This window comes from Pseudomonas sp. G34 (assembly GCF_031119625.1).
Taxonomy (GTDB): domain Bacteria; phylum Pseudomonadota; class Gammaproteobacteria; order Pseudomonadales; family Pseudomonadaceae; genus Aquipseudomonas.
Genome location: NZ_JAVHZV010000023.1, coordinates 1 through 57,671, shown reverse-complemented (window position 1 = coordinate 57,671; position 57,671 = coordinate 1). Strand labels below are relative to the sequence as shown.

Here is a 57,671-nt window from a genome sequence, read left to right as displayed (position 1 = left end):
CGCCACGCACGCCGAAGTTATCCAGTGTGGCGTTGCGCTGCACCATGACCGGTACGGTGGCGTCCAGACCGCTCTGGCCAACGCGGGCCAGGTCAATGATCTGTACCAGGCTTTGCGAGGGTTTGTCTTCCTGGTCGGAGAGCAGTTCGGTGACATAAGCCAGGTTGCCCGACACATGCACGTCATACAGGCCGTTCGGGGTCTGATCCGGGCGATGCGGGGCAATTTCCACCACCTGAACCACGCGTGGCTGGTCCGGCTCGCTGATATCGATACGGCTCAGGCGGGCGCTCTCGCCGCTGCCGGCCATATCGGTGACATACAGTTGGTTGCCCACCAGGTTCAAGCGGTTGGCCACGCCCAGGGTATCGATCTTGGCCACGATCGGCATGGCCGGGGTGCTGAGGTCAGCCACCACCACGCCCTCTTCCGAGGCGGCGATATAGGCGTAATGGCCACGCACCTTGACGTCGCGGGCGAAACCGTTGGGCTTGATATAGCCGACGTGGTACGGCGCGGTCATGTTGGTGACGTCGATCACCTGCACACCGCCGTTGCCGTTGGCCACCAGGGCCAGGTTGCCGCTACGGGTCAGGCCATAGACATCCGGGTACGGCATATCGACGCGGCCCAGCAGCAGGTACGGTAGGCCGAACTGGCCGTCGCCGTTCTTCTGGCCGAACAGCAGCAGCTCGCCGGCGTTGTTGTCCAGGTACAGGGCGCCGGTGCCTTCACTCGGGGTGTCGCCGCCGTGCCAGTCTTTCTTGATCTCGCTAGCCAGCTGGTCGGCGAACTTACAGTTACCCGTATCAGAATCGCAGGCGCCGCCGGTCACACCGGATTTGCCTGCCAGCACGATGTTCTCGTCCGTGACCAGATCACCGATGCTGCCATTGAAGATTTCCGCCGCGCCGTTGAGCAGTGGCGAATAGGCGAAGAAATCACCGTTGCCGTTGCTCTGCGCTTCGTCTACGGCATCGAGGATAAAGATACCGGTGCGCGCCGGGGCGTTACCCGCCAAGGCTTCGGTTTTGCTCAGCAGGCCCAGGCCTTGTTCGATGCGCAGCGGGTCGATGGTCGACCAGGCCGCGATCATCGCGCCGGCGCGGTCCAAGGCGCGGTATTGGTCGACGGCGGTGTAATTCACCTTCTTCGCCGATACCTGGTCGCCATTCTGTGGCGCGATAAAGCGCCGCTCGCTGATCGGCCAGCCCATTTCGTGGTAAGTGTCGCGGGTGACGGTGTGGTTTGGCGTGACCACTTTGGTCAGCACATGAAGGCGCTCGTTGCGCAGGCCGGTGCGGCGCAACACGTCGCCCTGGCTGAAGTCGGCCCAGTAGATGAAGGTGTGCTTGTCCGGGTCGCTGACCGGCGTGGTGTCGCCATTGGCGCGCCCGTCATCGCGGAACAGTTTCAGCGGGTACTGGTCGGTGACTTTCCATTCGCCGTCCTCGGTCTGGTACTCGCGGCTCCACAGCATGCTGACGTCCGAGATAGCGCCGCCCATGTCTTCGATGGACACCACCGCACGCAGACTTTCGCCCATGGTCAGCACGTCTTTATCAATCGGGTAGAGCACGCCCAGGCGTGGTATCACGGTGTCTTCCAGCTTGCCGACGCGCACGATCTGCGACTCGCCGGCCTGGCCGAGCACGTCATAGGCGATGGCCTGCACGGTAAAACCGTTGACCCCGGCTGGCGCGGCAATCAGCGCGCGGTACACGTGGTCCTGGGCATGGCTGCCGACCTGCTGACCGTAACTCTGCTCGGTGCTGAAGACCGGCACGCCGTTGACATAGAAGGTCACGTGGTCGATGCCTTCCGGACCGAGGTCGTCGAAGGCTTCAACAAACACTTCGACGTCTTCGCCGTCGATCACCACCGCGTTGTCGTTGTCCGGCTTGACGATGCGTGCGTTCGGCGCTTTGTCGGCCTTGATCTTGATGCTGCCCGGCAGATCGACGAAGCCCGACTCGTAGCCGTCCAGGTCACGGGCCTTGGCGCGCAGGCGCAGCACCTGGTCAACCCGGCCAGTCGGAACCTTGAAGTGGAACTGGTAAGGCGCGGCGGAATCTTCGCCCAGGGCCTGGAATTTCGGCTCGGCACCGGCGGCGCCAATGGAGTAATAGAGCGCAGCGGCGTCCACGCCCACTTCGGCGTCGCTGGCTTGCACTTGCACCACAATGCCGCGGCCTTCGGTGAGATCGGTGACATCGCCCATGGCAAAACCGCGCGCGTCCAGGAGCTTGATGGCGTTCACTTCCGGCGCCTGGTTGCGCAGCAGATTGACGCCGATATTTTCCTTGGCTTCGTTGCCGCTCGGGTCGCGGGCAGTAACGCGCAGCTGCAAGGGCAGCGATTCGGGCAGGTCGGTAGTGCGGCCCAGGTAGTCGGCAATGCTGCCCACCGGCAAGTTGCCGATGTAGGGGCCGCTGAGCAGCAGGCGGTCGGCCACGCGCTCGTCGTCGGCAAAGGTGCCGTCGCCGTTGCGGTCGGCGTACAGGCCGAGACTGACCGAGCCAACGCGCACGTTGTCTGTCACTTCCAGCTGGTAAGGCAGGCTGCGTTTTTCCGCCACGCTGGCGCCGGTGGCCAACGGCAGTTTCACCGTCAGTTGCGGCGCTTTGGTGTCTTTGATCACGCGCACTTTCACCGGCTGCGCGGTGCTGACACTACGGCCTTTGCCGTCGGCGCGGCGTTCCAGGGTGCTGGCGGTCAGGCTGAGGTCGGTGCCGGCCTGGCCGTAGGGTACTTCCACCAGGAATTCGTAGGGGAAGACCATATCGGTAAGGCTGCGGTCGCCACCTTTATAGCCGGCGATGTTCAGCACCACGCGGTCCACGCCGACGTCATCGACGGCATTGACCTCCACCAGCAGCAACTGGCCTTCGGTGCTTTCAGCGCCGTCTTTCGGCGTAGCAATTACGACGCTCGGCAGTTGGTCGCGGATGATTTCCACGTCCAGGCTTTCTTCGGCACGGTGGGCGTCGAGATCGTTGTGGGCCACGCCATAGGTGTCCACCGCCTCGATGGCCAGGTGAATACGGTTGGCGTCCGGGTTGGCGTTATCGAAGGCTGGCACCGGCACCATGAAGTTGTACGGCGAGGTACGCAGGCGCTGGATATATGGGGTCTGACCATTGCCATAGGTGGCGATGATATTGACGTATTCGATGCCCACGTCGTCGAACGCCTTGACGTTGACGTACAGCGGGTTGCCTTCCACCACCTTGGCGCCTGAGACCGGCTCGGCCACGTCCAGAGTCGGCCGCTCGTCCACACGCACCGGGTAGCCCACTTCGTAGGCCTGGCTGTTGGCAGCGTCGAAGGCTTCGACTCTGAGCAGCACATCCACCCGTTTCACATCGCTGCTGGCCAGACCAAAGCCCTGCAAGATGGTGAACAGGCGGTCGACATGCATCAGTTGGTGGTATTCGGGGGTGTCGATATTCAGCGTGGTGACGGGCTCGTAGTCGTCGGCCGGGATGCCGTCGATACTGCGCACAAGGGTGAAGTTCTGCTTGACGTAGGTGCCATCGTTTTTCAGCACACCATAGGCACGCGCCAGGGTCAGGCGATTGACCTTGACGTTGTCGTAGGCCTGGAAGGCCACGGTAAAGTCGCTGTCCTCAGGGGCGCCGAAACCAACCCCCGGGCGCTTGATCAGCGGCTCGGGCTTGATCTGGTCAGCCATCACCTTGATCTGCCGGCCGAACAAGCCAACGGCGCCGTCGGAGTCTTCGATCTGCGCGGTGAGTTTCAGGGTCTCGTTATGACGGATAAGGCCCTGGGGCACTTCCAGCACAAAGGTGCGTTGCAGCGCGTACGGGCTGTTACGGCGGCCAAAGTCATCGGCAATGCTGGCGTCGTAGTTGGCCTGCAGGCTGTCATGAATGCTGGCAAACGCGGCGTCCACCACCAGATCGCCACCAGTTGCGCCAGCCGCCGAGCTCATCACTGGCAGCGGTACGCCGTTGGCGAATACTTTCAGGCGCGAATCAGTGAGCAGACGATCATCGGCGGCCACCAGCCCAACGCGGATGCGGAAGGTTCCGGCAACGATTTCCTGGTCTTCAGCCGGCGCGGTGATACGTACTTCCGGTACCACGTTGGTCAGCGGGTGAACCAGGAAGGTACGTTCGGCCAGGTTGCCGTAGGTGTCGGTCAGTTCCAGACGGTATTCGGTCGGTTCGGTCTGGTCGAACAGTACTTCGGTCTTGTCTTCGGCCACCAACGGCGGCGCAGTCGGGCAGTTGACCTGGAAGCTGCGTTCGTAGACCACCGCCGCCACACTGCCATCGCGTTTCAGACGCACGATGCGATAGGCCGCCAGGCCGGCGTCGTCACGCAGGGTGGTGTCGAGACGGAAGCGTTCGTTGATGCGGACCCAAAACTCACCGTAGTTGATGCGCGCCGGGTCGGTCAGGGCTTTTTCGTAGTGGCCGTTGACCCAGTAGGTGTTGAAACCGGCAAAGGTCAGTTGTGGTTTTTCGTTGGCTTGCAGCGGATAGATCAGGCTGTGTTCGCTGCTGCGGCCGCTGAAGTCTTCGGCGATCAGGGTCAATTCCAGCTCGCCGCTGGTGAAACCCTTCGGCACGGTGTACGGCACTTGCCAGCTGGTCTGGCCGTAGCTCACGCCCAGGTCATGTACGGTGCGGCTGCGGTTTTCCAGCAGGCGCAGGCTTTTGAGCGCCAGGCTGTCGTCGCTGAAAGCGAGGTTCAGGTTCAGCTGCTGCATAGGGATGGCCACGGTGCCAGCCACCGGGCTGACCAGGCGCGCGCTTGGCGCCAGTTCGTCAAGGCTCAACGGCTGTTGCAGCAGTACGCTCAGGGGTTGTTCGCCGCGCTCGTGGGAGAAACGGTCGGTGGCAAAACCAATCAGGGTCACGCTGGTGCCCTGGGCTTCCACCGGTACCGGCATCAGGGTGGCGAAGCTCTGCTCGACCTGCCTCTGGCTGCCGCTGCGCGCCAGCTGCAGGAAAGCGGTTTGCGCCGCGCTGCCGGTGCCGTCTTGCAGCAACAGGCTAAGGGCGTAGCGGCCTGGCATGCGCGCCCCGCTGGCAGCGGTGACGTCAGCGGCAGCCGATTCCTGCAGGGTGAATTGCAGTTCGCGGATAAAGGCCGGTGCGCCGCTGCGCGGGCGCAGCACCAGACGGGTGGTGTCGTTGGTGGTCAGCGCTTGCAGATCGAGCAAACCATTGACGGCCTGCACTTCATGGGTGGCCGGGCGCACCTGGCAGAGGTTGCGCGAATAGGTTTGCACTTCCCAACTGCTGGTCTGCTCACCCACTTTCAGGCTGCGCGGTGCTTTGGACTCTTCGCCACCCTGCAGGGTCAGACGGCCATTGCTGACACTGAGGAAGGTTTTTTCGTTATACAGCAGCGCGCCTTGCCAGCTGCCCGCTTCGGGGTAGTCAAAGGCCAATTGAGGAATGTTGCGGTTGTCTTTTTTCAGGGTCAGGCCTTTAGCCTGGCGAGCGGTGTTCAAATCGCGCAGGGAGCTGAATGCCAGTAAGTGTTCGATGGTGCTGTTTTCGTAGTCATCGGTTACTTGCAGGCTGCCGCGCAGCGGCTGGCCGCGCTCCTGCTGTGCCGATGGCGCGGCGTCGCGCCAGGCCAGCTTGGGTGGCTGGTCGCTTTGAATCAGGATGCGCCTGGTTTGCAGGCTCTCGTTGCCCAGCAGATCGGTGGCCTTGACGGTCAGGGTCAGGGCAATCGGCTCGGCTTGCGGACGATAGCGCTCGATATCGATTTCTTTCACGCCGCTGCCCGGCACATTGACTTCGGCTTCGCTCAGGCCGGTGGCCTGGGCCAGCACTTCGTTACGGCCATCGTCATCGAGCAGGCGCACTTCATAGGAAGCGACGACAGTGTCGTCCTTGAGGTTGACCTGCAACTGGGTTTCCTGCCGGTCGAACAGGCGCTCGAGCGGTTGTTGAATATTGATCTGCGGGCCTTTGTCGTCAGCCAATACGGTGACATTGATTGGCGGCGAACGGGTTTCGTTGACGCCACGGTCACGGGCGCGCAGCACCAGTTGCAGCACCTTGCCGGAATAACGGCGGGTGAGCTCCGGGGTCAGGCGCAGGCGAGCTTCGAAATCTGCATAGAAACGCTGGCCCACCAGCACCGCGCCCAAGGTACCGGGGTTCGGCACCTTGACGGTCTCCACCCGATCCATGCGGCTGAACAGGGTCCAGGCCACGGCGTGTTCTTCTTTGCTTTGCGGGTCGATAAATACCGCATCGATGGCGTCCACCCACTGGTTGTCGCCCGCGCTGCCTTGCAGTTCGAAACTGGCGCCTGGCTCGAGACTGAAATCACCGGCTGGTTTGTTCAGTTGCAGGGTGGGCGCTTCGGTGTCGTCGATGATTTCCAGGTCGAACGGTGCTTCGGTGGCCTGCCCGGCACTGTCGGTGGCGCGCACGCCCATGGCGGTGTCGGCGGCGGCTTTATTCGGTACACGCAGAGCGGCGCCGATATAGCCGCCGACGGCTTTGTCCAGGTCCGCCCCGGCGATGGTCTTGAGCACCTGAGTCTGGCCGCCGGTGCGCTGGAAGAACTCCAGCTTGGTCACTTTGCGGTCGTCGGTGGCCAGTACCTGGGCGGTAAAGGCTTCACCTTCGTACAGCCGCGCGCCCGGCGCCGGGGCACGCACGCTGACCACTGGCGGCAGGTCTTTGCTCAGCGGGAAGCGCCAAAGGGTCGGCGCGGCGCCGTTGCCGTACTGGTCTTCGCCGCGCAGCTCGATCACCACTTCTTCGCCTTCACTCGGCACGGTGAATTCGAATTGGTCGTCGAAACTAGCGGCTTGCTGCTCGTTCGTCAGGGTGCGGCTGTGCAGCGTCTTGCCGGCGCTGAGCGCGGCCAGGCTGACCAGCTTGGTGTCATCGACGCCACGCAGTTTCACCGTTACCTTGTTGCCGGCGTACAGCGACGCGCCCTGGGTCGGCGAAATCACCGCCAGGCGCGGCCCCAGGGTATCGGCCAATACTTTGACTGCCAGCTCCTTGCTGTCGCTGGGCTGACCAACGTCGTCCACGGCAACCACTTTCAGGCGCAGCTGGCGTTCCTGGTTGGCCAGTTTCAGCGACTTGAGGTCGATGCTCAGACGGTTGACGGTTTCCGGGCCAGGGATCAAGCCGGCGGTCTGGTCTAAGCGTTTCTGCCACAGCGGCGTGCTGCCGCCTGCGGCCCATAGGCTGGCTTCCAGGGCATGCACGGCACGGTCGTCGCGGGCTACCACATCGACATTCAGGGTGTCCTGACTGTACAGGCTGCCCTGGGTCGGGCTGAGGGCGCGCACTTCCGGCTTGCTGTCGGCACCCACACCGATCAGCACTTGCAGTTCGCTGTCGTTGCCGGTGCCATCGGTGGCCACGGCACGGATCGGGTAGCGGTCGTAGCGCACGCCATCCAGGCGCTTGAATGTGGGAGCGGAAACCACCTTGATCGTCGAATAGGCTTTCAGCGCGCCAGGAATCTGTTGCACGGTGAGGTCACCATCGACACTGCTCAGGCGATCATTGAGATTGCCGGTCAGGCGATAGCCAACGCCGGCCTCCTTGACCACACCGTAGAGCTCCAGGCGCTCGACGCCCACGTTGTCGTAACCGGTGAGCTTGAGCACAAAGGTGCTGTTTTCCACCACGGGCGCCAGGTCTTGCCCGGCGTCGCTGACGCTGATGGCCGGCGAGGCCAGGTTCAGCACCGGGTCGTCTTCGTCTTTACCCAGGGTCACATTCACCGACGGGCTGCGCGCGGTCTGGGCGGCGCTATCGGTGGCGATGGCGTGCAGCACCAGCGGGGTTTCGCTCTCCACACCTGGCGGAGCCTGATACACCACGCTATACGGCGCGCGCAGGTCGCTGCCGATCAGCTTGTCGTTTACATAGAAGTCAACCTGGCGCAGCCCCAGGTCATCGGTGGCGTTGGCGCGGAATTCCACTGGCTGGCCGGACACCAGATGGGCGCCCTCCACCGGATAACTCAACGACACCGTTGGCGCCTGATCGCCCTTGACCGGCAGCAGCAGCGGCTCGGACAGGTTGCTCTGCTGGTGCAGGTCGACCGCCTGAGCGCGCAGCTCCAGAGTGCGACCCAGCCACTCGGGCTTGATCGGCAACTGGAAGGTATGGCTGGTGCTGCGCAGGCCAAAGGCGTTGCCGTCGAAGTTATCCACAACGTGGCGGTAGGCGCCGGCTTCCGTACCGTTCACTTGCAGGAAGATATCGGTGCCGGCGTCCAGGGTGTCGTCGGACGCCTCGACGGTGATGGCCATGGTCTGGCCGACCGTGGCGATGCTGCCGGCGGCTGGCTGAGTGATACGGGCAATCGGCTTCTGATTTTCCAGAATGCGCAGCAGCCGGGCCGGGGCGTCGGTAACGCCGCCATTGGAAGCATGCACGCGGGCGGACAGGCCAATGCTGGTTTCCCGTACGGAAATCTCCGGCACCTGTAAGGTCGCCTGCCAGATCTCGACCATATCGATCTTTTTCGGGTTGGCCTGCTGCGGCCGCTGCTCGAAGGCCGGGAACGAGGTTTCGCCCACTTTGCGGCCGTCAAGGAAGTACTCCACCAGGCTGATGCCGCTCTGGTATTCGATGTCCGGCAGGGTGCCGAGGTTGACCGCGATAACCGCGCGTAACGGGCTGTTCTCGATCACGCGCTGGGCATCGACCGGGGCTTCGAAGACAAACTCCGGTACTTGCGGATTGGCTTTGGCCACCACTTTTACCGGGCGCTCGGCGGTGCTCTGACTTTTCCCGGTACCGTCGAACGCCACCGCACGCAAGCGCAAGGTGCGACCTTCCAGCTCCTGCTCGATGGGCAGACTAAGGGCATAGGGCGGGCTCAGGCGTCGGCCGACCAGGTTGTCGTCCAGCCAGAACTCGACGCTTTTCACTGCCACGTCATCGCTGGCAGTGGCACTCAGTTCAAGCACCGAACCCACGGCAATCGTGGCTTCGGGTTGCAGTTCAACGGTCGGCGCGGCGTCTTCGGCGGCCACCGGCAGGTCGACACCGATTTCCGGGTAACGCTGCAGGCGGGCCTGCAGGGTCAGCGGGCTGCTGGCAGGGATCTGCGCGCGGGCCAGCAACTGACCCTGGGCGTTGCGCTCCAGCACGCCGTCGCTGCCAGCGGGCAGTGTCAGCTCCACCGCCAGGCTATCGGCGAGCGGGGCTTCGCTGCCGTCATCGAACACCGCGATCAGACTCGGCAGGCTCTGGAAGCCGTTCAGGCGTGGGAGCACCAGCGGCTGGCCGGCCGCTTGGCCTTCGTAGCGCAGGCTGACCAATTTGCGGGTGAAGTCGACATTCACCGGCAGGCTGATTTCCGCCAGCCCCGGGTAGCTCAGATACACGGAAACCGCCTGACCAGCGGTCTCTGCGAGAGGGTAGACCACACCTTCAGCGCTGACCCAGACCTTGCTGGTATCACCAGAGCGATAACTTACGCCCGTTCCCAGACCTGCCAGGGGCGTGACACCACGGAATTCGAAGTCCACTTCCGGCACCAGCCGCGCTGACTGCAAGGCATCACTGAACAGCAAGCGGTCGGGATGCACGCTGATGGAGCGGGCAGCTTCGTCGACGTTGTCGCCGATAAAACGGATATCGGAGTAACTGTTCTGGTTACCCGAGGCGTCCACCGCCACGGCCTGCACCATCACTAGGGCGTTGCGCGCAACTTCGTCGGCAGACAGCGGCTGATCCAGACGCTGACGCAAGGTGTAGGAACGCTGGCCATCGGTACGCGGAAACACGCGAGCGCCCTGCGGCATGCGCAGGAACGCGGTCTGCTCTGCGCGACTGACCACACCACCCGCTGCACGTAGGTCAGAGGCGCGCAGGCCGGTAAGGGTGAAGCTGACGTAGCTGAGGTCGACATCGTCGGCGGCATCGAAACTGGCCACCAGGAACTGCCCGCCCTCACTGGACTCGATGGCCAGCTGGGTCAGTTGCAGCTCCGGCGCCTGACGCTCCTGCTGGAAGGTTTCGCTGTAATCCTGCTGCGTGCCATCGGCAAACTTCAGCTTTACCGCCGGTTGCAGTGCAGTGGCGCCGTCGATGCGAAAGTTGAACGAGCAGCTGTTGGGTGCGCTGCTGTCACGAGCAGCGTCGATCGGCAGCAAGCGTTGGGAAGTGGCGTCAATGGTGACTTCGGCGAGCTGCCGGCAATCAGTAACAGCCAGGACATAATCGCTGGCACTACCGGCGGAACCCAGAGCTGCGGCGGTGCGAATATCGAATTCCGCCTCGGCGAACGCGCCCGACGAAGCCAGCACAAAGAGTGCAGCAAGCGTGCGGCGAAACCCGAGAGAGCAGCATCCGTGCAGCATGTTCGCGTTAAGTTCCATTTAATTTGTGCATCGATCACAAGGCTGCTGATAGACTCAGCCTTTACGATGGCGAGATGCTATACAGGCGCTCAAACCATTTCAAGCCATTACAAATGCCAAAATGACATTATTCGAAAAAAACGTGATGCAGTGCGTGTAAATCAGCGAATCGCCGCCCAACCTCAACGCGCTCTTTGCGCTTGATATCGGCGACAGATAGTATTGCCACGCCATCACAGGGACGAATGACAATGGCCATATTAATAGCGCGCGCGACCCAAATCCTTGCGATCCGGAGCGCTCGGTTGTGCGTACTGGCTTTGCTTTTAGTTGCCATGCTGGCCTCACTGACTTGGCAGACCATGGAGTTTTTCCGTGGTTTTAAAAACCAGCCCCCCCTGTCCAGCGCTGCCTCAGGCGCACCAATAACCACCTCGGCCGAAAGCAGCAAACCTAGTAGTTCGTTGTTAGGTTTATTTGGCGCAGGAAGTAGTGATGCCGATGTGGACGCCCAACCAGTTGAAAAACTTCCGGAAAGTAATCTCAACCTGCAAGTCTCCGCGATCTTTTTCATGGCGCACGCTGCGCAAAGCTCCGTGATTCTGGAAGACGGGGATCGCACCATGATGCTCAAGCCCGGCGAGGAAGCACGTCCCGGCATTGTCGTACAGAGCATCGAGAGCCATCGCATCACGCTGAAACGTAACGGAAAACTTGAACAGATCAGCTTCAAAGGGTTTGGAGAAATGCCTGGCGGAGATTCGATTGGCAGCCCACTTCCAACAGTGCAACAAGCGGACGCCGCTCCGGTAATGAATAAAAACAATGACAACGAAGTTATCGCACAAGCCCCGGCAGGCAATCCGCCTGTGGCATCAACGGCCGTCGACCAGAACTTGCCCACTGCATACCAACAGTACATCCAGCGCAAACTCGCGCAGAACAAGTAGTCGGGTACCCACCGTGTCGATTCAAACCGCTCTGAAACTGTTGTTGCTGACCGCTGTATGCGTGAGCTCCATTAGCTGGGCTCAAGAAGCCGAAACGCAATCCGGCGGCGAAGTGCGCATCAACATGCAAGACACCAATATTCGCTCCTTTATAGAGTGGATTGCCAAAGCCACCGGAAAGAATTTCATTATCGATCCGCGTGTGACGGGCAAGGTTACGGTTATTTCCAATGAATCCATGGCCCCGGAAGAAGCGTACCGCGTTTTTCTCTCGGTACTTCAGGTACATGGTTTTTCAGCGATCGAATCGGCAGATGCGGTCAAGGTCATCCCCGATGCCAATGCCAAGCAGACTGGCGTGCCCCTGGTGGAGGACGACGCGCTCAACGACGACCAGCTCGTGGTGCGGGTCATCCGCACCGATCACGTACCAGCCACCCAGTTGGTGAACATTCTGCGGCCAATGGTGCCTCAGGTCGGTCATCTGGCAGCCTACCCGGATAGCAATGCGCTGATCATTTCCGACCGCGCCTCCAACATCAACCAGTTGCTCAAGCTGGTGGCAGAAATCGACCGTGCCGGCCAATTCGAGATAGATGTCATTCCGCTGAAGTTCGCCAACGCCAAAGAATTGTCGGCCATGCTTGGCACGCTGGTACCGCAAGCCGGTGGCCCTGAAGGTGGAAGCAAGATGAGTGTTTCGGTGGATGAGCGCACAAATAGCATCCTCATCTCTGGAGACCCGAGCAAACGCCAGCAACTACGTGACGTCCTTGCCAATCTCGACCGCCCAGGCAACATCATTCGCGACACCCAGGTGATCTACCTGCACTACCTGAAGGCCTCCGAACTGGCGCAAATTCTGCAAAACGTCGCCACCAGCCTGCAAAAGCAGGACAAGGATGTTGGCATTAGTAGCGCCGACATATCTATTCAGGCCAATGACACCACCAATGCCCTGATCATCAGCGCACCACCTGCCATCATGGAGACGGTTAACGGCGTCGTTAAGCGGCTGGACATCCGCCGCGCACAGGTGCTGGTCGAAGCGGTGATCGTGGAAGTCTCGGATAACAAGGTCAACGAGCTGGGTGTGCAGTGGAAAACTTCCGATGGCAGCAAGACGTTCGCGGGCTTCAAGTCATCCCTAAAGGGTAACGCCATCGATAACCTGCCCACCAACCCACTCAAACTCGATGCTGGGCTGAGCCTGGGCTTTTATACCAACGGATCGCTGCAAGCCTTGGTACGCGCGCTTTCCACCGATGACTCGATGAACATTCTGTCCACCCCCAATCTCGTTACCCTCGATAACGAGGAAGGCAAGATCGTGGTGGGTCAGAACGTGCCGTTCGTGACTGGCAGCTCCACCAGCGCCTCCAATCCCTCTACCAATCCATTCCAGACCATTGAGCGTCAGGACGTGGGTATCACCCTTAAAATCAAGCCGCAAATCAACGAGGGCGACTCCGTTACTCTCAACGTCTATCAGGAAATATCCAGTGTCAGCAGCGACACGAGCGCAGCGGATATCGTGACCAACAAACGCTCCGTCGAGACTCGCGTGCTGATCAAGGACAACATGACCTTGGTACTGGGTGGTTTGATTTCCGACGAGGTTCGCGACGCTGGTGACAGGGTGCCTTTTTTCTCCAAGATACCGGTGATCGGGCGCCTGTTTCGCAGTGATCGTAAGGAAGTTTCCAAGAAGAACCTGATGGTGTTCATCAAACCAACGATCATCAACGACTTCGATCACGCCAACCAGCTGACCGAAGGCAAATACAACTTCATACGCGAGCGCCAATTGCGCTACGCCGAGCAGGATCTCAGCAGAGCAGTTCCGACCTTGCCGGAACGCGTAAGCGCGCCTGAAAAAGAGTTGAATGTGGCGCCGGCGTCACTTCCCGCCATCCGTCAATAGGGCTGATAACCGCTGTCGTTCTGGAGTGGCTGTTCCGGCACCGAGTGACGTCTTGTGGACGCTGAAAGCCAAAGAAGGCCAGACACGGTTATTCTTAATAAGCAAAAGCCGCGCATCGCGCGGCTTTGAAGGTGGTGGGCCCACACGGACTCGAACCGTGGACCAAAGGATTATGAGTGACCTAGAAACGCCTCAATACCAGTAAAAGCGTGAGCAACTCAGCGCAAGTAAAATAAGCTGAAAGCAGCGTCTTTACTGGGCTTGAGCGAAGTCTATAGAAATCTTTAAAAGCTAGCCACTGTACCGCCAGTGTACTGTTTTTTGTACCTCAGGAGCGCTGGCGCAAGCATTGCGTCATCAACGGCAGATAAGGTACCGCCGCAATATTACTAGGGTGAAATCGGCTATTAACGAAGGCGGCCATTAACAATGGTCACAGCATTGCGACCTTACATACCTCACCGTGCTGATCAAATGTCAAAGCAGTACGAATAGGCTGATTTTCATTGCGGTATTTCTTTAAGTGCTGTGTGAGGATGTCTGCTGTCGCGACATAAGTCTTCTGATGCTCCAGAGTCAATACACGCATCCCCTCGTTCTCACTTAACAATTCGTTGCGTCGTTGATCTAAAGTGCCTTTACGATTGAACGTAGCTTTGGAAAGCAGTTGAATTGATCGATCGCGCTGAGTTGTGAGCAACGCGTCTATTTCTTTGAAAGATTGACCACATTTTTCTCCCAAACTAAGCGTCCATTTTCCCCTAGCAATCGGATCCAGGTATGCCGTACCGATATCTAGCAGTGCGAGAATTCGCAGCAACACATCACGCTTCTGCAGCAACCCATTAACCTTGGCAGCATGAACCATCAACGCCTTGTGGGTTTCACCAGTGCCAAAGGTGTCCACCTCTTGCTGCTGTTCGATATCGCCCTTCAAGCGCAACGCCTCAAGCTGCAATTGCTCTATCCATTGCATAGTCTGATGCTTGATGGCTTCGAGCTGGTTGCGTTTCTCCTGAGGAAAAAGATCGGGCGTTTCTAGGTCCCTCATAAAGCCCACTAGATACTCGAGGTAATTCATTGATCCACGAAGCTGTGCGTGATCTTTATCATCAATTGCTCGTTGAAGTCTCTCGATGGCTCCCTGAATCTCAGTCAGGCTGCGATTGATGTCAGCTAAGTGTGATTGAGCAACCGCGATGCTCAGGAGATGGAAAGCCCCTGCGGCAAGTTGTTTAGCCTTACCTGCCTCTAGAAGCCGGCCATGGCCTGCTATTTTCCCATTTCCGGCGACCGCTATAGCTCTCTGTCCGCCCCCTGCGGCTTCCATTATCGTTAACGTGCCGTCAACCAAGCCTTTATGGATTTCTGGGTCGAAAACCAATTCGAGGGTCTTGTTTGGCAGTGTAACGACACCTTTTAGTAGGTCTGCGGCGAGCTGCTGCCCCCGCTTGACCGCAACATCGTTCTGCCCTGAAAAAGTCGGAGCACCCGCTGGGACTTGTGTGATTAGGCGCGTTTTTACTAAGGGGCGCCCATCTACACCGGCAACAATAAGCTCGGTTCCCATCTCAGCCGGCATGATATCTGCTGATGTTATACCTGCTGTTTCGACAGATACCGGTGATGACTGAATTTGGACTGTATTCACTCCGCGTTTTTTAACGAGCAGGTAAGCGCCACCCAGAGCAGCAGCCGAGAACACCGCTACACCATAGATAAAGAAATCATTCACAAAAAAGGTCCTTCCTTGGCAATTTATAGTGGTGGAGCAGACGACACCAAATAGTAGCAATATGCTATTTCTTTGTACAACTAGGCAATGGCCGCTGCTACAGAATAGGGTAAGCTCGCGGCAACGGCTCCGGCGGTTGCCAAGGAGCCCGGGTAGCTCAGCCGCGTTGACCTGCACTAGCTTCTTATACCGACTTTGCGCATCTCACGGTTCGTCCATAAGTGATCAGCGCGAAACAACGGAAAATCTGCAACCGTTATAAAATTTATTTAGCTATCAACACCTCGATGCTGTATCGCCACGTATGGTGCCGGGCTGACGCGAGAAACGTTGAATGTCCGTACGAATCTTCTCGACGACCTCGATCAGTTTGGCATCACAGAGGTCCTGCTCGGCATCTGCACGCAATTCTTCGAGCCAGGTGGGACGCCCTGAGAAATGCGGCCATAGCTCATGGTCAGCTTCCAGCTGATGAGGGCGGCACCTGTCCAGCCAGTTGGGAATAAGCCCTTTATGGTGGCTCAGCTGATACAGGGCAGCCGCATCCAGCTGCGAGCGGCGCATAAGGGCACCGTGGTGATGGGCAATCGCCAACACCTGCAGAAGATGAACCAGGCTCGGCCAATGCTTGAGATCCCCACCTTCAGTGAGATGGTAAAAGCGCCTGCACGCCGAGTGGTCCTCATCCATTTGCTCCAGAACCAGAGCGTAATAGCCTTCCGAGTCCGGCCCGATTTCGTGAGTATCGGGTGTTATCAGATGCAGTTTGAACTCGAAGCCGGCCTGGGGTGTGCGCTGCTCCTGAAACCATTGATGTAGCCGTTCCGGCGCTTTGTAGCTGAAGAGGTGCTGGTGGGCTGAGTCGCTTTTCCCGGTTAGCCAGCCTTCTTCGAGCGCGAAATGCTGATCAAGCCAATCCAGATGTGCCTGACGCAAGGCCAGCTTGAGCTGATCGGTACTCGACCACTGGTAAGCCGAAAGCTGTAGCGTCTCCGGCAGCAGAGCATTGATCTCAGTACGAGCCACCCCATGAGCTTCAAAGGTCTCCAGCACGCGTACCGCCTGCTGGCGTACCGGGTTGCGACGCTCACTGAGCCAGGCAAACAAGCGCTGCAGCAAATCAATCCAGTCCTTGGGGTTCATGCGGCAGCTCCTGTGTTGGCGGGGGCGGGGCGTGTTTAGACCGAGGCCTTTCTGCCGCGCTTGGCTTTGGGCGTGGCGGCGCGTTGGGCTTGGATGCGTTCCAGCAGCACGCTGGCCGGTTCGTCGTTCGGATCTTGCGGCACCAGTTCGCCACGGAAGGCTTTGGCCAGGATGCTTTGGGTCAGGTGGTCGATACGGCTTTTGGCCGAGGCGACCTTGGCTTCCAGTTGGTCGGCGAAGGCGAACAGTTGTTCGACGCGGCGAACGATCTCAGTTTGTTCTGCGAGCGACGGGCAAGCGATATCCATTTTTTTTAGAACGGATGCCTTGATGCCTTTGACGGTAGTGCCTGTTGCCTTCTCTAAAAGCTTTTCTTGAAATTGAGGGGATTGCAGTTCTATTGCAGCGAATTTCGAGTTGATCTCTTCGGTGAATTGCAAGCAGATAGCCCGCTGAGCCAGCGCGAATTTTTCGTGTATATCAATTGTTGCAACATTGCCCAATGGCGCTTCCGTTGTAATTAAAACGTCCCCAACATTGGGGATGCCTCTGGTCATCCATGAATCGTAGTCTTCAGGGCGTATGTATTCTCTCGGCTCTCTGGATATATAACCTTTACGAATATTCTTGGCTGTAATCAATGGAATTCCAGATTCCACCTTGGTTGGCGTTTTCCCTCTGTAGTCAATGAATCGCGCAATAGTCTCAAGCTTACAATTTGAAATTTCATTGGGTTGGCCGCTTTGCGCACGCCACGCCTCCGTCAATCGCCCGGAAACGGCGGTGGCGAGGACGGATTGGCGGAAGCGTTTGAGCAGGGTGGGGATGGCGTCGATGCGAGCTTTGAGGGTGTCGACCTGGGCCAGCAATTCATCGAGTTTTTGGGCGATGCGGGTTTGTTCGGCCGCTGGCGGTACAGGGAGCGCGAAGCCTCCTACAAATTGGCGAGGCACGCGACGAAGACCTACAGCCCCCGTCATGTTTGCTGCCCCTTCGAGCATGAATTCACGGCTTTTGATCAGCGCCAATAGATATTTGGCTGAAACACCTTCGCTGCTTGGGCGTAGCACAAAAAATTCGCTACTCCCTGCACCGATGCCGTTAGGAAGGCCCTCAACAAGTGCGGCTTTTCCGTTTTCAAAGCAGGGAGTCACTTTGGCGAAAATCACGTCGCCATCTTTGAAAGTTGTATAAGCCTTTTTGATCTCGCCCCAGTTGCGCTCGTCAAACCGCAGCTTGTCGCGAAAGTTGGTTGGGGCGTGGGACATCGGCACAAACCCTGCCGGCAGGTGATCATCGAAGTCCTGCTTAGGATTTATGTCAGCAAGGTCGCTAATGCAGGCATGCGCCCACCCCTCCGGCAGCTCACTCATTCCCCATTCCCCTCAACCACCGCCAACCCCATCACCTCCGCCATCAACTGCTTCTGCGCCGCCACTTCATCCCCCGCACCCAGCGCTTTCATCAACTCTTCCAGCTCATGCAGGGCCTCGGTCAGTTCGGCCATGGCTTCGCCTGCCAGCACTTCCGGGGCGGGCAGATCGGCTGCCTCCAAACTATCGGCATCTTTCAACCAACTGATATCCAAGGAGTCGCCACGCTCGCGGATCTGTTCGCGGTTGAATACGCGGAAGCGGCTCTGCTCGCCGATACCCTCAACATTCTCGGCACGTGGGCTGTTACCGCTGGCGTCCTCGCCGTAGGCATCCTCGAAGGGCTTGAGGTGGCTTGCACCGAAGGGCGTGCGCTTGCCGAAGCTGGGCATATTGCTGCGCAGGTCATAGACCCATACGCGCTGGGTGCAGCCCTGTTCCTGGCGCGGGTTGTCGGCAGTACCCTTCTGGAAGAACAGCACATTCGTCTTGACGCCCTGAGCGTAGAAGATGCCGGTGGGCAGGCGCAGGATGGTATGCAGGTTGCACTTATCCATCAGGTCGCGGCGCACCTCGGTGCCGACGCCGGCTTCGAACAGCACGTTATCCGGTAGCACTACGGCAGCGCGGCCGCCCGGTTTGAGACCACGGTAGATATGCTGGAGGAAGGCCAGCTGCTTGTTGCTGGTCTTGTAGGTGAGGTCGTCACGGGTTGGGCCGCCACCGCCTTTGGCCGTGCCGAACGGTGGGTTGGAGAGGATTACCTCGACCTTGGGCAAGCTGGCACCGACCTGGCCAAGGGCGTTGCCCAGGTGCACCACGCCTTCTTCGTCGCCTTCCATGCCGTGCAGCAGGGTGTTCATCAGGGCCAGGCGGCGGGTACCGGGTACCAGTTCGATGCCAATGAAGGCCTTGTTGCGCTGGAAGCTGCGTTCCTTGTCATTGAGTTCGTATAGGTCGTCGGTGTGCTGCTTGATATAGGCATCGGCGGCAATCAGAAAGCCTCCGGTGCCGGCAGCCGGGTCCTGAATCACCTCGCCGGGCTGTGGCTTGATGCAGCGGATAATGCTGTCGATCAGCGGACGCGGGGTGAAGTACTGGCCGGCACCGGATTTGGTTTCGCTGGCGTTCTTTTCCAGCAGGCCTTCATACAGATCGCCGAGGCCGTCCTGGCGGGCGCTGAACCAGTCGATGCCGTCCAGGCTTTTGATCAACTGTTCCAGGTGGCGCGGCTCTTTCAGGCGGGTCTGCGCGTCGGCGTAGATGGCGGCGATCAGCGGGTCACTGTTCTTGCCTAGGTCCAGCAGTATCTGCCGGTAGTGGTCGAGCAGGTTAAGACCGGATTTGCCGGCCAGATCGGGCCAGCGTGCCCGCTCGGGCAGCTTGTGGGCGAAGCTATCGTTATTCTGGACTTGCTCGTATTCCATTTTGATAAACAGCAGCAAGACCAGTTCGGTGACGTAGTCGCTGTAGTTGATGCCGTCGTCGCGCAGCACGTCGCAGAGGTTCCAGAGCTTCTGGACAATGTCGGAGTTGGTCATGGGGGTGATCTCTAATTGGCTCATGACGTGAGCCGAATACATCGGCTATTCGGCTCACGGGGAAATAGGGAGGCTTAGTCGGGTGTTTGCCAGAACGGGTCGTTCTGCCAGTCGGGCGGAAAGCCCATGGCCCGTAGGTTTATTTCTGGAAATTCTGCCAGTAAGTCGTGCAGACGCCTGTCCCAACTGGTATGCGGGCTAACCTGGCGCATCAACAGGTTGAGGATGCACAGCACGGTGAACAGGCGGGCATCTTGTCCGGGTTGTTGCAGGTGTTGCGGCCAGGGGAAATTGACTGTCCTGGGTAGTTCAGGGCGGATACCCAGCTCGCGGTTCCACAGGCGTGCGTGGTGCGCACAGATATTACGAATGGTGGTCAGAGTGTGCAGCCAGGATTGTAGAAGGGGGGCCGGTAGTTTCAGGCGTTTGGCTATGGCCTTTTTGTCGGCGTCGCGGGCCAGACCCTTGAACAGGTGCGAGAGATCACCCAGGGTGATTTCCTCCATGGCCGCCCAGGCGGGCATGAGGTCGGGGGTGTTGTACGTCAGGGCGTAATGGCGTGCGTAGCTTTCCTTGGCGCGCATGCACTTGAGCTGCTCTTTGCGGGCGTCAGACGCGTGGGAGGCATCGATGCGCTGGCATTCGCGCAGATGGTCCTGGAGAGCCTTGTCCTGCTTGCTGCGGATGCTGTCGAGCAGCGCCTGGTGCCGATAGCCGCGCTGGAAGAACTTTGGCTGCAGATACCAGTGCGAGCCATATTGCGGCCCCATGTGGTTGCTAATGGCGGCTCTGGCCGCGACTTCTATGCGCTCGATGGCATCCATGACCAGCAGGCGCAGGCGACGGTCGAAGTCATACAGACGGGTGAGTGCATGCAGGCGGGTGCCGGACTTGAAACCGTGGTCGGCATCTTCCGAAAGCTGGAATGGGCGCATGTAGGGCGTAAGGCGGAAGAAGCTGACCGCTTCCAGAAAGCAGTGCGCTTTGGCTTCATCCTGGATGGTAAGCCCGCGCTGTTTGAGCAGGGTCAGCTGCGCAGGAATATCAATGGCGGGCTTGCTGAAGGGCTTCATGCGGAAAAACAATAGGGCATAAAAAACCCGCTCAATTTGTGCGTAGCTGCCGAAGCAACCATAGGCATGGCGGGTGTGTTGCGTGAGAGGTTATGCACCAGTTCATCGTTTTGCAAGAGATTTGGCATTATTTTGCAGGGTATTTGGCACTGCTCGGATGGACGGAACGGCCCTACAGCAAAGCCTGACGCACGTTGTGCGCCGGTTTCTCTCTGGTTGAAATGGAAGGATTGCGGACCTTTCATCCAGCAGCCGACCACAGGTTGTCATTCAAGGCTTCCAATACCCGTTCCAGATTGCCGCCCAGGGTGCGATCCAGGGCTTTGCGGCCACCGTCGTTACGGAAGGCATCGTTGACCTGCTGAAGGTCGATGACCACTTCATGCACCAGCTGCTTGGCTAGGCGATCCAGCCATTTGCGTTGCACGGGCGTCCAGGGTTGCTGGGCATAGATGGTCTGCATGGCCTTGGCAACGCGTTGATCGAAGGGCAGCAGGGCCTCGCCGATGGCAGCCTGGCGAATGAAGCCGATGATGCTGGCGGCGATTTCCTGGTTGGTCTGGTTGCGCCAGGCGCTTTTAAGGCTGGCCTCGCTAAAGCCGTGCTGATCGAGCAGGAGCCGAACTTGGCGCAGTTGTTCGCGGGTCAGGTCCTTGGGGCGGTTGACCACAACGCCAAGGGCCGCAGATTGGTTGAGCTGGCTGCGAATAAAGTCGTTAAAGCTTTCCAGGTAATCAGCCGGCTTCTGGTTTTTTCCGTAGTTTTGCTCGCGCAGCAGCAGTTCGTCGCTGTGGGTGGAGATAACCGGGTAGTTCTCCGAACCGAGCAGGGCGCTGACGGCAGCGAGCTGGTTGAGCAACTGGCTGTGTTGGCGGACGAAGTTGGCCGCTTGCTGCGGGCCAAGGTCGTGCAGATGTTTATGTAATTGGGCCGGCTCAACGCCCCACACGTCTTGCAGCTCATCGAGCTTTTTCTTCAGGGTGGGTTTGTCCTCCGCCTTGTGCTGGGCCTTGCGCAGGATACGCATGACGCGCTGGCTTAGCTGGTCGAGCACGTCATGGGCATGGCTGCTTTCGTCCTGGCTGCCGGGTGCGTCAAAGCTGGCTCCGCTGGTGAGTTCGCTGACCAGTTGCTCCAGGCTGATGTTGGGGTTCTTCACCAGGGGCTTCATGGTGTCAACCGCTTCCAGGCTGGCGTAAAGATCGACGGGGTCGTAGATGCGGAATACGGTTTTGCCGATGTCGTCGCAGCGACGGGTGGCGCGGCCTTTCATCTGCTCGTAGAGGATGCGCGAGCGCACCCGGCGCATGAACACCAGGTTGCAGATTTTCGGTACGTCGATACCGGTGGTGAGCAGGTCGACTGTGATAGCGATATTGGGGTTCGGCTCGTTCTTGTAGCGGCGAATCAGCTGCTCAACCTTGTCGCTTTGCCCGGTGATGATGCGCACGGCCGCTTCGTTGTATTGCTCGCCGTAGGCCTCTTTGAACGCTTCGTCGAGCAGGTTCTTGACCCGCTCGGCATGGGCCTGATTGACGCAGAAGATCATGGTCTTCTCGTCGCCAAAGGGGTCCAGCTCCTTGGCCAGCTCATCACAGATGACTTTGTCAAAAGCCGGGGTGATCACGCGGCGGTTGAACGACTCGATGTTGAAGTTGAGTTCATCTTCCAGCTCGGCTACGTCGACTTCGCCGGTCTGGGTGTTGATGACGCTGACCGACTCGCCTTTCTCGAAGCGGATACCGTGCTTGCTGAGCTGGGTTTCATAGCGGATCGGTGGTTCGTGATCCACCAGCCAGTCGTCGGCCACGGCCTCGCGGTAGCTGTAGGTGAATACCGGTTTACCGAAAATTTCGCTGGTGTGCTTGGCTGGGGTTGCGGTGAGGCCGATGCGGCAAGCGTCGAAGTGGTCGAGCACTCGGCGGTATTGCGAGAGGTACTGGCTGTGATCACGCACGGCCAACTCACCTTCGGTCATCTCCTGATCGAGGGTGTAACCCCTGTGGGCTTCGTCCACGATGATGCAGTCGAATTCGCCCACGGGCGGCGGGTTATCCGAGCGGAAAATGCGACTGACCATGGCTTGCACGGTAGCGACCTGGACGCGGGTTTCCGCCTCGGCGGCCATGTCGCCCAGCTCTTTGATGTCGTAGATCTGCGCGAGGGTGTGATTCTGCTCTAGCGTGGTGTCGTTGAACGAGTCAATGGCTTGCTGGCCGAGGGCGCTGCGGTCAACCAAAAACAGGACGCGCTTGAAACGCTCAGCCTTCAGGAATCGGTACATCAGGCCAATGATGGTGCGGGTTTTACCGGTGCCGGTAGCCATGGCCAGCAGGCAGTCACGCTGATTATTGGCCAGGGCCTGCTCCACGGCCTGGATGGCTTTCACCTGGTAGTCGCGCAGCTTGAGGTAGGAGAAGCCTTCGGCCTTGAGCTTGGCCTCGGCGTCTGCCTGGCTGCGTTTTAGCAGGTCGAGTAGGTCATCGGGTTTGTGGAAATCTTGCAGCGGACGGCGTGTGTTGGCCGGGCTGCGCAGGTCACGGAACCAGGTGCCGGACTGTTCGGCAAGCTGCTTGATAAAGGGCCGGCCGTTGCAGGCGAAGGCAAAGGGCACGCGGAAGAGGCCACCCTGGCCATCGTTCCAGGGCTGGGTCTGACCCGCTAGCAGCCAGGGCTGTTGATACTCGGCCGCCAAGTTGAACTCACGGGCATAGCGCTCGGCTTGGGGGATGCGGTCGGCGATATTGATGCGCTTACGCTTGGCTTCAACCATGGCGATGGGCGTGAGGCCAGCGAACAGCACATAGTCGGCGCAAGCCTTGGGGCTACTGGTGGGCCACTCGGCAATGGCCTTGTTCTTACCTTTCTCCGGGCGTGCGCCCTTTCCGTATGTGAGGTCGAGAGAGTCGGCTTCCCAGCCAGCGTCGATCAACTGCTGGTCGATCAAGATGCGGGTGAGGTCTTCGGATAGATCGAAGCTGCTGCTGGCCTGTTGAGTCAGCTTGGCGACCTGCTGGCTGGCTTGTGGCTGGGCCGCCAGTTGCTGCTGAAGGGCTTTGAGGCTTTTTTCGTGTTCACTGCGCAGCTTTTGCAACGCGGTTTCGTGTTCGGCTGCTAGCTGCTTATGGCTGCGCGATTCGGCATCCATCTGCTCGGCAAGCACGGCGTATTCTTCAGCCTCTTGCTTGAGCAGTTCGGCCAGTTTCTGGTTGCTCTCCAGTTGCTGGCTGGACTCGCTGAGCTGCGTCTTGAGCTGTTCGATCTGGCTTTGCAGATCGCGCAGCGGTGCGCTGGGATCTGCGGGCATGACGAAGGGGCCAGGTTTGAACGCATGAGCATTCTTGCCGAACGACTGGTGATACCAGATAGCCAGAGCGCGGGCGACCTTCAAACCATCCATGGCCTCGCGATGCTGGGTGCGGAACCCATGGGTGGCCCTGTTGCCCTCGACGCGCAGGGTATGGAACAGGCTGCGGATGTTCTGATCCAGCTGGATCTCGCGGCTGAGTTTGTAGAGCAGGTCAGACTGCGTGGTAGTGGTGTCGAACTCGATACCGGCGCGGCTGGCCAAGTCCTGAGCCAGCGCCTCGCCGAGTTGACGCAGTTTGATCAGCGTGGTGTTGGGATCGGCGGCAAAGACCTGCTCGGCAGTGCTCGCAAGCTGCAGGAAAACGGGGTCGTGCTCCTGGAGAAAGGCAAAGTTACTACTGGCCGGCATGGTCGATCCTTCGGTTGCGTTCCCGCTTGATAAGCCCTGTATGGCTTTATCCTGCATAAGTGAGGCCAGCTTAACCAAGATGAGCCGAGTTTGACCATGGCATTGAGCCACTCGGAGACCCAGTGCGTATCGGCTAGCTAGCCGGACAGCTAACCGTCAATGCAAGACCATCCGACCTCCAGCCTGATCGTAGCCTGGCGTATTAGGCACGCCTCAGAGCCAGTGCTGACGCAGGCTTACGGTGTAGGCGGCACGCAGGTGCATTGATTGGGTGCCGTCTCCACCCCCCGTGCAGGCTGCTTTTCGGGCCAACGGAGTGCCGCCCCCTTTTATCTTGCCCTCCATCTTTTCTATACATTTTGAACCGCTGGGTCGAATGACTAAGTAGATAGAACGGGGCTCTACGCTCGCCGGGCGGAAGGAGATGGCAAGTCAACAAAGCTTGACCGCACACACAATCGACATCAATTCGATGCACCTATCGCCCGCCAGCGCAGTGATAGATATGCCAAAACTGTGGCGAGCGACTCCGGCGATCTAAGGCCAAACGTCTGGCCGCAATGGCGTCTACGACGCACGTCTAATAGGCCAGCAGCGGCGCTACCGACGCCACTGCCTTAGTATGCATACCTTCGACGGCTTGCAGTGGCGCTACGCTGCAGGTGGCGTCAGGTGAACAGCTGTAAGACAGCTAAATGCTAGCGAGATGACAGGTGGGCTGTGACTGCGTTCCAGGCCGACTACGATTTCGTCGTCGGTAACCTGTCGAAGTCTGCCAGAGCTGGCCTAAAGGCCAGACTATTCTCGATTCGAAGCAGTCGGTTAGCACCAAAAGAAATTTATATAGATGACCACATCAAGATTTTCGGTAGCAATTGCCAGATGCACTGGGTAAGAATATAGAAATTTTGATTTTCAACCTAACGTTGGCACACAGGGCGCGGAGTGCGAGATGTCAGATAAAAGTTATTTAAGTAAAATCCAGGACACCAGAGTAGATTGCTGGTCCGCCTTAGTCGAATTCGATGTTATCGACTATCTTGGCCTCGCAGAAAAAGCTTATCTGAACAGGGGAGGAATTCGACATCAACGTGAAGCGCTTAAAACGACCACAGCGAAACGAATTCGCACTAGGCTAGTTGAGGATCTGAAAAGAGGAGCCGTCATCCCACCTCTGGTTATAGGTATAGTCGCTAGCTATGAGGACTGGTTAACTATAGAAGGCATCTCAGAAGCCGATCAAGTGAAGCTTCTATTAAGAAAGTACTATGAAGACTTGTCTATCATTGATGGAATGCAACGCACCACTGCCCTTAAAGAGGCATTGAATCTAGATGAGGAAGTTGGCAGCCACGTGATTAGAGTGGAAGCATGGATTGCGAAGGGCACTGAGAGCCTTATATATCGAATGCTTGTTCTAAATACGGGACAAGTGCCATGGAACCTGAAGCAACAGCTTGAGGTTGTTTATGCTCCGCTCGTAAAAACTATTGATCAGAAAGTTAATTTTCGCAGACTTCTGCAAGGGCCGGAAAGACGATGGCAAGGAGGCGAATTCAAAACAGACTCATTAATTGAATCTTACATAGCCTTTGGCTTGCGCCGAACTGAGGTCGACACTCAAGAAAGTTTGGCTGATGAGTTTTCACGCTTGGATATCGCGGATGCACTTACAAACAAGAAGTATGACCACTATTTTTATAGAGTCGTACAGATGCTAGTTGATTTTGATATTGCTCTTTCGAGATACAATGAAGTAGCCAATGTCGATGCCGCAGATATTTCTGATAGTTCCGACAGTTTAGAGGTGGGAGTAAAAGCAAGAAAGCTAGTCAGAGGGCGTAATATTTTTGATACGCAAGCCGCACGAGTTGGTTTCGTAGTGGCATGCGCAGTCAACATCCTTGGCAGAGTTGGGATGGACAAAGATGAAGAGGTTAGTGAGGAGAGATGCTCGTCGCTAGAGAAATCTTGTGCTGCCTTAGTACATAAAATCAACAATCTAAACGGAGAAGATTTAGAGGACTTCATATTGCTAGACGTTTTAGCTGAGAAATTGTCCCGAAAGCCGAGTTCGGCGGTTGGTAGATGGGAACGATCATTTTTCGAGGCAGCGTTCCGTGTGTTAATTGAGGAAAACTTTAACGTACCCAACATGGAACCGTGCTGGCGGGCATAATATGTCTAGAAACAAAATAAAAATGTCGAGTTACATTTTTGACCAAATACATGCCGCCGCATTGGCTCAAGACCCTCATTACTTAGCGGATCAAAATATAAGGTGGCTTGCGCGCAAGGACGACGACGATTTACGTCTTATGGTAAATGCTGAGGTCAAAGTCCTTGCGTTAGGCACAAGGACTTTTGCGATCTCCATTGAAAATGGCCATGATAGATACTATTGCTTTAGTGGTTTAGCGATTCCTGATCAATTGCCCACCAATCTCGATGAAGTGGAGCCAACTCCGGGCCTCTTTGCGTGTGTCGTATACTGCACTGAATTACAAGCACTGGGGACAGCATCTCAGGCAAGAGATATATTAGAGCAGCAGTATGCTAGACAGCCTGGATACGCTGGGCACGAGCTAAGCGATATCGCCCCGCTTTTCCCAAGCTTATACTTCGTAAAAATGCGTGCAGGCGTGGATGCTCCTTATTTAGAAGCATTGGAGCGTGTTGCTGGGGCATATATTGCGGCAGGTTACCCAGGGCACCCGCTGGAGGTTGATAACCGATTACGATTGAGGCTCCTCAGCTTATTTGAAGCAGGCGCAGATACAATTCCATTTAGCCTTCCGCTGCAAGGGTTGCTGTCATATAATTGGCCATCATTGTTTTTGGATTTGTATCGTTGCTTGGAGCAATTGTACACCGCACTAAAGTTGAAAGGGTTAGTAGAGAAAATTTCGCACAAGGGCTCTCTGGCTGAGCTCGCGTATCTGCTAGAAGAAGAATTGTCGTGGAGGCCTAAAGAGCAGGATGCACTTGCTAGTATTTTGGCACTCTCATCTAGTGATACGCGATCAAAAATTCTATCTGCATTTGAATTTGACGTAGCTGAGTTAATCGATTACTCCTCAAGCAAGTGTGCTAGAAGCATATATAAGCTTAGGAATTCTCATGTTCATTTTCGCCCAGCTATGAAGGCGGAGCCAAAATCGTCTGCTCAATGGAATGAAATTGTGATTGCTATGTGTGATGCCGTCGATGATGTTTACGATGCCCTTGGGGCCGAGTTCTTGAAGGACAGATCTGGCTTACAAGCTGCAGTTTGAGATCTTCGGTTTTTTCGGCAAGACCTTTCAAATACCGTCCCTTCGGACATCTGAATTGCGATTTAACATAGGGCACGACGGTTCGGTTCTGGCCGTTCTCGTCTTTCTGGGCACCCGTCTAGCGGGGCGCTCCTAAAGTTAACTCCGCATGTGTGTCTAGCGTAAGCCGGCAAGGCCGGCTTACGATAATCTGCTTACAGCTCTAAAGAATGGGGTTAACCGGATGTCCGCAGCACTTTTGAGAGCATAAGCGCTGATGTAAGCGACCAAGGAACCCCACCTCGAAGGCGCGCCTGTCAATGGCCCGAGGCAGCAGATCACGCTCGGCGATCATGACTGCCCATAGCCATCCGCTACAGACACTGTCGAGCCAGAACTGAGCCAGTTTCACGCCTCGGTTGAATGCCTCCTTGCAGTCCGCTGACCAGGTGATTTCAAAACCTGGTTGACCATCGTAGGAGGGCAGGCATGTCTCGATTTCCTTGCTCATGCAGCACCTCCTCGCACTTCAGAGAGCGCACGGCGATAGAGCACCACCATCTCGTCTAGAAGATCCAGCGCAGAGTAGGCTGCGATACGCACGCGCATGTCGTCAGGTGGTATGCCTTCAGGCTCAGCCAGTTGATCAAGCAAATGGCCAAGCATGACCGCACGCGTTTCAGCAGCAGCTTCAGAGGGCAGGTGAGAACGTTCAGACTCATGCAGCGGACTACGCTGCAGTGGGAAAGGTACAACGCAGGATTCGAACTCAGCCATGGTGCACCTCCAGGCGAAAGGTGGCCAGCATGTCAGGAGGCCCTAGGCGGAGCTCTTGGGTAAAAAAGGGATAGCGCATTCCTTATGCTCCTCGGACAGTTAGAGGAGCCACCAATGCCGTTTCGACTCGGTAATGGTGGCGAACCGTACGGGGGTCGAAATACCGGCGTCCGAGGGAACCGGCCAGGCAAAAGCCTGCCCCGCACGGCCCGCCATAGAAATGCAGTAGCTAGGTGCGATACACCAGCCACGCAGCTATGAACGCTGCCGCGCCCTCAGACAACACGGGTTTCGACTCCCGGTCGCGGGATTTACCACGACGGGCGCAGTCTAGCCCTTGGGTTTTGGTAGGGCAACAAAGTGGGGCGTAGAGAACTCGTGGGTCTGTGCTAAGCGGTGGTTCAGACTACTCAGCGAACTTCAGTCGCCAATGACGGCGCACACAGACGGCAGGTAGCGCGCAGCTGGTTTAGCCGCGGTCGTTGGCAGTTTGAAGGCGCAAGGGGCGCAACCTTGTATGCTCACTCATGCTGATCGCGCGCCGGCTGAAGGTCTTCTGGGCTATACGCTGAGCATCCTCAGGGGATATCCCGCCCTGAATTAGACGTTCTACATAGCCCTCTTCCGAGAGTTCTGGCGCCCTCTGTGGATGCATGTTGCGCCCTGTCCGCCGAATAACGGCTTTCAACCAACGTGATGGGGAAGTATGGATGGCCCCCTTGTCCAGTGCGGTTACCAGTTGGTTAGTGATCGCCTGCTGTTGATCAGCGGGAATTGAGCTGATCAGTTGGGCGACCTGTTGACTCTCAAGCGCACTCAACCGCGTGAGTTTTGCCGTGCCCCTTACTGATGATTCATATGAAGGTTCATATGGTGGTTCTAGGGGTGACATAGCTTTGTCACCCTCCCCCTGACATAGCTGTGTCACCCCGGGGGTGACACAGGTGTCACCCTCCCCATGGTTGCATTTGGGTGAGGGTGACAACTTGTCGGGGTAGGTCAACGCGAGCGTGTATCCATTAGAAACCTGCCGGCCGCTGGCACTGAATCGAGCGTCCTTCTTCAGTAGACCCGCAGCCAACAAGGTTTTGATGGTGCGCTGAACTGTGCGCTCCGAAGTGCTGCACTTTGCTGCAATCGTCTTCATCTTCGGCCAGCAATAGCCGTGATCATCTGCGTTATCAGCAAGTGCCATGAGAACCAGCTTCGGAACAGGCGGGAGCGGTTGCTCCCATGCCCAGTTCATGGCTTTGATGCTCATAGCGATCAGGCTTCTTCGATTACGCGCGCGATTGCAGAGGTCTTGAAGTAAATCCGTCTGCCGATTTTGACCTTGCACGAACGCAGCTTCGCAGACATTTCGTTATCGCTGCTTAAGGAGATCCTCAAGCCGTCCTTGCTACGGTGCAGTACCTCCGCCAATTGTTCGAGGGAAAGCAGTGGTGAGCCGCCGTAACGGTTCAGCAGGGTTTCTTCGACTGTCATCTTGCGACTCCTTGTATGGCTTGCGATACACTGCGCTCATTACGCAAAAAGGCGTAAGAGTCCTTAAAAAACACCTAATGTCCATATTTTGGACATTAGGTACTTTTTATGAGCGAAGACTTAAGATGTCAAGCACGATTGAAGACCGCGTCATTCTGATTCTGAAGGAGCAGATGTCTCCGGCTGACCTAGAGAGTCTGAAGGGGCACGAAGGGCCATTTTCTGCACTGCTCAGTCTATGGAGTCAGCCGCCTTACGCCGGTCGTGGCTTCTGGGAAAAGCTGTCTCAGCTCACAGGCATTCCGTCCGCGCGCTGGCGTAGTGCGTTCTCTCGCAAGCAGAAGCCGACCTCCGCCATGATCGAGTCGATAGCCCACTTGTGGCCGAAATATGCGTTTTGGCTGGTCACGGGCGTGACCGATGCAGCTAATGGTCATGTCGCGCCATTAACAGCGCTGACATTTCCTGAGTTTCTCCATGCAGAGCAACCTGGCGCCGAAACGTATTTCAGTAAATCCATTTCTCTTGCAAAGCGTCTGTATGAAGAGGGTGAGATCGATCTGGAGAGCGACGATGCACGTCTCGCGGCAGTGGAGCGGACGCTCCCTTTGGCGCACTGGGTAGGCAGTGATCTAGTTGACGTTGCTTATCAGTTGGCAGACAGCGATGAGTACCAGGAGCTCGTCAGCGCTTGGGAGCGCCGAGAGGAATCTCGTGCTGAGCACCTTGGCAGGGTGCTAGGCACTGATCGTCCGTGGGAGCGCCATCTTGAAGAGAGGAAATCTCTCGACCTAAAGTCAGATCCTGTACACGGACAAGACCCTCGCGTTACACACCAGAGCAGCTGGGATCTTTTCTACAAACCAGACAGCGAAGACGCCTGAGGGCAGTGACCGAAGCTGAGTCAGCAAAAACCCTCAGTGATTCGTGAACTACGTCTAGGGCTGCATGGCTACTGATCAGTCGTCAGCCCGTTGCTTACCGCGCCTAGTCGTTTTCCTCTCTAGCTTATCCAGCTTGCCCACAAGGTCTTCAGCACGCAGGTGCGTGTAGCGCTTGAGCATCTGCATCGACTTATGTCCGCTGATGGCCGAAACCTCCTGATCGGATAGGCCGCCCTCGACCAGCCGGCTGACCGCTTCATGACGTAGATCGTGGAAGCGAAGGTCGGGCATTCCGAGTTTTTTCTTCAGCATCCCCCAGGTTTTGGTGAAGGCATAAGGACGGCGTTTCTCGTCCTTTCCAGGCTCACCGAAGAACACCAGGTTGCAGTCTTTGGGGCGAACAGGGTTCGCCAGAGCGGCCTTGAATGTCTCGGTGGCTAGCTTGGTCAAAGGGACGGTACGGGCACTGTCGTTTTTCGTGTCTGCAAGGCGCACCACGCGCTTTTTCAGGTCTACCTGATGGCAACGTAGGCCAGTTATCTCCGACGACCGCATGCCCGTTTCTAGGGCGATTTGAACGATCCATCCCAACATGGGATTGCTGTGACTGTTCACTGCAGCGAGCAAGCGCTTTTCTTCGTCTGCGGATAGCCTGCGGTCGCGGCCATCTCCAGGGCTCGGCTTGCGGATATTCAGCACCGGGTTGAAGGTCAGGCCCAGCCCCCATTCTTGGATAGCTACCGTGAAAAGATGGCTTAGCAGTGCCAGCTCAAGCCGCACGGTATTGTTGCTGGTTGGGAGGCAGCGCTTGCTGAGAGTGCCGAGCCTTGTGTCGCGGTATTTGGCAATGACTTCAGCTGACAGAGCAGCCAGGGAATACTTGCCCAGGTGCTGGATCAATTGCTTTGCCTTGGTAGCTTCGGCTTTGCGAGTAGTGGGCTTCTTGCTGGGGGTCACCTCAGCGAGGTAGCGCTCCAAAGCTTTTTCCAGCGTCATGCGCTCGGAGCCGCTGCGCTGGATGTACACGCCACGCACCATTTCATCTTCGGTGCGGCGTGCCCAGTCTTCGGCGTCGCGCTTGGTGCGGAAGGTTTTTGCATTGGTCGGCCAGCCCGTTTTGCGGACTACGGCTTTCCAAGTGCCGGAAGGGGTTTTGACGATTGTTGCCATATGAAAAGGACTCCAAAGGCAGACTGACTAACCAGTACTGTACCGATTTTGTACCTTTTGGCCATGGAGCCAATTGTGAGGTCACTACCCTAGAAAGCATAAAGCCGCGCAGTGCGCGGCTTTTAAGGTGGTGGGCCCACACGGACTCGAACCGTGGACCAAAGGATTATGAGTCCTCTGCTCTAACCAACTGAGCTATAGGCCCCCAGAAGGCTGGCGGAGTATACCGATGCACTCTGCCGAGTGCCAATCCGATACAGCCTGGCGTGTTCGCAGGTGTGAAATGGTACAGCGCGTGGCAAACGATTGCGTGCCCGCGCGCAGCAAAACCACGTGCAATCCCCCCGCCGCTTTGTTCATAATTTGCACGACGTTCCTATCCCGCCGTGCCCGCTCACGCTGCCGATACGAGCCCAATCAGCCTAGCCGGGCCATTCCCTTGACGAGTCAGACTTCCAAGATTGCTCACCTCAGACGCCTGGTCGCGATCATGACCAGTGTGGTGGGTGTGGCCGTGTTGCTGCTCACCTATCTGCAGGTCGAGTGGGATAGGCGCGAGGCGCTGCGTCAGCACGTGGCGGATATGGAGAACCTGTCGACGGCGCTGACCCGGCAGGCGGAGTCGACCATCCGTGACGCCCATACGGTGCTGATCGGCATCCAGCGCAAGCTGCAGGTCTCCGGCTATGGCGCCGAAAGCTTGCGCGAAGTGCTCGAGGTGGCACGTGCGCAGTCGGCGATCCTCACCGATGTGGAAGGCTTCACCGTACTCGATGCCGACGGCCTCCCGCTGCTCACCACGGTGCCCAATGCCGCCACCCAACACACCGCGCGGGATCGCGATTACTTCGTGCTGCACAGCACCCATCGGGCCACCGGCCTGCACATCGGCGCGCCCATCCAGAGCCGCATGAGTGGCGACTGGGTGATATCCCTGACCCTGCGCCTGAACGATGCCAACGGCGAGTTTCGTGGTGTGGTGCTGGCCACGCTGTTGATCCAGCGCTTCGTGGACTTCTACCGCAGCATCGATGTCGGCAGCCAGGGCGTGCTCGGCATGGTCAAGCGTGACGGCACGCTGTTGGTCAGGTCGCGAGAGTCCACCCAGAACGCCGGCCTGGACATGTCCAAGAGCCCGGTGCTGCGCGCGGTCAACGAAAACGGCGTGAAGCGCGGCAGCATGGTGCTTACGGCGATGATCGACGGTGTGAAGCGCATCTATGGCTTCGATACCAGCGACGAATACCCGATTCTGGTGGCTGCGTCGCTGGGCGAAGAGCAGGCAATGGCTGCCTGGCGCACCCGCGCGCTGCAGACCTGGTCGCTGAGCGGCGGCGTGCTGGTGATTGTGATCGCCATGGGCTGGCTGATCTGGCGTGCCCTGGGGCGCCAGGGCCGCATGGAGGCGCGCCTGCAGAGCATGCACCGCGACCTGGCGCTGGCCAACCACGCCCTGCAGATCATCGCCGGTGAGGACGCCCTGACCGGCCTGGCCAACCGCCGGCGCCTGGACGAAGCGCTGCACGCCGCCTTCCAGCTCGCTGCCGCTCAACGCCAGCCGCTGTCGTTCGTGCTGCTGGACGTCGATTACTTCAAGCGCTTCAACGACCAGTACGGCCACCCGGCCGGCGACGACGCGCTCAGGCAGGTGGCTGCGGTACTCAAGCAGCATGCCCGGCGCAGCGCCGACACCACCGCACGTTACGGCGGCGAGGAGCTGGCGCTGATCCTGCCGGGCTCGGAAAGCGCATCGGCCATGGCAGTGGCCGAGCGCATTCGCGCCGGCGTCGAGGCGCTGGCGATCGCCAACCAGGGTTCGCCCTACGCCAACCTGACCCTGAGCATCGGCGTCGCCTCGTGCATCCCCGGGCAGACGATGCAGACGCCCGCCGACCTGGTCGCCGCCGCGGATGTTGCCCTGTACGCCGCCAAGGGCGGCGGCCGTAACCGCGTGATGCTCAGCGAACAGCCCGCCTGACCCTCCCCCGCGGCGATGCCCAGCTTTTTGCTGGGCAACGACTACAAAAACGCTAATTTCGCTATTGCCCAGCGCTGAACACAATGGCCTCAACGCACGAACGGCTCGTGCGCCCGGGCCAGGGCATCCCTGTGCATGGGCGCCCGGCCTCCTTCAGAGGGACGCAACGATGGCTGTCGAAACAACCCGAACAGACACCCTGGTGGTGGGCGCCGGCCAGGCCGGCGTGGCGATGAGCGAGCACCTGACCAAACTGGGCGTGCCGCACCTGGTGCTGGAGCGCGAACGCATCGCCGAACGCTGGCGCAGCATGCGCTGGGATTCGCTGGTCGCCAACGGCCCGGCCTGGCATGACCGCTTCCCCGGGCTGCAATTCGACATCGACGACGACGCCTTTCCGGGCAAGGAACAGGTGGCCGCCTACTTCGAAGCCTATGCGCGCAGCTTCAACGCGCCGATCCGCACCGGCGTGGAGGTGCACAAGGTACGCCGCAACGCCAATCGCCCTGGTTTCAGCGTGGAAACCTCAGAGGGGCTGATCGAAGCCAACCGCGTGGTGGCCGCCACCGGCCCCTTCCAGCGCCCGGTGATTCCCGCCATCGCCCCGCAGGATGCGCGCCTGATGCAGATCCACTCCGCCGATTACCGCAACCCGCAACAGCTGCCCGCCGGCGCCGTGCTGGTAGTCGGCGCCGGCTCCTCGGGCACGCAGATCGCCGATGAGCTGATGCAGTCCGGCCGCCAGGTGTACCTGTCGGTCGGGGCCCATGACCGGCCGCCGCGCAGCTACCGCAACCGGGATTTCTGCTGGTGGCTGGGCGTGCTCGGCGAGTGGGACCAGGAGACGCCGAAGGCCGGCCGCGAACACGTGACCATCGCGGTCAGCGGCGCCTATGGCGGCAAGACCATCGACTTCCGCCGCCTGGCCCATCAGGGCATGACCCTGGTCGGCCTGACCCGCTCGTTCGACAACGGCGTGGTGCAGTTTGCCGACGACCTGGCCGACAACATCCGCCGTGGCGACGAAAACTACCTGGCGCTGCTCGATGCCGCGGATGCCTACATCGCCCGCAACGGCCTGGACCTGCCGGAAGAACCCGAGGCGCGCGTCATCCCTGCAGATCCTGCCTGCATGACCGAACCGCTGCGCGAGTTGGATCTGATTGACGCCGGCGTGACCTCGATCATCTGGGCGACTGGCTTCGCCACCGACTTCAGCTGGCTGGAAGCCGACACCTTCGATGCCAACGGCAAGCCCCAGCACCAACGCGGCGTGTCCCGCGAGCCGGGCATCTATTTCCTCGGCCTGCCGTGGCTGTCGCGCCGCGGCTCGTCGTTCATCTGGGGCGTGTGGCACGACGCCAAGCACGTCGCCGACCACATCGCCACCCAGCGCAAATACACCGCCTACCGCGATGCCGAGCAGCGCCAGGCCGCAGTCCCCGTCACCCGCCTGCAGGGAGTCAACTGATGCCCACCCATACCCGTATCCGCATGTTCAACACCAAGGACACCTACCCCAACCAGGCCCTGGACAACGACCTCTGCCAGGCCGTGCGCGCCGGCAACACGGTGTACGTGCGCGGCCAGGTGGGCACCGACTTCGACGGCAAGCTGGTCGGCCTCGGCGACCCGCAGGCGCAGACCGAGCAAGCCATGAAGAACCTCAAGCAGTTGCTCGAAGAAGCCGGCAGCGACCTCTCGCATATCGTCAAGACCACCACCTACATCATCGACCCGCGCTACCGCGAGCCGGTGTACAAGGAGGTCGGCAAATGGCTCAAGGGCGTGTTCCCGATTTCCACCGGGCTGGTGGTCTCGGCCCTCGGCCAGCCGCAGTGGCTGATGGAAATCGACGTGATCGCGGTGATCCCGGACGACTGGCCAGCCCAGTAAGGAGGCCTGCATGACCTTTTCCATCGTCGGTCGCTGCGCGGACACCGGCCAGCTGGGCATCGCCATCAGTTCGTCGAGCATCGCCGTCGGCGCCCGTTGCCCCTGGCTGCGGGCCGGCGTGGGCGCGGTGGCCACCCAGAACGTCACCCTGCCCGCCCTTGGCCCGCAGATTCTCGACCTGCTGGAACAGCAAGCGCTGGAGCCCGGCGATGCGCTGCAGCGCGCCCTGAGTGCCAACGGCTGGAGCCAGTACCGCCAGGTCACGGTGATCGACAACCAGGGCCGCACCGCGCTGTTCAGTGGCAATGAGGCGCTGGGGCTGTACAACGCGGTGGCCGGTGAGCAGTGCGTGGCGGCAGGTAACCTACTGGCAGGCGAGGCGGTGATCCAGGCCATGGTCGAGGCCTTCGAAAGCGCCAGCGGGCAACTGGCCGACCGCTTGCTCGCCGCCCTGCATGGGGCGATGGCCGCCGGCGGCGAAGCCGGCCCAGTGCATTCGGCGGCGCTCAAGGTGGTGGGCGATCTGGTCTGGCCGATCATCGACCTGCGCGTCGACTGGGCAGATGAGAACCCCATCGGCCAGCTCGACGGCCTGTGGCAAGCCTACCGCCCGCAGATGCAGGACTACCTGACTCGCGCCCTCGACCCCACGGCAGCGCCAAGCTATGGAGTGCCAGGCGATGAATGAGCCAGGCAGCCGCGCCCTGCTCGAGCGGCTGATCGGTTTCGCCACGGTCAGCCGGGATTCCAACCTCGAGCTGATCGAATTCATCCGCGAGTACCTGGCGGGCTTCGGCGTGGCCAGCGAGCTGCTCCATAACGCCGAGGGCACCAAGGCCAACCTGTTCGCCAGCATCGGCCCGCGTGATCGCGGCGGCGTGGTGCTGTCCGCCCACACCGACGTGGTGCCGGTGGACGGCCAGGCCTGGACGGTCGAGCCATTCAGGCTGACCGAGCGCAACGGGCGCCTGTACGGCCGCGGCACGGCGGACATGAAAGGCTTTATCGCCTGCGTGCTGGCGTCGGTGCCGTGCCTGGTGCAACGCCCGCTGCAGGTGCCGGTGCACCTGGCGTTTTCCTACGACGAGGAAGTCGGCTGCCTGGGCGTGCGCTCGATGCTCGCCGAGCTGGAAAAACGCCCGCACAAACCGACTCTGTGCCTGATCGGTGAACCTACCGAGCTCAAGCCCGTGCTCGGCCACAAGGGCAAGCTGGCGATGCGCTGCGAAGTGCATGGCGCGGCCTGCCATTCGGCGTACGCCCCCTACGGCGTTAACGCCATCGAATACGCGGCGCGGCTGATCGGCCACCTGGGTGATATCGGCGCACGCCTGGCCCAGCCCGAGCACCACGACCCACGCTTCGACCCGCCCTTCTCCACCGTGCAGACCGGCCTGATCAAGGGTGGCCGCGCGCTGAACATCGTGCCGGCCGAATGCGCATTCGATTTCGAAGTGCGTGCCCTGCCAGGCTTCGACGCGCAGAGCGTGGCGGACGAACTGCAACGGTACGCCGCCGCGCAATTGCTGCCGAGGATGCAGGCGGTAAGCGCCACCAGCGACATCCGCCTGCAGGCGCTAAGCGCTTATCCGGGTCTGGCTACACCGCCGGATAGCGAAGCAGCGCGGTTGCTGGCCAGGCTCTGCGGCTCGAGTGATTTCGGCACCGTGGCCTTCGGCACCGAAGGCGGCCTGTTCGACGGCGCCGGCATCCCCACCGTGGTCTGCGGCCCCGGCAGCATGGAGCAGGGCCACAAGCCCGACGAGTTCGTCAGCGTCGAGCAGCTGCAGGGCTGTGATGCGCTGCTCCAGCGGTTAGCGGATTACCTGTGCGAGCCAAGCTGAACGCCGACTTCCACGCTGTAGGATGGGTCGGGCCGCTTAGGTGAAGCCCATCGGTGGTGTTGATGGGTTGCCCCCATCCTACGGACTGAACGCCAACTGTAGCCTGGGTTGAGCAACGCGATACCCAGGGCATCTTCCCGGGTGTCGCTGCGCTCGACCCGGGCTACCTTCAATGTGGGAGCGCGCCATGCGCGGTTCGCGGCCCAGTACCAGCTTCAACCTTGCAGGGTGGGCGCGGGAAAAACGCTGAGCGGTCGAGAGCCTCAGCTGCGATACAGCTTGAGGCTCTCGACCCGCGCCCGGTAGGCGGCGAGGCGTTCCTTGAGCTGGTCCTTGCGGGCGCTGGCCACGCAGTGCAGCAGCACGTTCAGGGCGCTGGTCAGGCCGCCGGTGGACTCGAGAATCAGCCCGGTCTTGGTCTTCATGGTGACGATATGCGGCGTGTCGATATGTTTGGCGATGCCGTATTCGTCGGTGAATACCACCAGGTCGGTGTTCTGCTGCAGGCAGTTGTTGGCGAAGGCGATGCCAGCGTCGGCATAGGGTGCGATATCAATGAGGATAACGCAGCAGCGCTGATTGTGGCTGTCCAGCCACTGGCCGAGCACGCCGCTGTAGAGGTCGAGAAATTCGACTCCCGAGCGCACCAGGGCCAGGCGGTTGGCGAAGTCTTCGGCCAGCCCGCGAATGGTCTGGAAGCCGCAGACGAACACCCGTTCGGCATCGCCCACGCGCGCCACGATGTCACGCCAGTGCTGGCTGCCGAGCAGCTCGGCGAAGGCGCGCAGGGCTTCGATCTCCTCGTTGAGGTGGGTCACCAGATCTTCCGGCTGCTCGACCCGTTCGATCAGCGCCGGGTTGAGCAGCGACTGCACGCGCACTTCGTCGCGCAGTTCGTCCTTCAGGCTTTTCAGGCCCTTGTAGCCGAGCCGGCGCAGGAAGCGGCTGACGGTATTGGGGCTGACGCCGCTCTTGGCGGCCAGGCTGGCGCCATTCTCGAAGGCCAGGGTTTCCAGGTTGGCCTGGATATAGGCCCACAGGGTTCGCTCGGCCGGCGTCAACTTGCCTTCCAGGTGCTGCATCTTGCCATCGAGCATGTTCGCGTCCCTTTCATGCCAAATCGATCTGACATTTAAATGTCAGATTATTGATCTTTGGAATAAATATATTCTACTCTGCAGCCGTAACGCAAAGAGCTGCCGATTGGCCATCGCCCGGGCGAAGAAAGCCGCTAGAGCCTTCCGTCCCGCAGTCGACGCTCGCGCTTCCTGCCGCAATAAGCAAGTGCTGCGCCCGGCGCGGCCATAACAGTGGAGAACAGGAATATGCTCACATCGCGTCATATCGCCCTGTGTGTCGCTCTCGGCAGCAGCCTCGTCACAGGCGCCGCCCAGGCCGCCGAAACACTGCGCCTGTACAACTGGGGCGACTACATCAACCCCGAGGTGCTGACCCGTTTCACCGCCGAGACCGGCATCAAGGTGTCGCTCGACACCTACGGCAGCAACGAGGAAATGCTGGCCAAGCTGCAGGCCGGCGCCCGCGGCTACGACATCGTCTTCCCCTCGGTGCACATGCACGACACCATGGCTGCCCTTGGCCTGCTGGAGAAAACCGACATCAACCAGGATACCGCGTTCGCCAACATCGACCCCGCCTTCCTGCGTTCCAAGTCCGACCCCAAGGGCGAATACTGCATGCCCTACGCCTGGGGCAGCGTGGGCATCCTCTACAACAAGAACAAGGTCTCCAAGCCGATCGAGAGCTGGGACGACTTCTTCGCCGAGGCCAAGGCCGGCAACAAGGTGATCATGCTCGACGACATGCGCGAAACCCTCGGTGTTGGCCTGATCAAGGACGGCAAGTCGGTCAACAGCAGCGACCCGGCCGAGCTCAAGCAGGCCGCCGACTGGCTGATCGAACGCAAGCCGCTGATCTCCGCCTTCACCTACGACAGCGTGCCGATGGTGCAGGCCGGCGACGCCGCTGCCGCGCACTACTTCGTCGGCGCCATGATGTACGTGAAAGAGGACCCGCAGAACCTCGCCTACGTCATCCCCAAGGAAGGCGCGACCCTGTACCAGGAGGACATGTGCGTGCTCAAGAGCGCGCCGAACAAGGCCAACGCCAAGCGCTTCATGAGCTTCTTCCTGCAGCCGGAGATCGCCGCACTGAACACCGCGCAGCAGATGAACGGCACGCCCAACAAGGAGGCGCTCAAGCTGCTGCCGGCCGAGTTGCGGGACAACCCGCAGGTCAACCCACCGGCCGAGGTGATGGCCAAGCTGCAGATCTTCGAGGATCTCGGCAAGGGCCTGCGGCAGTACGACCGCGTATGGACGCGCGTGCGTACCGCCAACTGAGCCCGCTAGATCGCGGCTAAAGCCCCTCCCACAAATTGCACGCTCCCTGTGGGAGGGGCTTCAGCCGCGACCGCTGCAACCTTCAGTGGAGTTTTCCATGACCGCTTTCACCCAAACCGCGCCGGTGGTCGAGATCCGTGGCGCGGTGAAGCACTACCGTGCCCCCGAGGGACATCTGGTGCGCGCCCTCGACGGCCTCGACCTGGCCGTCGGCGCCAATGAGTTCGTCACCCTGCTGGGGCCGTCCGGCTGCGGCAAGACCACGTTGCTGCGCATCATCAGTGGCTTCGAGCAACTCGATGGTGGTGAGCTGCTGATCCAGGGCCAGCCGATGAACAGCGTGCCGCCGCACCGCCGCCCGGTGCACACGGTGTTCCAGAGCTATGCGCTGTTCCCGCACATGAGCATCGGTGACAACGTCGGCTATGCGCTGGACGTACGCGGCGTGGCCAAGGCCGAGAAACACCAGCGCGTCGGCCAGGCATTGGAGATGGTCGGCCTGGCCGGCATGCAGCGGCGCAAGCCCGGCCAGCTTTCAGGTGGCCAGCAGCAGCGCGTGGCACTGGCCCGCGCCATCGTCGACCGCCCGGCGCTGCTGCTGCTCGACGAGCCGCTGTCGGCCCTCGACCGCCAGTTGCGCCAGGCCATGCAGCGCGAGTTGAAGACCCTGCAGCACGAGCTGGGCATCGCCTTCGTGTTCGTCACCCATGACCAGGAAGAAGCGCTGACCATGAGCGACCGCATCGTCGTGCTCAATAGCGGCCATATCCAGCAGATCGGCGCCCCGGCAGAAATCTACCATCGCCCGGCCAACGCCTTCGTCGCCGGCTTCATCGGCGAGAGCAACCTGTTCGATGTGCACGTCGGCTCGGTCAGCGACGGCATCGCGTATCTGCTCGACAGCCAGGGCGACCTGCTGCAGGCGCGCCACCCCGACCTGCGTCTCGGCCAGTACGCCCAGCTCATGTTGCGCCCCGAGCAGTTCCACCTGCACTGCCCCGGCGAAGGCTTCGCCGCGCTGGAAGGGCGCCTGGAACAACTGCTGTTCATCGGCAAGGATTTCGAGCTGCTGCTGCGCACCGGCCACGGCCGCCTGGTCAAGGCGGTATTGCGCGACGCCGCCCAGCAGGGCTTGCAACGCCTGCGCACGGGCGACAGCGTGCAGCTCTGGTATGGACTTACGGCCGCGCACCTGATTCCCGGAGGCGCCTGATGCTAATGCGTGAGCGCCTGCGCCTGGTCGGCCTGTTGACCCCGGTAACGCTGATCATCGGCGTGTTCTTTCTCGCCCCGTTGAGCATCATGGCTGTGTACAGCCTGCTCGAACCGGGGCTCTATGGCGGCGTGGAGTGGAGCTTCTACCCGGACAACTTCGGCCGGGTGCTGGGCTGGGCTGATGGCACCAATGAGGACTTCGACCCGGTCTATCTGGAAATCATCCTGCGCTCGTTCAAGCTGGCCGCGCTGACCGTGCTGGCGACCCTGGCGCTGTGCTACCCGGCGGCCTTCTGGGTGGCTCGACAGCCGGAGCGGATGCGCAACTTCTGCCTGTTCCTGATCACCCTGCCGTTCTTCACCAGCCTGATCGTGCGTCTGTACGCCTGGTTGCTGATCCTGCGTCCCAGCGGCTTCATCAACACCACGCTGCTGGCGCTGGGCATCCACAACCCGATGGAGCTGATCTACACCGAGACGGCGGTGCTGATCGGCATGACCTACATCTTCATCCCGTTCATGTTCATGCCCGTCTATGCCAGCGTCGAGAAGCTCGACAAGCGCCTGCTGGAGGCCTCTGCCGACCTCGGCGCGAGCCGCTGGCAGAGCTTCTGGAAGGTGATATTCCCGCTGACCTTGCCGGGCATCGCCGCCGGCTCGATCATCGTCTTCATCCCCAGCCTGGGTAACTTCATCGTGCCGTCGCTGCTTGGCGGCGCGCGGGTGCTGATGATCGGCAGCCTGGTCGAGCAGCAGTTTCTCGCCGCGCGCAACTGGCCGTTCGGCGCCGCCCTGGCGATGCTGCTGATGGCCGCGGTGCTGGTGTGCCTGGTGCTCTACGTGCTGGCGCAAGGGCGCAACAGCGCACAGGAGGCCAGCCGATGAACGCCTTGCTCGCACGTCTCGGGCGCCGTCTGCTGGGCGGCTACAGCCTGGCCTTCTTCGTCTTCCTGTACCTGCCGATTGGCCTGATCGTCGCCTACTCGTTCAACGGCAACCCGATCAACATGATGATCTGGGACGGCTTCAGCCTGGACTGGTATCGCTCGCTGTTCGGCCTGTCCACCAGTCTCAGCGAGAACGCGCTGTACGTCGAGTCCACCGACCAGTTGCTGGCCGCGCTGCGCACCAGCCTGGTGGTGGCGCTGACCACCACGGCGATCTCCACGGTGATCGGCACGCTCACCGCGCTGGCACTGGCGCGCTATCGCTTTCGCCTGCAGAAGTTCTATCGGGTGTTGTTGTTCATGCCGATGCTGATGCCCGACATCGTGCTTGGCATCGCCCTGCTGATCTTCTTCGTCGGCGTCGGCCTGCCGCTGGGCAAGCTGTCGATCATCATCGGTCACTGCACCTTTCTGATCAGCTACGTGTTCCTCATCGTCAGCGCACGCCTGGCCGGCATGGATACGCGCCTGGAAGAGGCCTCAGCCGATCTCGGCGCCTCGCCCTGGACCACCTTCCGCCGCGTGACCCTGCCGCAGATCCTGCCAGGCGTGGTCGGCGGCGCGCTGCTGGCGTTCATCATCTCGATGGACGACCTGGTGATCACCTACTTCATCGCCGGGGTCGATTCCACCACGCTGCCGGTGTTCATCTACGGCATGATCCGCCGCGGCATCAAGCCGGAGATCAATGCCATCGCCACCCTGCTGCTGATCGCCTCGCTGCTGATCGCCGCCCTCGGCCTGTACCTGCGCAACCGCAAGCCCGCCACTTCCCAGGATGACTACCATGGCTAAACCGCGCGCCCGCGAACTCGGCCTGCCGCTGCCCGGCACCCCCGGCCCGTACAACGCCATCACCGACGTGCCCGGCGTGCTGGTCGGCTACCGCACCCTCAATGGCGTGGCCGACAATGGCCGGCGTATCCAGACCGGGGTCACCGCCATTCTGCCCCGTGGCCGCGATAGCGAGCCGCAGCCGGTATGGGCGGGGTTTCATGCGCTCAATGGTAATGGCGAGATGACCGGCACCCACTGGATCGAACACGGTGGCTACTTCGTCGGCCCGCTGTGCATCACCAACTCGCACAGCGTCGGCATCGTCCACCACGCGGCCACACGCTGGACCATCCGCCAGTACGCCGACGCCTGGCAGCGCGAGCACCTATGGGCCATGCCGGTGGTGGCCGAAACCTACGACGGGGTGATCAACGACATCAACGGCCAGCATGTCAGCGAGGCCGATGCCCTGGCCGCGCTGGAGGCGGCCAAGGGCGGCGCCATCGCCGAAGGCAACGTCGGCGGCGGCAACGGCATGATCTGCTACGGCTACAAGGGCGGCACCGGCAGCGCTTCGCGTCTTGTCGAGATCGACGGCCAGACCTACACGCTCGGCGCTCTGGTGCAGGCCAACCATGGCCAGCGCGCCTGGCTCAAGGTGTGCGGCGTGCCGGTCGGCGAGCGCCTGGAGGATGACCTGCCGGCCGGGCTGGAGCGCGAGCGTGGTTCGATCATCGTCATCCTCGCCACCGACGCGCCGCTGCTGCCGCATCAGCTCAAGCGCCTGGCCCAGCGCGCCGGCCTCGGCATCGCCCTGGCCGGCACGCCGGGTGGCAACAACTCTGGCGATATCTTCCTCGCCTTCAGCGTGGCCAACCCCCGGCCCTTGCCGCAGGTGTCGCAAACCCGCCTTAACCTCGACTACCTCAACGACGAGTGTTTCGACGCGCTCTACCTGGCCGCCGTGCAGGCCACCGACGAGGCGGTGCTCAACGCCATGCTCGCCGCCGAGGACGCACCGATGCAGAAGCCCGAGGGCATCTGCCGCGCCATCGACAGCCAGCGTTTGCAGGAACTGGTACTCGCCAGCCATTGAATTTGGCCATCTGCAGTTAGCGGACTGCCTGGCGCACACGCCGCAACCGCGCTTATAGATGCGCCAGGTGCGCCTTGCAGAAATCCACGAACAGCTGCGCCGGTTTGGTGAGCTGGCCACGCTTGAGGCGCGCAGCCACCAGCCCGGAGGTGGCAACGGGCTCGGTGATGTCCACGGTGACCACGCGCTTGCCGTCGTAGGTGCATTCCGAATGGGGTTTGGTGACCAGCAGGGAGAAGCCGAAGCCCTGGCCGACCATGCCGCGCACCATCTCGATGGATGGCGAACTGAAGACGATATTGGGGGTAAGCCCCAGTTCGTGGAACAGGCTGACGAAGTAGGTGCGGCTCGGAGGCACGTCGAGCAGGATCATCGGTTCCAGGCACAGGTCGCGCAGTGACACCTGGGCCTGGCCGGCGAAGCGATGGTTCTCGGGTAGCAGCACGTAGGGCTTTTGCGGCGCCATCAACGGCTCGGTGGCGATGGTGCCGTCGAGGTCGTGCTCGTAGAGAAACGCCAGGTCGAACGCGCCAGCGGTCAGGCCCTGCACCAGCTCCTGCTGCTCACCATCGCGGATGCGGATGTCCACGCCCGGGTAGCGTTCGCGAAAGCCGGCGATCAGCTGCGGCAGGTAGAGCGGCGCCACGGTTTCGAAGCAGCCGATATCGATCTGCCCGGCGACGATGTCGTTGTCGGCCAGGGCGTTCTGCTCGAACTCGCGGGCCATGCGCAGCAGCTGCTGGGCCTTCTCGTAGAAGCGCGCGCCGCTCGGCGTCAGCGACACGCCCTGGGCGTGGTGACGGATGAACAGCTGCACGCCAAAGCTCTCTTCCAGCCCCTTGATCGCCGTGGAGATGGACGGCTGGGCGATGTACAGCTGGCGTGACGCTTCGGCCACGCTGCCCGCCTCTACCGTGGTGACGAAGTACTTGAGTTGCCGCAGGGTGTAGGAAGCCACGTGTCGGTCTCGCCGCAATTGCAATTACTGCCTGCACCTTACTCCAACAACGCGCCCTGGCGGGGCGTTGCCTTGCAAAGGTTTTTCGTAAGTCCCGAGCATATTTTTACTAATTTTCGTTCTTGCCCGACTGACGCACCATGGCCCTCACCTGAACGACAGTTCCCGCCCGGCAAGCACCAGGGGCGGCACAACAACAACGATTTCGCTGACGCGTGGCACAACGCGCCGCTTCGCCGCTTCGGCCCTACTGCCCCTGTTCTCACTACAACGAAAAAACAGCGAGGGAGTTTCCATGTTCAAGCACTTGCGTCCATCCATCCGCGCCGCCATCGGCCTGTCCATGCTGGCCGGCGCCAGCAGCGCGGCGCTGGCCGACGACAGCCTCACGGTGATTTCCTTCGGCGGCGCCACCAAGGTCGCGCAGACCGCCGCCTACTTCAAACCCTTCGAGCAGAGCGGTGCCGCCCGGGTAGTGGCTGGCGAATACAACGGCGAGCTGTCCAAGGTCAAAGCCATGGTCGATGTCGGCCAGGTGACCTGGGACGTGGTCGAGGTGGAAAGCCCCGAGCTGCAGCGCGGCTGCGAAGAGGGCCTGTTCGAGCGCATCGACCCGGCCATTCTCGGCGATGCCAACCAGTACATTCCCGGCACCGTGAGCGAATGCGGCGTGGCCACCTACGTGTGGTCGATGGTGATGGCCTACAACGGCGACAAGCTGAAAACCGCCCCTACCTCCTGGGCGGATTTCTGGGACCTGGAGAAATTTCCCGGCAAGCGTGGGTTGCGCAAGAGCGCCAAGTACAGCCTCGAAGCCGCCCTGCTGGCCGACGGCGTGAGCCGCGAGGATCTCTACAAGGTGCTCGGCACCCCGCAAGGCGTCGACCGCGCCTTCAAGAAGCTGGACGCCATCAAGGGCTCCATCCAGTGGTGGGAAGCCGGTGCCCAACCGCCGCAGTGGCTGCTGGCCGGTGACGTGGTCATGTCCGCCGCCTACAACGGCCGTATCGGCGTGGCCCAGAAGGAAGGCGCCAAGCTGAAGATCTCCTGGAACGGCAGCCTGTACGACCCCGAGCACTGGGCCATCGTCAAGGGCAGCCCGAACAAGGCCCTGGCCGAACGCTTCATCCAGTTCGCCAGCCAGGCCGACACCCAGAAGGTGTTCTCCAGCCAGATCCCCTACGGCCCGGTGCACAAGCAGACGCTGCCGCAGCTGCCCGCCGAGGTGCAGGCGCAACTGCCGACCGCCGAGGCCAACATGGCCGGTGCGCAACTGGTCAACGCCGAGTTCTGGATCGACCACGGCGAGGAACTGGAAGAGCGCTTCAACGCCTGGGCAGCGCGCTGACCAGGGTCACGAAAACAAGCTGGGGCCGATTGCCGGCCCCAGGGATCGATCAGGGCTGACGCGCCACGGCGCGCCAGCCTTGTGCCTTACAGCGCAGGCTGAGCCTTCAGGCGCCGACGCTGGCCCCAGATCACCAGCCCCATCAGCAACAGCGAGGGAATCCAGATCAGCTCTTTCGGCGCACGCTCGGTGGGCGCCCGCACGCTGAGGATCTCCTGGTCGAACGCCAGGCCAGCGGCTTCGGCCGGGCTGCTGAAGGCCACGGTGTCGATCAGGGTCTTGCCATCTTCCTCGTAGAGCGACAGGCCCAGCGCTTCGAGGCGTTCCTCGCCCGTACCTTTTTCCGGGATCGGCAACACCACGGTGAAGGTGCGTGGCTGGCCGACCGCATCCTCGCCGTGTACGCGCAGGCGCAGCTCGCTCTGCTCCTCGACCTGCTCCAGCGCCTGGGCCATCTGCGCCGGCGGGATGTCGCGGTAGGGGTCGACCAGCATGTCCATCCAGAAGCCCGGGCGGAACAGCGAGAAGGCCAGCAGCAATAGCGCGATGTTTTCGTACCAGCGGTTGCGCACCAGGAAGTAACCCTGGGTGCCGGCGGCGAACAGCAACATCGCCACCGTGGCGATCACGAAGATCAGCACGCCGTGCCAGAAGTCCACGTCGATCAGCAACAGGTCGGTGTTGAAGATGAACAGGAACGGCAGCACCGCGGTGCGCAGGCTGTAGTAGAAGGCGGTGATGCCGGTACGGATCGGGTCGCCCTTGGATACCGCCGCGGCAGCGAACGAGGCCAGGCCGACCGGCGGCGTGACGTCGGCCATGATGCCGAAGTAGAAGACGAACAGGTGCACGGCGATCAGCGGCACGATCAGGCCATTCTGCTGGCCCAGCGAGACGATCACCGGCGCCAGCAGGCTGGACACCACGATGTAGTTCGCGGTGGTCGGCAGGCCCATGCCGAGGATCAGGCTGAGAATCGCGGTGAGGATGAGCATCAGCAGCAGGTTGCCCATCGACAGCAGCTCGACCACGTCGGCCAGCACCAGACCGACGCCGGTCTGCGACACCGCGCCGACGATGATGCCCGCCGCCGCGGTGGCGATGCCGATGCCGATCATGTTGCGGGCGCCGGCGATCAGGCCTTCACGCAGGTCCACCAGGCCGTCGCCGAACGAGCCGTGCTCGTGGCTGCCGTCGCGGCGCAGGCGATTGAGCAGCGGCCGCTGGGTCACCAGGATGAACACCAGGATCATGCTGCCCCAGAACGCCGACAACCCCGGCGACAGGCGCTCGACCATCAGGCACCACACCAGCACCACCACCGGCAGCAGGAAATGCAGGCCCGAGAGCAGCACCGGGCGGGTTTCCGGCAGTTTTTCCAATGGCGTGTTGGGGTCTTCCGGTGGCAGTGGCGGATTACTGGCGGCGATCTTGAGCAGCGCCACGTAGGCGATCAGCAGCAGCACGCCGATGACCCAGCTGGCGGCGTCGCCGAGGGCCGGCTTCATCCAGCCGAGGCCGTAATACACCGCCAGGGAGATACCGCTGATCAGCGCCGCGCCAAAGGCCAGGCCGAGCAGGCGGGTCAGCCAGGGCTTGGGCGCGCTGTTGCGCGGCAGCGCCTTGAGGCCGAGCTTCAACGACTCCAGGTGCACGATGTAGAACAGCGCGATATAGGAAATCAGCGCCGGCAGGAAGGCATGCTTGACCACCTCGATGTACGGCATGCCGATGTATTCGACCATCAGGAAGGCCGCAGCCCCCATCACCGGCGGCATGATCTGGCCGTTGACCGACGAGGCCACTTCCACGGCACCGGCCTTTTCGGCGCTGAACCCGGTGCGCTTCATCATCGGGATGGTGAAGGTGCCGGTGGTGACCACGTTGGCAATCGACGAACCGGAGATCAGGCCGGTCAGGCCCGACGACACCACGGCGGCCTTGGCCGGCCCACCGCGCATGTGGCCGAGCAGGCTGAAGGCCAGCTGGATGAAATAGTGGCCGGCGCCAGCGCGTTCGAGCAGGGCGCCGAACAGCACGAACAGGAACACGAAACTGGTCGACACGCCCAGGGCGATGCCGAACACGCCTTCGGTGGTGATCCACTGGTGGTTGGCCAGGGCGTTCAGGCTGACGCCGCGGTGCGCCAGCATGGCCGGCATGTAAGGCCCCGCCAGGCTGTAGACCAGGAAGATCGCCGCGATCACCGCCAGGGCCGGGCCCAGGGCGCGGCGCGTGGCTTCGAGCAGTAGCGGGATGCCGATGCAGGCGGTGACCAGATCCGCCGTGGTCAGGTTGCCCGGGCGCTGCGCAAGCTGCTCGTAGAACACGAACAGGTAGGCCGCCGTGGCGGCACTGACGAGGCCCAGGGCCACGTCGAAAAGCGGTACGCGCTCACGGGGCGAGCGCTTGAAGGCCGGGTAGGCGAGAAACGCCAGGAGCAGCGCGAAGGCCAGGTGAATGGCGCGCGTCTGGGTGTCGTTGAAAACCCCGATGCCCACCATGAAGGGCAGCGGCGATGCTATCCATAACTGGAACAGGGACCAGGCCAGGGCCAGCCCGGCGATCACCTTGGCCATCGCGCCCTGGGGGCTGCGCGCCCCCACTTCCTGCGCGATCAGTTCTTCGGAAGATACATTATGAGTGGTCATGGATTTGCCTGAATTCAGCCATGCGGATCGCAGAAAACCCGCGCCCTTGCGGTGCGCGGGTTGACGAAGCAGTTAAACGGTTGCGCGCTGCGCCTTACAGCCAGCCACGCTCCTTGTAGTAACGCTCGGCACCTTCATGCAGCGGGGCGGTGAGACCGACCTTGATCATGTCTTCTTCTTTCAGGTCGGCGAAGGCCGGGTGCAGCTTGCGGAAGCGATCGAGGTTCTCGAACACCGACTTGACCAGCTGGTACACCACGTCGGCATCGGTCTTGGAGCTGACCGACAGTACCGCCTTGCCACCGATCGATTGCGTGGCCGCGTCGCTACCCTTGTACAGGCCACCCGGAATCTCGGCCTTGGTGTAGTAGCTCTTCTCGCTCAGCAGTTTGTCGATGTCCGGGCCGGTAACCGGCACCAGCACGGCGTCGACGGTGGTAGTGGCTTCCTGGATGGCGCCATTGGGATGACCGACGAAATAGGTCATGGCGTCGATGTTGTTGTCGCTCAGGGCGCTGGCCTGCTCGGCCGGCTTGAGTTCGGAGGCCAGCCTGAACACCGACTTGTCCCAGCCCTTGATGCGCATGATCTCTTCCAGCGTATCGCGCTGGCCGGAACCAGGGTTGCCGATGTTCACACGCTTGCCCTTGAGGTCATCGAGGCCCTTGATGTTGGCGTCCTTGCGGGCCAGCACGGTGAACACTTCGCTTTGCAGGGAGAACACCGCACGCAGGTCTTCCATCGCGCCCTGGGCCTCGAACGGCGCCTCGCCCTTCATGGCCTTGTACTGGTGGTCGGACTGCATGATGCCGAAGTTGTACTCGCCCGAACGCAGGCCGTTGACGTTGGCCACGCCACCGCCGCTGGCTGGCGCGTTGCACCTGATGCCGGTTTTCGAGGAGTCACGGTTGACGAAGCGGCAGATCGACTGACCGGCCACGTAGTAGACGCCCGTCTGGCCACCAGTGCCGATGGTCACGAATTTATCCTGCGCCTGGGCGACGCCACCCATGGCGGCCAGAGAAAGGCCAGCGGAGAGGGCCAAAGCCAATGGAAGTGCTTTCATGTGTTGCTCCCTTTGTTATTTATTCGAGTAAAGCCGGGTCGCCTAAGCGAAGCGCGTACCTTACCGGAGTCGCGTCGCTGCATTCCATGCCGATGGGCATGGGCCAATGCGGAAATTGTAAGCATTGGCAAAGCAAGCAGACCACCGGACCGCACTGCGGTGCCAACAATCAAAGCGGCGAAGTTCATCACACAACAGCAGGCGCTGTACCGTTAAGCGTTGTGAATCCGCCGGCCAGCTAACCCTATAGCCCGGATTGCGGCACCCCGCAGCGGTGGCGCATCGGGCATGGCGGCTAGCGCACGACAGGCTTCCGGCAAGGTAGACCAGCTGGCGCCGGTCTTCATGCGGCAGTGCCGGATTGCGAGGTTTTTCTGCCAAGCGGTTGCCGGGCAGCCGACCGGCAGAGGCACACGGCGTAACATCGGCGGCGTGACTGGGGCGGTCAGATGAGGGGTTGTGGGATGTCGCAGCGGCGGCCGTTCATGGCTGCCGAGCATCGGCACGCGGGGCGATTCGACCGCGGCGCGATGCGCCCAGGGGATCGCGGCGTATCGTCATTCGCCGCGGCGCCGCGCCCGCCAGGGAGACGGGGCAGCGCAGCGCTCACGGCAAAGCGCTGCGCTGAGGGGCATTGGCCGCCTGGCCCCTTAGTTGGTCTTCACTTCAGTCAGCCTGTACGGTGACCTGATGCTGCTCACCCAGCCCGGCGATGCCCAGCCTGATGGTCTGCCCGGCGCGCAGAAATACCGGCTTGGGCTTGATGCCCAGGCCCACGCCTGGCGGGGTGCCGGTGGAGATCACGTCCCCCGGTTGCAGGCTCATGCAACGGCTCAGGTAGGCGATCAGTTGCGGCACGTTGAAGATCAGCGTGCGCGTGTTGCCCTGCTGGTAACGGTGGCCGTCGACCTCCAGCCACATGTCCAGCGCATGCGGGTCGGCGATTTCGTCGCGGGTCACCAGCCACGGGCCGAGCGGGCCGAAGGTGTCGAAACCCTTGCCCTTGTCCCAGCTGCCGCCGCGCTCGAGCTGCCATTCACGCTCGGACACATCGTTGATCACGCAATAGCCGGCGACGTGCTCCATCGCGTTGGCTTCGTCGATGTAGCGCCCGCCCTTGCCGATCACCACGCCCAGCTCCACTTCCCAGTCGGTCTTGGTCGAGCCGCGGGGAATCTCGATGGCGTCGTTGGGGCCGCAGATGGCGCTGGTCCACTTGTTGAAGATGATCGGCTCTTCTGGCACCTCCATCCCCGACTCGGCGGCGTGATCGGCATAGTTGAGGCCGATGCACACCAACTTGCCGACCTGGCCGACGCAGGCGCCGATGCGCGGGTTGCCGGTCACTACCGGCAGGCTGGCCGGGTCGAGCTGCGCCAGCGCGGCCAGGCCAGCCGGCATCAGCACCTCGCCGGCAATATCCGCCACATGCCCGGAGAGGTCACGAATCTGGTTGTCGGCGTCCAGCAGGCCTGGCTTCTCTGCGCCCTTGGCGCCGTAACGTAGCAGTTTCATGTTGGGTCCTTGTTCAGGTTCAAGACGATCAGATGCTCATGCCGCCATCGATCACGTGCAGCGCACCGGTGGTGTAGGAAGACGCGTCGGAGCCAAGGTACAGCACCAGCCGGGCGATTTCCTCGGCGCTGCCGAGGCGGCCCATGGGCTGGCGGGCGACGAACTGGCCGTACACCTGCGCCTCGGCCACGCCCTGCAGCGCCGCCTGCTCGGCGATGCGCGCACGCAGCGAGGGCGAGTCCACGGTGCCCGGGCAGATGGCGTTGCAGCGAATGCCCTGGCGGACGTAGTCGGCGGCCACCGACTTGGTCAGGCCGACCACCGCTGCCTTGCTGGCGGTGTAGGCGCAGCGGTTGGGCACGCCCTTGATGCTCGACGCCACCGAGGCCATGTTGATGATCGAGCCGCCACCGCGGGCGAGCATGCCCGGCAACGTGGCGCGGATCATCCGGTACATGGCGGTGACGTTGAGCTGCAGCGAGCGCTCCCAGGCGGCCTCGTCGCAGTCCAGAATGCTGCCGGCGTGCACGTAGCCCGCGCAGTTGAACAGCACGTCCAGCGCGCCGACCTGCTCGGCCAGCGCCGAGATGGCCTCGGCCGAGGTGACGTCCAGCTGCAGGGCCGTGAGCCCCGGCTCATCCTGCAGCGTGCCGATGTCTATATCGGTGGCGATCACCTCGGCGCCCGCCGCCGCGAAGGCCCGGGCACTGGCCAGGCCGATGCCCTGGCCAGCGGCGGTGATCAGCACGCGTTTGCCGTGCATCTCGCTCATGCTTTCTCCAGGGTTAGGCTGCCGGTCGGCGTGGCGACCGGCGTGCGGGTGGGCGTACCGAGCATGCTGCGCGGGATGGCCATGATCAGCGCGCCGCTGACGAACAGGCAGCCAGCCAGTACGTAGGTGCCGTTGTTGATGTCGCCGGTCATGGTTTCCGCCATGGCGGTGATCATTGAGCCGGTGAAGCCGGACAGGTTGCCGAACGAGTTGATGATGCCGATGCCGGCCGCCGCGGCGATGCCGGACAGCACGGTGCCGGGCAGCGTCCAGTAGATCGGCATCAGGCTGAGAATGCCGGAGGCGGCGACGCTCAGGAACAGCACCGAGAGCACGATGTCATGGGCGAAGTAGGCGCTGAGCATCAGCCCGATACCGCCGATGAAGGCCGGAATCGCAGCGTGCAGGCGGCGCTCGCCGGTGCGGTTGGAGTGGCGTGCATTGAGCAGCATCGCCACCGCGGCCACGCCGTAGGGGATGGCGGTCAGCAGGCCGATGTGCAGGCTGCTGGTGATACCCGCGCTCTTGATGATCGACGGCATCCAGAACGCCAGCCCGTAGAAGCCGGTGTTGAAGGTCAGCAGGATCAGCACCAGCAGCCACACCCGCGGGTTGAGGAAGGCCTCGCTCAGGCGCGAGGCCTTGCCGCTGTTGTCCTGCTGCAGGTTGGCCTTGAGCATGGCCTTCTCTGCCGTGGACAGCCACTTGGCCTTGTCGATGTTGTCGCACAGGCAGACGATCACCACCACCGCCATGACGATCGACGGCAGGCCCTCGATCAGCAGCATCCACTGCCAGCCGGACAGCCCGTGCACGCCCTGCATCGCGGTCATCAGCCAGCCGGAGAGCATGCCACCGAGCACCAGGCTGATCGGCAGGGCAAGCAGGAAGCCGGACATCACGCGGCTCTGCCGGTGGGTCGGGAACCAGTAGTTGAGGTACAGGATCACGCCTGGGAAAAAGCCTGCTTCACAGATGCCCAGCAGGAAACGCAGGGTGTAGAACATGGTGCTCGACTGGACGCCGAAGAACTGCGCCAGTGGCACGGTAAAGGCCACGGCCATCGACACCAGTGCCCAGGTGAACATGATGCGGGCGATCCAGAAGCGCGCGCCGAGGCGGTGCAGCAGCAGGTTGCTGGGCACCTCGAACAGGAAGTAGCCCCAGAAGAACATGCTCGCGCCGAGGGCGTAGACGGTGTTGCTGAACTGCAGGTCTTCGAGCATATCCAGCTTGGCGAAGCCGATATTGACCCGGTCGAGGTAGGCCGCCATGTAGCACAGCAGCAGGATGGGCAGGATCTTGAAGATGACCTTGCGGTAGGTGCGATCCTCGAAGGTGCTGTCGTGGTCGCGCGCCGGCGCGGCCAAGGGCTCGGTACGTGGTTGCATGGTGATGACCCTTGGGCATGCGTGCATGCCTGATTGTTTTTATTGAAATGGGCTTCGCCGGGCGGCGCCTGGCGACAATGCGGTTACAGCAGATGAGGCTCTCTGGCTGGTATGTGGGTCGCCCCGGCAGGCAGTGGTGCCTGTGGCGCAGTGCCGTGCGGCCAGGGCGCTTACCCGGCCAGGGTGACGATGGCCGGTAATCTATGCCGCGGATCGATTCAATCCCAATGGCATTTGCTGATTAATCGATAACCTTGCGTTATCGAATCAGTCCCGCTCGCGCTGCGCGTTGGCGAGCAGGATGTCGGCGAATTCCCGGGCCGGGCCGAGCAGCTGATCGCCCTTGCGGGTAAGAATCCCGTAGTCCTGGGGCATCAGGTAGAACGGTGTGTCGAGCTTCTTCAACAGGCCGCTTTCCAGGTGCTCGACCACCATGGCCTCGGGCAGCATGCCGATCATCGGCCCGCCCTGCAGCACCTTGAGAAAGGTCTGCATGGAGATGGTGTCGATGGTGTTGCGCGGCACCGCCACCTGCGCCTTGGCGAAAACGTCTTCCATGCGCCCGCGGATCGGCGTGCCCTTGGGGTAGAGAATCCACGGCCAGTCGACCAGCTCCTGCAGAGTCATCGGCCCGGCCTCGCACAGCGGGTGGCGGCTGTTGACCACGATGCAGAACGGCTCCGGCGCCAGGGGCTGGAAGTCATAGCGCTGCTGCTGGCTCTGCTCGGTGAAGCGGCCGATGGCCAGATCCAGGTTGCGCTCCTCGAGCATTTCCATCAGGTGGTCGCTGGTCTGCTCGACCACCTCGATGGCCAGCAGCGGCCAGCGCTGCTTGATCTGCACGATGGCCTCGGGCAGTGCCACCGCGGTGGCGGCGAAGATGCCGCCGACCTTGAGATGGCCGTGGCCGCCGGCACTGAGGTTGTTGATCTGCTCGACGAAGGTGCGCGCGTCGTTCAGCGCCAGGTGCGCGTAACGCAGCACCTGGGCGCCCAGCGGCGTGGGCTGCATGCTGCGCGGCAGGCGCTCGAACACGGTGAAGCCGAGCAGGCTCTCGATTTCCTTGAGCATCTTGCTCAGGGCCGGCTGGCTGAGGTTCATCTGCTGGGCCGCCAGGTGCATGTTGCGGGTGCGACCCAGGGTATCGAGGAGCGTCAGGTGGCGAAATTTCAGCCAGTTGCAGAAGCTCGAGAACGACAGATCCGACATGGGCAGCTCCAGCGATTCAATAACGTCAGGTTATTGATAATTGAAAATATGCCATTGGAGTTTATCCACATCGCCGCCTAGCGTGCAGCTTTCATGCACCCCGGAATTCATCGCCATGTCGATCCGACTGACCCCTGAAAACACCCTGCCCGCCGACGCCGCCACGGCCACGCTGATCGGCCGCGCCTGGATTCCCGGCACCGTCGCCGGACCCTCGCCTATCGTGCTGCGCGCCGACGGCGTGTTCGACCTGTCCGCCCGCTTCGCCACCCTCAGCCAGTTGCTGGAACTCGATGATCCTCTGCAGGCGGTGCGCGACACGCCCGGCACCTTCGTCGGCAGCATCGAGGCGCTGCTGGCCAACACCGGCTCCCACGCCGACCTGAGCCAGGCATATCTGCTGGCACCCGCCGACCTGCAGGTGATCAAGGCCGCCGGGGTGACCTTCGCCGCCAGCATGATCGAGCGGGTGATCGAGGAGAAAGCCGCCGGCGATGCTGCCAAGGCGCAGAGCGTGCGGGCCATCGTGCGCGAGGCGATCGGCGACAACCTGCGCGCCGTGCAGCCCGGCTCGGCCCAGGCGATGCGCCTCAAGGAGCTGCTGATCGAGCAGAACATGTGGTCGCAGTACCTGGAAGTCGGCATCGGCCCCGACGCGGAGATCTTCACCAAGGCGCCGATTCTGGCCGCAGTGGGCAGCGCCAGCGAGATCGGCATCCACCCGATTTCGCAGTGGAACAACCCGGAGCCGGAGGTGGTGCTGGCGGTCAACAGCCGCGGGCAGATCCACGGCGCCACCCTGGGCAACGACGTCAACCTGCGCGACGTGGAAGGCCGCAGCGCCCTGCTGCTCAGCAAGGCCAAGGACAACAACGCCTCCTGCGCCATCGGCCCGTTCATTCGCCTGTTCGATGAGCATTTCGATCTCGATAGCGTGCGCACCTGCGTGGTCGAGCTTCAGGTCGAGGGCACCGACGGCTACAAGCTCAAGGGCTCCAGCTCCATGGACCAGATCAGCCGTGACCCGCAGAACCTGGCGGGCCAGACGCTCAACGCCTCGCACCAGTACCCCGACGGTTTCCTGCTGTTTCTCGGCACCCTGTTCGCCCCCACCGAGGATCGCGATCACCCCGGCAGCGGCTTCACCCACAAGATCGGCGACCGCGTGAGCATCAGCAGCCCGCGCCTGGGCGCCCTGCACAATCAAGTGACCACCAGCGACAAGGCCGCGCCCTGGACCTTCGGCGTTACGGCGCTGCTGAAAAACCTCAGCGCCCGCGGCCTGCTGGGCTAAGCCGTCCCGCCCCGGCGCGACGCGATTCATTCAAGAACAAGAGAAACGAATCATGACCGACCCTAAACGCCCGCTGCGCAGCCAGCAGTGGTTCGATGATCCCGAGCACGCCGACATGACCGCCATCTACGTCGAGCGCTACATGAACTACGGGCTGACCCGCAGCGAGCTGCAGTCGGGCCGGCCGATCATCGGCATCGCCCAGACCGGCAGCGACCTGACGCCCTGCAACCGCCACCACCTGGAGCTGGCCCAGCGGGTCAAGGCCGGCATCCGCGACGCCGGCGGCATTCCCATGGAATTTCCGGTGCACCCGATCGCCGAGCAGAGCCGCCGCCCCACCGCCGCGCTGGACCGCAACCTGGCCTATCTGGGGCTGGTGGAAATCCTCCACGGCTACCCGCTCGACGGCGTGGTGCTGACCACCGGCTGCGACAAGACCACCCCGGCCTGCCTGATGGCCGCCGCCACCACCGACCTGCCGGCCATCGTACTGTCCGGCGGGCCGATGCTCGACGGCCACCACAAGGGCGAGCTGATCGGCTCGGGCACCGTGCTCTGGCATGCACGCAAGCTGATGGCCGCCGGCGAGATCGACTACGAAGGTTTCATGGAAATGACCACCGCCGCCTCGCCGTCGGTGGGCCACTGCAACACCATGGGCACGGCCCTGTCGATGAATGCCCTGGCCGAAGCGCTGGGCATGTCGCTGACCGGCTGCGCCAGCATCCCCGCGCCCTACCGCGAGCGCGGGCAGATGGCCTACGCCACCGGCAAGCGCACCTGCGAGCTGGTCATGCAGGACGTACGCCCCTCGCAGATCATGACCCGCGAAGCCTTCGAGAACGCCATCGCCGTGGCCTCGGCCCTCGGCGCCTCGAGCAACTGCCCACCGCACCTGATCGCCATCGCCCGGCACATGGGCATCGAGCTGAGCCTCGAGGACTGGCAGCGCATCGGCGAGAGCGTGCCGCTGCTGGTCAACTGCATGCCGGCCGGCAAGTACCTGGGCGAAGGCTTCCACCACGCCGGTGGCGTGCCGGCGGTGATGCATGAACTGCAGAAGGCCGGCCGCCTGCACGAAGACTGCATGACGGTCAGCGGCCGTCGCATCGGCGAGATCGTCGCAGGCAAAGTGACCGGTAACCGCGAGGTGATCCTGCCCTACGACGAGCCACTCAAGCACAGCGCCGGCTTTATCGTGCTCAGCGGCAATTTCTTCGATAGCGCGATCATGAAGATGTCGGTGGTCGGCGAAGCCTTCCGCAAGACCTACCTGGCCGAACCCGGCAAGGAGAACAGCTTCGAGGCGCGGGCCATCGTGTTCGAGGGCCCCGAGGATTACCACGCGCGCATCAACGACCCGGCGCTGGATATCGACGAGCGCTGTATCCTGGTGGTGCGTGGCGCCGGGCCGGTGGGTTATCCGGGCAGCGCCGAGGTGGTCAACATGGACCCACCAGCGGCGCTGATCAAACAGGGCGTGACCTCCCTGCCGTGCCTGGGCGATGGCCGGCAGAGCGGCACCTCGGCGAGCCCGTCGATCCTCAACATGTCGCCGGAAGCGGCGGTGGGCGGCGGCCTGGCGCTGCTGCAGAGCAACGACGTGCTGCGCGTCGACCTCAACGCCCGCTCGGTCAACCTGCTGATCGACGACGAGGAGATGCAGCGTCGCCGCGCCGTCTGGAAGCCGAGCTACCCGGCCTCGCAAACACCCTGGCAGGAACTGTACCGGCAACTGGTCGGCCAGCTCTCCACCGGCGGCTGCCTGGAGCCGGCCACCCTGCACATGCGCATCATCGCGCGCAGCGGCGGCATGCCGAGGCATTCACACTGACGGAGCCTGTCAGCAGGCATTAAAAAGGGTTTTCGCATATGAGGGGGAATGCTTGGTTTACACCGGACTGGCAAGTTTGTGTGCGTATCACTCACGGCATCGCACTATCCATTACCGCGTTTACTGAGCCTCTTTGTTGCGCCCC

General features: G+C 61.3%; 38 protein-coding genes and 1 tRNA gene (1 of these 39 running past the window's edge). 18 read left to right on the top strand and 21 right to left on the bottom strand.

Features of this window, described 5'->3' with window-relative positions:
• Positions 1–10,288 carry the 5' end (the start) of an Ig-like domain-containing protein gene (locus tag QYS36_RS14985; protein ID WP_308840237.1) on the bottom strand. The gene continues 32,474 nt to the left of window position 1, outside the view, so the window shows 10,288 of its 42,762 coding nt (coding positions 1–10,288); it begins with the start codon at positions 10,286–10,288; its stop codon lies off the left edge, out of view.
• A gap of 359 nt (positions 10,289–10,647) precedes the next feature.
• On the opposite strand from QYS36_RS14985, the gene QYS36_RS14980 reads away from it, so the two are divergent.
• Both QYS36_RS14980 and gspD read left to right on the top strand, forming a co-directional pair.
• Positions 10,648–11,292, top strand: coding sequence for a type II secretion system protein N (locus tag QYS36_RS14980; protein WP_308840236.1), 645 nt, complete (start codon positions 10,648–10,650; stop codon positions 11,290–11,292).
• A 13-nt stretch (positions 11,293–11,305) separates the two neighbouring features.
• Positions 11,306–13,216, top strand: coding sequence for a type II secretion system secretin GspD (gene gspD / locus QYS36_RS14975; protein WP_308840235.1), 1,911 nt, complete (start codon positions 11,306–11,308; stop codon positions 13,214–13,216).
• A gap of 433 nt (positions 13,217–13,649) precedes the next feature.
• Here the strand turns inward: gspD and QYS36_RS14970 are convergent, their stop codons facing one another.
• The 6 genes from QYS36_RS14970 to hsdR form a co-directional block, all read right to left on the bottom strand.
• Entirely contained in the window at positions 13,650–14,951 is a 1,302-nt protein-coding gene (locus QYS36_RS14970; RefSeq protein ID WP_308840234.1) for a hypothetical protein, read from the bottom strand.
• A 276-nt stretch (positions 14,952–15,227) separates the two neighbouring features.
• Entirely contained in the window at positions 15,228–16,094 is an 867-nt protein-coding gene (locus QYS36_RS14965; protein WP_308840233.1) for a hypothetical protein, read from the bottom strand.
• Positions 16,095–16,129: 35 nt separating this feature from the next.
• Positions 16,130–17,467, bottom strand: a complete 1,338-nt coding sequence (locus QYS36_RS14960) for a restriction endonuclease subunit S (RefSeq protein WP_308840232.1) — start codon at positions 17,465–17,467, stop codon at positions 16,130–16,132.
• The gene (locus tag QYS36_RS14955) at positions 17,464–19,008 is read right to left on the bottom strand and encodes a class I SAM-dependent DNA methyltransferase (RefSeq protein WP_308840231.1); all 1,545 of its coding nucleotides are present in this window, start codon (positions 19,006–19,008) and stop codon (positions 17,464–17,466) included. The genes QYS36_RS14960 and QYS36_RS14955 overlap by 4 nt, the downstream gene beginning before the upstream one ends.
• A gap of 74 nt (positions 19,009–19,082) precedes the next feature.
• Positions 19,083–20,081, bottom strand: a complete 999-nt coding sequence (locus QYS36_RS14950) for an Abi family protein (RefSeq protein WP_308840230.1) — start codon at positions 20,079–20,081, stop codon at positions 19,083–19,085.
• Between the two features lie 241 nt (positions 20,082–20,322).
• On the bottom strand, positions 20,323–23,799 hold the full coding sequence (gene hsdR / locus QYS36_RS14945) for a type I restriction-modification system endonuclease (RefSeq protein WP_308840229.1): 3,477 nt from the start codon (positions 23,797–23,799) through the stop codon (positions 20,323–20,325).
• Between the two features lie 952 nt (positions 23,800–24,751).
• Between hsdR and QYS36_RS14940 the strand changes: the two genes are divergently transcribed.
• Complete coding sequence (locus tag QYS36_RS14940; RefSeq protein ID WP_308840228.1) at positions 24,752–25,978, top strand: hypothetical protein; 1,227 nt, start codon at positions 24,752–24,754, stop codon at positions 25,976–25,978.
• Between the two features lies 1 nt (position 25,979).
• Complete coding sequence (locus QYS36_RS14935; RefSeq protein WP_308840227.1) at positions 25,980–27,074, top strand: hypothetical protein; 1,095 nt, start codon at positions 25,980–25,982, stop codon at positions 27,072–27,074.
• Positions 27,075–27,276: 202 nt separating this feature from the next.
• Here the strand turns inward: QYS36_RS14935 and QYS36_RS14930 are convergent, their stop codons facing one another.
• The 4 genes from QYS36_RS14930 to QYS36_RS14915 all read right to left on the bottom strand — a co-directional run bounded on the left by QYS36_RS14930 (position 27,277) and on the right by QYS36_RS14915 (position 29,315).
• The gene (locus QYS36_RS14930) at positions 27,277–27,564 is read right to left on the bottom strand and encodes a LasR-specific antiactivator QslA (RefSeq protein WP_308840226.1); all 288 of its coding nucleotides are present in this window, start codon (positions 27,562–27,564) and stop codon (positions 27,277–27,279) included.
• Positions 27,561–27,830, bottom strand: coding sequence for a hypothetical protein (locus tag QYS36_RS14925; protein ID WP_308840225.1), 270 nt, complete (start codon positions 27,828–27,830; stop codon positions 27,561–27,563). Before QYS36_RS14925 ends, QYS36_RS14930 begins: the two co-directional genes overlap by 4 nt.
• Before the next feature lie 469 nt (positions 27,831–28,299).
• Positions 28,300–29,091 carry a helix-turn-helix domain-containing protein gene (locus QYS36_RS14920; protein WP_308840224.1) on the bottom strand — a complete coding sequence of 264 codons (792 nt, stop codon included), beginning with the start codon at positions 29,089–29,091 and terminating at the stop codon, positions 28,300–28,302.
• A gap of 5 nt (positions 29,092–29,096) precedes the next feature.
• Positions 29,097–29,315 (bottom strand): hypothetical protein, encoded by a 219-nt coding sequence (locus QYS36_RS14915; RefSeq protein ID WP_027909889.1) that lies wholly within the window; start codon positions 29,313–29,315, stop codon positions 29,097–29,099.
• Positions 29,316–29,440: 125 nt separating this feature from the next.
• On the opposite strand from QYS36_RS14915, the gene QYS36_RS14910 reads away from it, so the two are divergent.
• Positions 29,441–30,199 (top strand): hypothetical protein, encoded by a 759-nt coding sequence (locus QYS36_RS14910; protein WP_308840223.1) that lies wholly within the window; start codon positions 29,441–29,443, stop codon positions 30,197–30,199.
• A 75-nt stretch (positions 30,200–30,274) separates the two neighbouring features.
• Here QYS36_RS14910 and QYS36_RS14905 read toward each other — a convergent pair whose 3' ends face one another.
• Entirely contained in the window at positions 30,275–31,369 is a 1,095-nt protein-coding gene (locus QYS36_RS14905; protein WP_308840222.1) for a site-specific integrase, read from the bottom strand.
• 128 nt (positions 31,370–31,497) lie between these two features.
• A tRNA-Ile gene (locus QYS36_RS14900) sits at positions 31,498–31,574 on the bottom strand.
• A gap of 285 nt (positions 31,575–31,859) precedes the next feature.
• Between QYS36_RS14900 and QYS36_RS14895 the strand changes: the two genes are divergently transcribed.
• From QYS36_RS14895 to argE, 5 genes are all read left to right on the top strand, one after another.
• Positions 31,860–33,347: a diguanylate cyclase gene (locus QYS36_RS14895; protein WP_230124791.1), complete on the top strand. Its 1,488-nt coding sequence runs from the start codon at positions 31,860–31,862 to the stop codon at positions 33,345–33,347.
• Between the two features lie 169 nt (positions 33,348–33,516).
• The gene (locus tag QYS36_RS14890) at positions 33,517–34,818 is read left to right on the top strand and encodes an NAD(P)/FAD-dependent oxidoreductase (RefSeq protein ID WP_308840221.1); all 1,302 of its coding nucleotides are present in this window, start codon (positions 33,517–33,519) and stop codon (positions 34,816–34,818) included.
• The gene (locus tag QYS36_RS14885) at positions 34,818–35,243 is read left to right on the top strand and encodes a RidA family protein (protein WP_308840220.1); all 426 of its coding nucleotides are present in this window, start codon (positions 34,818–34,820) and stop codon (positions 35,241–35,243) included. Before QYS36_RS14890 ends, QYS36_RS14885 begins: the two co-directional genes overlap by 1 nt.
• Before the next feature lie 10 nt (positions 35,244–35,253).
• Positions 35,254–35,931 carry a DUF1028 domain-containing protein gene (locus QYS36_RS14880; protein ID WP_308840219.1) on the top strand — a complete coding sequence of 226 codons (678 nt, stop codon included), beginning with the start codon at positions 35,254–35,256 and terminating at the stop codon, positions 35,929–35,931.
• A complete protein-coding gene (gene argE, locus QYS36_RS14875) occupies positions 35,924–37,087 on the top strand; it encodes an acetylornithine deacetylase (RefSeq protein WP_308840218.1) in 1,164 nt (387 codons plus the stop codon). Before QYS36_RS14880 ends, argE begins: the two co-directional genes overlap by 8 nt.
• A gap of 263 nt (positions 37,088–37,350) precedes the next feature.
• Here argE and QYS36_RS14870 read toward each other — a convergent pair whose 3' ends face one another.
• Positions 37,351–38,184, bottom strand: a complete 834-nt coding sequence (locus QYS36_RS14870) for a MurR/RpiR family transcriptional regulator (protein WP_308840217.1) — start codon at positions 38,182–38,184, stop codon at positions 37,351–37,353.
• Positions 38,185–38,412: 228 nt separating this feature from the next.
• Here QYS36_RS14870 and QYS36_RS14865 point away from each other — a divergent pair, with 228 nt between their 5' ends.
• The 5 genes from QYS36_RS14865 to QYS36_RS14845 all read left to right on the top strand — a co-directional run bounded on the left by QYS36_RS14865 (position 38,413) and on the right by QYS36_RS14845 (position 43,485).
• Complete coding sequence (locus QYS36_RS14865) at positions 38,413–39,450, top strand: spermidine/putrescine ABC transporter substrate-binding protein (RefSeq protein ID WP_308840216.1); 1,038 nt, start codon at positions 38,413–38,415, stop codon at positions 39,448–39,450.
• Positions 39,451–39,547: 97 nt separating this feature from the next.
• Positions 39,548–40,663 (top strand): ABC transporter ATP-binding protein, encoded by a 1,116-nt coding sequence (locus tag QYS36_RS14860; RefSeq protein ID WP_308840215.1) that lies wholly within the window; start codon positions 39,548–39,550, stop codon positions 40,661–40,663.
• Positions 40,663–41,550 (top strand): ABC transporter permease, encoded by an 888-nt coding sequence (locus QYS36_RS14855; RefSeq protein ID WP_308840214.1) that lies wholly within the window; start codon positions 40,663–40,665, stop codon positions 41,548–41,550. The genes QYS36_RS14860 and QYS36_RS14855 overlap by 1 nt, the downstream gene beginning before the upstream one ends.
• Entirely contained in the window at positions 41,547–42,407 is an 861-nt protein-coding gene (locus tag QYS36_RS14850; RefSeq protein WP_308840213.1) for an ABC transporter permease, read from the top strand. The genes QYS36_RS14855 and QYS36_RS14850 overlap by 4 nt, the downstream gene beginning before the upstream one ends.
• Positions 42,400–43,485: a P1 family peptidase gene (locus QYS36_RS14845; protein WP_308840212.1), complete on the top strand. Its 1,086-nt coding sequence runs from the start codon at positions 42,400–42,402 to the stop codon at positions 43,483–43,485. Before QYS36_RS14850 ends, QYS36_RS14845 begins: the two co-directional genes overlap by 8 nt.
• 52 nt (positions 43,486–43,537) lie before the next feature.
• Here QYS36_RS14845 and QYS36_RS14840 read toward each other — a convergent pair whose 3' ends face one another.
• A complete protein-coding gene (locus QYS36_RS14840; protein WP_308840211.1) occupies positions 43,538–44,443 on the bottom strand; it encodes a LysR family transcriptional regulator in 906 nt (301 codons plus the stop codon).
• 343 nt (positions 44,444–44,786) lie between these two features.
• Here QYS36_RS14840 and QYS36_RS14835 point away from each other — a divergent pair, with 343 nt between their 5' ends.
• Positions 44,787–45,791 carry an ABC transporter substrate-binding protein gene (locus QYS36_RS14835; RefSeq protein ID WP_374990463.1) on the top strand — a complete coding sequence of 335 codons (1,005 nt, stop codon included), beginning with the start codon at positions 44,787–44,789 and terminating at the stop codon, positions 45,789–45,791.
• Between the two features lie 86 nt (positions 45,792–45,877).
• Here the strand turns inward: QYS36_RS14835 and QYS36_RS14830 are convergent, their stop codons facing one another.
• From QYS36_RS14830 to QYS36_RS14805, 6 genes are all read right to left on the bottom strand, one after another.
• Positions 45,878–48,442, bottom strand: a complete 2,565-nt coding sequence (locus QYS36_RS14830) for a TRAP transporter permease (protein ID WP_308840209.1) — start codon at positions 48,440–48,442, stop codon at positions 45,878–45,880.
• Positions 48,443–48,536: 94 nt separating this feature from the next.
• Positions 48,537–49,508, bottom strand: a complete 972-nt coding sequence (locus tag QYS36_RS14825; RefSeq protein ID WP_308840208.1) for a TAXI family TRAP transporter solute-binding subunit — start codon at positions 49,506–49,508, stop codon at positions 48,537–48,539.
• Between the two features lie 666 nt (positions 49,509–50,174).
• Positions 50,175–51,023, bottom strand: a complete 849-nt coding sequence (locus QYS36_RS14820) for an ureidoglycolate lyase (RefSeq protein WP_308840207.1) — start codon at positions 51,021–51,023, stop codon at positions 50,175–50,177.
• Between the two features lie 28 nt (positions 51,024–51,051).
• Positions 51,052–51,795 carry an SDR family oxidoreductase gene (locus QYS36_RS14815; protein ID WP_308840206.1) on the bottom strand — a complete coding sequence of 248 codons (744 nt, stop codon included), beginning with the start codon at positions 51,793–51,795 and terminating at the stop codon, positions 51,052–51,054.
• A complete protein-coding gene (locus QYS36_RS14810; RefSeq protein ID WP_308840205.1) occupies positions 51,792–53,186 on the bottom strand; it encodes an MFS transporter in 1,395 nt (464 codons plus the stop codon). Before QYS36_RS14810 ends, QYS36_RS14815 begins: the two co-directional genes overlap by 4 nt.
• A 267-nt stretch (positions 53,187–53,453) precedes the next feature.
• A complete protein-coding gene (locus tag QYS36_RS14805) occupies positions 53,454–54,395 on the bottom strand; it encodes a LysR family transcriptional regulator (RefSeq protein WP_308840204.1) in 942 nt (313 codons plus the stop codon).
• A gap of 115 nt (positions 54,396–54,510) precedes the next feature.
• Here QYS36_RS14805 and QYS36_RS14800 point away from each other — a divergent pair, with 115 nt between their 5' ends.
• Both QYS36_RS14800 and QYS36_RS14795 read left to right on the top strand, forming a co-directional pair.
• The gene (locus QYS36_RS14800) at positions 54,511–55,689 is read left to right on the top strand and encodes a fumarylacetoacetate hydrolase family protein (protein WP_308840203.1); all 1,179 of its coding nucleotides are present in this window, start codon (positions 54,511–54,513) and stop codon (positions 55,687–55,689) included.
• A gap of 52 nt (positions 55,690–55,741) precedes the next feature.
• Positions 55,742–57,526, top strand: coding sequence for an IlvD/Edd family dehydratase (locus QYS36_RS14795; RefSeq protein WP_308840202.1), 1,785 nt, complete (start codon positions 55,742–55,744; stop codon positions 57,524–57,526).
• Positions 57,527–57,671: the final 145 nt, after the last annotated feature.

Excerpts from the sequence above, each read along its gene's own strand:
- QYS36_RS14965 (WP_308840233.1), bottom strand. The coding sequence starts at position 16,094 with ATGAACCCCAAGGACTGGATTGATTTGCTGCAGCGCTTGTTTGCCTGG.
- QYS36_RS14960 (WP_308840232.1), bottom strand. The coding sequence starts at position 17,467 with ATGAGTGAGCTGCCGGAGGGGTGGGCGCATGCCTGCATTAGCGACCTT.
- QYS36_RS14955 (WP_308840231.1), bottom strand. The coding sequence starts at position 19,008 with ATGACCAACTCCGACATTGTCCAGAAGCTCTGGAACCTCTGCGACGTG.
- QYS36_RS14950 (WP_308840230.1), bottom strand. The coding sequence starts at position 20,081 with ATGAAGCCCTTCAGCAAGCCCGCCATTGATATTCCTGCGCAGCTGACC.
- hsdR (WP_308840229.1), bottom strand. The coding sequence starts at position 23,799 with ATGCCGGCCAGTAGTAACTTTGCCTTTCTCCAGGAGCACGACCCCGTT.
- QYS36_RS14940 (WP_308840228.1), top strand. The coding sequence starts at position 24,752 with ATGTCAGATAAAAGTTATTTAAGTAAAATCCAGGACACCAGAGTAGAT.
- QYS36_RS14935 (WP_308840227.1), top strand. The coding sequence starts at position 25,980 with ATGTCTAGAAACAAAATAAAAATGTCGAGTTACATTTTTGACCAAATA.
- QYS36_RS14930 (WP_308840226.1), bottom strand. The coding sequence starts at position 27,564 with ATGAGCAAGGAAATCGAGACATGCCTGCCCTCCTACGATGGTCAACCA.
- QYS36_RS14925 (WP_308840225.1), bottom strand. The coding sequence starts at position 27,830 with ATGGCTGAGTTCGAATCCTGCGTTGTACCTTTCCCACTGCAGCGTAGT.
- QYS36_RS14920 (WP_308840224.1), bottom strand. The coding sequence starts at position 29,091 with ATGAGCATCAAAGCCATGAACTGGGCATGGGAGCAACCGCTCCCGCCT.
- QYS36_RS14915 (WP_027909889.1), bottom strand. The coding sequence starts at position 29,315 with ATGACAGTCGAAGAAACCCTGCTGAACCGTTACGGCGGCTCACCACTG.
- QYS36_RS14910 (WP_308840223.1), top strand. The coding sequence starts at position 29,441 with ATGTCAAGCACGATTGAAGACCGCGTCATTCTGATTCTGAAGGAGCAG.
- QYS36_RS14905 (WP_308840222.1), bottom strand. The coding sequence starts at position 31,369 with ATGGCAACAATCGTCAAAACCCCTTCCGGCACTTGGAAAGCCGTAGTC.
- QYS36_RS14895 (WP_230124791.1), top strand. The coding sequence starts at position 31,860 with ATGACCAGTGTGGTGGGTGTGGCCGTGTTGCTGCTCACCTATCTGCAG.
- QYS36_RS14890 (WP_308840221.1), top strand. The coding sequence starts at position 33,517 with ATGGCTGTCGAAACAACCCGAACAGACACCCTGGTGGTGGGCGCCGGC.
- QYS36_RS14885 (WP_308840220.1), top strand. The coding sequence starts at position 34,818 with ATGCCCACCCATACCCGTATCCGCATGTTCAACACCAAGGACACCTAC.
- QYS36_RS14880 (WP_308840219.1), top strand. The coding sequence starts at position 35,254 with ATGACCTTTTCCATCGTCGGTCGCTGCGCGGACACCGGCCAGCTGGGC.
- argE (WP_308840218.1), top strand. The coding sequence starts at position 35,924 with ATGAATGAGCCAGGCAGCCGCGCCCTGCTCGAGCGGCTGATCGGTTTC.
- QYS36_RS14870 (WP_308840217.1), bottom strand. The coding sequence starts at position 38,184 with ATGCTCGATGGCAAGATGCAGCACCTGGAAGGCAAGTTGACGCCGGCC.
- QYS36_RS14865 (WP_308840216.1), top strand. The coding sequence starts at position 38,413 with ATGCTCACATCGCGTCATATCGCCCTGTGTGTCGCTCTCGGCAGCAGC.
- QYS36_RS14860 (WP_308840215.1), top strand. The coding sequence starts at position 39,548 with ATGACCGCTTTCACCCAAACCGCGCCGGTGGTCGAGATCCGTGGCGCG.
- QYS36_RS14855 (WP_308840214.1), top strand. The coding sequence starts at position 40,663 with ATGCTAATGCGTGAGCGCCTGCGCCTGGTCGGCCTGTTGACCCCGGTA.
- QYS36_RS14850 (WP_308840213.1), top strand. The coding sequence starts at position 41,547 with ATGAACGCCTTGCTCGCACGTCTCGGGCGCCGTCTGCTGGGCGGCTAC.
- QYS36_RS14845 (WP_308840212.1), top strand. The coding sequence starts at position 42,400 with ATGGCTAAACCGCGCGCCCGCGAACTCGGCCTGCCGCTGCCCGGCACC.
- QYS36_RS14835 (WP_374990463.1), top strand. The coding sequence starts at position 44,787 with ATGCTGGCCGGCGCCAGCAGCGCGGCGCTGGCCGACGACAGCCTCACG.
- QYS36_RS14830 (WP_308840209.1), bottom strand. The coding sequence starts at position 48,442 with ATGACCACTCATAATGTATCTTCCGAAGAACTGATCGCGCAGGAAGTG.
- QYS36_RS14825 (WP_308840208.1), bottom strand. The coding sequence starts at position 49,508 with ATGAAAGCACTTCCATTGGCTTTGGCCCTCTCCGCTGGCCTTTCTCTG.
- QYS36_RS14820 (WP_308840207.1), bottom strand. The coding sequence starts at position 51,023 with ATGAAACTGCTACGTTACGGCGCCAAGGGCGCAGAGAAGCCAGGCCTG.
- QYS36_RS14815 (WP_308840206.1), bottom strand. The coding sequence starts at position 51,795 with ATGAGCGAGATGCACGGCAAACGCGTGCTGATCACCGCCGCTGGCCAG.
- QYS36_RS14810 (WP_308840205.1), bottom strand. The coding sequence starts at position 53,186 with ATGCAACCACGTACCGAGCCCTTGGCCGCGCCGGCGCGCGACCACGAC.
- QYS36_RS14805 (WP_308840204.1), bottom strand. The coding sequence starts at position 54,395 with ATGTCGGATCTGTCGTTCTCGAGCTTCTGCAACTGGCTGAAATTTCGC.
- QYS36_RS14800 (WP_308840203.1), top strand. The coding sequence starts at position 54,511 with ATGTCGATCCGACTGACCCCTGAAAACACCCTGCCCGCCGACGCCGCC.
- QYS36_RS14795 (WP_308840202.1), top strand. The coding sequence starts at position 55,742 with ATGACCGACCCTAAACGCCCGCTGCGCAGCCAGCAGTGGTTCGATGAT.